Source organism: Variovorax paradoxus (genome assembly GCF_040544635.1).
GTDB classification, from domain to species: Bacteria; Pseudomonadota; Gammaproteobacteria; order Burkholderiales; family Burkholderiaceae_C; genus Variovorax; species Variovorax paradoxus_R.
On record NZ_JBEPKJ010000005.1, the window covers coordinates 272,636 to 326,661 of the forward strand.

The 54,026-nt window shown below is 66.2% G+C and carries 57 protein-coding genes and 2 pseudogenes (2 of these 59 running past the window's edge); 30 read left to right on the forward strand and 29 right to left on the reverse strand.

What is annotated here, in order from left to right; translation table 11 throughout:
• Window positions 1–555, forward strand: partial view of a Bug family tripartite tricarboxylate transporter substrate binding protein gene (locus ABIC94_RS10970; protein ID WP_354373041.1) — the 3' portion only. Its footprint begins 462 nt before the window's first position; only the last 555 of its 1,017 coding nucleotides appear in the window; the start codon falls outside the window, past its left edge; the stop codon is at window positions 553–555.
• A gap of 181 nt (window positions 556–736) precedes the next feature.
• On the opposite strand, the pseudogene ABIC94_RS10975 reads toward ABIC94_RS10970, so the two are convergent.
• From ABIC94_RS10975 to ABIC94_RS10995, 5 genes and pseudogenes are all read right to left on the reverse strand, one after another.
• A pseudogene (locus ABIC94_RS10975) lies at window positions 737–1,228 on the reverse strand (IS66 family transposase); the annotation flags it as partial.
• Window positions 1,229–1,252: 24 nt separating this feature from the next.
• Window positions 1,253–1,558: pseudogene (locus tag ABIC94_RS10980) on the reverse strand (IS110 family transposase); the annotation flags it as partial.
• Between the two features lie 207 nt (window positions 1,559–1,765).
• Complete coding sequence (locus ABIC94_RS10985) at window positions 1,766–1,915, reverse strand: hypothetical protein (RefSeq protein WP_354373042.1); 150 nt, start codon at window positions 1,913–1,915, stop codon at window positions 1,766–1,768.
• Between the two features lie 372 nt (window positions 1,916–2,287).
• A complete protein-coding gene (locus tag ABIC94_RS10990) occupies window positions 2,288–4,708 on the reverse strand; it encodes a catalase (protein ID WP_354373043.1) in 2,421 nt (806 codons plus the stop codon).
• Window positions 4,709–4,935: 227 nt separating this feature from the next.
• Window positions 4,936–5,412, reverse strand: a complete 477-nt coding sequence (locus tag ABIC94_RS10995) for a Fur family transcriptional regulator (RefSeq protein WP_354373044.1) — start codon at window positions 5,410–5,412, stop codon at window positions 4,936–4,938.
• Between the two features lie 11 nt (window positions 5,413–5,423).
• Here ABIC94_RS10995 and ABIC94_RS11000 point away from each other — a divergent pair, with 11 nt between their 5' ends.
• From ABIC94_RS11000 to ABIC94_RS11025, 6 genes are all read left to right on the forward strand, one after another.
• Window positions 5,424–5,786, forward strand: coding sequence for a DUF2946 family protein (locus tag ABIC94_RS11000; RefSeq protein WP_354373045.1), 363 nt, complete (start codon window positions 5,424–5,426; stop codon window positions 5,784–5,786).
• Window positions 5,787–5,914: 128 nt separating this feature from the next.
• Window positions 5,915–7,969, forward strand: coding sequence for a TonB-dependent receptor (locus ABIC94_RS11005; RefSeq protein ID WP_354373046.1), 2,055 nt, complete (start codon window positions 5,915–5,917; stop codon window positions 7,967–7,969).
• A gap of 8 nt (window positions 7,970–7,977) precedes the next feature.
• Window positions 7,978–8,712, forward strand: coding sequence for an ABC transporter ATP-binding protein (locus ABIC94_RS11010; protein WP_354373047.1), 735 nt, complete (start codon window positions 7,978–7,980; stop codon window positions 8,710–8,712).
• Entirely contained in the window at window positions 8,709–10,130 is a 1,422-nt protein-coding gene (locus tag ABIC94_RS11015; RefSeq protein WP_354373048.1) for an ABC transporter permease subunit, read from the forward strand. The genes ABIC94_RS11010 and ABIC94_RS11015 overlap by 4 nt, the downstream gene beginning before the upstream one ends.
• The gene (locus ABIC94_RS11020; protein WP_354373049.1) at window positions 10,127–11,527 is read left to right on the forward strand and encodes a DUF3526 domain-containing protein; all 1,401 of its coding nucleotides are present in this window, start codon (window positions 10,127–10,129) and stop codon (window positions 11,525–11,527) included. The genes ABIC94_RS11015 and ABIC94_RS11020 overlap by 4 nt, the downstream gene beginning before the upstream one ends.
• A 50-nt stretch (window positions 11,528–11,577) precedes the next feature.
• Window positions 11,578–12,030 (forward strand): hypothetical protein, encoded by a 453-nt coding sequence (locus ABIC94_RS11025; protein ID WP_354373050.1) that lies wholly within the window; start codon window positions 11,578–11,580, stop codon window positions 12,028–12,030.
• A 66-nt stretch (window positions 12,031–12,096) separates the two neighbouring features.
• Here the strand turns inward: ABIC94_RS11025 and ABIC94_RS11030 are convergent, their stop codons facing one another.
• The gene (locus tag ABIC94_RS11030; protein ID WP_354373051.1) at window positions 12,097–12,543 is read right to left on the reverse strand and encodes a VOC family protein; all 447 of its coding nucleotides are present in this window, start codon (window positions 12,541–12,543) and stop codon (window positions 12,097–12,099) included.
• Window positions 12,544–12,609: 66 nt separating this feature from the next.
• Window positions 12,610–13,251, reverse strand: coding sequence for a dihydrofolate reductase family protein (locus tag ABIC94_RS11035; protein WP_354373052.1), 642 nt, complete (start codon window positions 13,249–13,251; stop codon window positions 12,610–12,612).
• Window positions 13,252–13,375: 124 nt separating this feature from the next.
• Between ABIC94_RS11035 and ABIC94_RS11040 the strand changes: the two genes are divergently transcribed.
• Together ABIC94_RS11040 and ABIC94_RS11045 are read left to right on the forward strand one after the other, a co-directional pair.
• Complete coding sequence (locus ABIC94_RS11040) at window positions 13,376–14,239, forward strand: AraC family transcriptional regulator (RefSeq protein WP_354373053.1); 864 nt, start codon at window positions 13,376–13,378, stop codon at window positions 14,237–14,239.
• Window positions 14,240–14,278: 39 nt separating this feature from the next.
• On the forward strand, window positions 14,279–14,980 hold the full coding sequence (locus ABIC94_RS11045) for a B3/B4 domain-containing protein (protein WP_354373054.1): 702 nt from the start codon (window positions 14,279–14,281) through the stop codon (window positions 14,978–14,980).
• Between the two features lie 35 nt (window positions 14,981–15,015).
• Here the strand turns inward: ABIC94_RS11045 and ABIC94_RS11050 are convergent, their stop codons facing one another.
• Window positions 15,016–16,260, reverse strand: a complete 1,245-nt coding sequence (locus ABIC94_RS11050; RefSeq protein ID WP_354373055.1) for an MFS transporter — start codon at window positions 16,258–16,260, stop codon at window positions 15,016–15,018.
• A gap of 178 nt (window positions 16,261–16,438) precedes the next feature.
• Here ABIC94_RS11050 and ABIC94_RS11055 point away from each other — a divergent pair, with 178 nt between their 5' ends.
• Window positions 16,439–17,299, forward strand: coding sequence for an NmrA family NAD(P)-binding protein (locus ABIC94_RS11055; protein ID WP_354373056.1), 861 nt, complete (start codon window positions 16,439–16,441; stop codon window positions 17,297–17,299).
• On the opposite strand, the gene ABIC94_RS11060 is transcribed toward ABIC94_RS11055, so the two are convergent.
• A complete protein-coding gene (locus ABIC94_RS11060) occupies window positions 17,269–17,730 on the reverse strand; it encodes a VOC family protein (protein ID WP_354373057.1) in 462 nt (153 codons plus the stop codon). The two genes, ABIC94_RS11055 and ABIC94_RS11060, sit on opposite strands and share 31 nt — an antisense overlap.
• Before the next feature lie 31 nt (window positions 17,731–17,761).
• Complete coding sequence (gene norR, locus ABIC94_RS11065; RefSeq protein WP_436317983.1) at window positions 17,762–19,366, reverse strand: nitric oxide reductase transcriptional regulator NorR; 1,605 nt, start codon at window positions 19,364–19,366, stop codon at window positions 17,762–17,764.
• Window positions 19,367–19,503: 137 nt separating this feature from the next.
• Here norR and hmpA point away from each other — a divergent pair, with 137 nt between their 5' ends.
• Window positions 19,504–20,688 carry an NO-inducible flavohemoprotein gene (gene hmpA, locus ABIC94_RS11070; protein ID WP_354373059.1) on the forward strand — a complete coding sequence of 395 codons (1,185 nt, stop codon included), beginning with the start codon at window positions 19,504–19,506 and terminating at the stop codon, window positions 20,686–20,688.
• Window positions 20,689–20,695: 7 nt separating this feature from the next.
• Here the strand turns inward: hmpA and ABIC94_RS11075 are convergent, their stop codons facing one another.
• The 8 genes from ABIC94_RS11075 to ABIC94_RS11110 all read right to left on the reverse strand — a co-directional run bounded on the left by ABIC94_RS11075 (window position 20,696) and on the right by ABIC94_RS11110 (window position 28,118).
• Window positions 20,696–21,139, reverse strand: coding sequence for a low affinity iron permease family protein (locus tag ABIC94_RS11075; RefSeq protein WP_354373060.1), 444 nt, complete (start codon window positions 21,137–21,139; stop codon window positions 20,696–20,698).
• A gap of 144 nt (window positions 21,140–21,283) precedes the next feature.
• Complete coding sequence (locus ABIC94_RS11080; RefSeq protein WP_354373061.1) at window positions 21,284–21,493, reverse strand: hypothetical protein; 210 nt, start codon at window positions 21,491–21,493, stop codon at window positions 21,284–21,286.
• Between the two features lie 125 nt (window positions 21,494–21,618).
• The gene (locus ABIC94_RS11085; protein WP_354373062.1) at window positions 21,619–21,987 is read right to left on the reverse strand and encodes a hypothetical protein; all 369 of its coding nucleotides are present in this window, start codon (window positions 21,985–21,987) and stop codon (window positions 21,619–21,621) included.
• A gap of 151 nt (window positions 21,988–22,138) precedes the next feature.
• Window positions 22,139–22,363: a formate dehydrogenase subunit delta gene (locus ABIC94_RS11090; RefSeq protein WP_354373063.1), complete on the reverse strand. Its 225-nt coding sequence runs from the start codon at window positions 22,361–22,363 to the stop codon at window positions 22,139–22,141.
• Window positions 22,364–22,374: 11 nt separating this feature from the next.
• Window positions 22,375–23,211, reverse strand: coding sequence for a formate dehydrogenase accessory sulfurtransferase FdhD (fdhD, locus tag ABIC94_RS11095; RefSeq protein WP_354373064.1), 837 nt, complete (start codon window positions 23,209–23,211; stop codon window positions 22,375–22,377).
• The gene (gene fdhF, locus ABIC94_RS11100) at window positions 23,208–26,081 is read right to left on the reverse strand and encodes a formate dehydrogenase subunit alpha (protein WP_354373065.1); all 2,874 of its coding nucleotides are present in this window, start codon (window positions 26,079–26,081) and stop codon (window positions 23,208–23,210) included. Before fdhF ends, fdhD begins: the two co-directional genes overlap by 4 nt.
• A gap of 19 nt (window positions 26,082–26,100) precedes the next feature.
• A complete protein-coding gene (locus ABIC94_RS11105; protein ID WP_354373066.1) occupies window positions 26,101–27,657 on the reverse strand; it encodes a formate dehydrogenase beta subunit in 1,557 nt (518 codons plus the stop codon).
• Window positions 27,654–28,118, reverse strand: a complete 465-nt coding sequence (locus ABIC94_RS11110; RefSeq protein WP_354373067.1) for a formate dehydrogenase subunit gamma — start codon at window positions 28,116–28,118, stop codon at window positions 27,654–27,656. The genes ABIC94_RS11105 and ABIC94_RS11110 overlap by 4 nt, the downstream gene beginning before the upstream one ends.
• 122 nt (window positions 28,119–28,240) lie before the next feature.
• Between ABIC94_RS11110 and ABIC94_RS11115 the strand changes: the two genes are divergently transcribed.
• Window positions 28,241–29,356 carry a substrate-binding domain-containing protein gene (locus ABIC94_RS11115; protein WP_354373068.1) on the forward strand — a complete coding sequence of 372 codons (1,116 nt, stop codon included), beginning with the start codon at window positions 28,241–28,243 and terminating at the stop codon, window positions 29,354–29,356.
• 66 nt (window positions 29,357–29,422) lie between these two features.
• Here the strand turns inward: ABIC94_RS11115 and ABIC94_RS11120 are convergent, their stop codons facing one another.
• Complete coding sequence (locus ABIC94_RS11120) at window positions 29,423–30,220, reverse strand: DUF899 domain-containing protein (protein WP_354373069.1); 798 nt, start codon at window positions 30,218–30,220, stop codon at window positions 29,423–29,425.
• A 317-nt stretch (window positions 30,221–30,537) separates the two neighbouring features.
• Here ABIC94_RS11120 and ABIC94_RS11125 point away from each other — a divergent pair, with 317 nt between their 5' ends.
• Window positions 30,538–31,614: an RNA methyltransferase gene (locus tag ABIC94_RS11125; protein ID WP_354373070.1), complete on the forward strand. Its 1,077-nt coding sequence runs from the start codon at window positions 30,538–30,540 to the stop codon at window positions 31,612–31,614.
• A gap of 193 nt (window positions 31,615–31,807) precedes the next feature.
• Window positions 31,808–32,296, forward strand: coding sequence for a DUF2231 domain-containing protein (locus tag ABIC94_RS11130; RefSeq protein ID WP_354373071.1), 489 nt, complete (start codon window positions 31,808–31,810; stop codon window positions 32,294–32,296).
• 77 nt (window positions 32,297–32,373) lie between these two features.
• On the opposite strand, the gene ABIC94_RS11135 is transcribed toward ABIC94_RS11130, so the two are convergent.
• Complete coding sequence (locus ABIC94_RS11135; RefSeq protein ID WP_354373072.1) at window positions 32,374–33,354, reverse strand: tripartite tricarboxylate transporter substrate-binding protein; 981 nt, start codon at window positions 33,352–33,354, stop codon at window positions 32,374–32,376.
• A gap of 219 nt (window positions 33,355–33,573) precedes the next feature.
• Here ABIC94_RS11135 and ABIC94_RS11140 point away from each other — a divergent pair, with 219 nt between their 5' ends.
• On the forward strand, window positions 33,574–34,122 hold the full coding sequence (locus tag ABIC94_RS11140) for a MarR family winged helix-turn-helix transcriptional regulator (RefSeq protein ID WP_354373073.1): 549 nt from the start codon (window positions 33,574–33,576) through the stop codon (window positions 34,120–34,122).
• 18 nt (window positions 34,123–34,140) lie between these two features.
• On the opposite strand, the gene ABIC94_RS11145 is transcribed toward ABIC94_RS11140, so the two are convergent.
• A complete protein-coding gene (locus ABIC94_RS11145) occupies window positions 34,141–34,839 on the reverse strand; it encodes a GntR family transcriptional regulator (RefSeq protein WP_354373074.1) in 699 nt (232 codons plus the stop codon).
• An 85-nt stretch (window positions 34,840–34,924) separates the two neighbouring features.
• Here ABIC94_RS11145 and araD point away from each other — a divergent pair, with 85 nt between their 5' ends.
• The 5 genes from araD to ABIC94_RS11170 all read left to right on the forward strand — a co-directional run bounded on the left by araD (window position 34,925) and on the right by ABIC94_RS11170 (window position 39,347).
• Window positions 34,925–36,652: an L-arabinonate dehydratase gene (araD, locus tag ABIC94_RS11150; RefSeq protein WP_354373075.1), complete on the forward strand. Its 1,728-nt coding sequence runs from the start codon at window positions 34,925–34,927 to the stop codon at window positions 36,650–36,652.
• A 49-nt stretch (window positions 36,653–36,701) separates the two neighbouring features.
• Window positions 36,702–37,412 carry a ribonuclease activity regulator RraA gene (locus tag ABIC94_RS11155; RefSeq protein WP_354373076.1) on the forward strand — a complete coding sequence of 237 codons (711 nt, stop codon included), beginning with the start codon at window positions 36,702–36,704 and terminating at the stop codon, window positions 37,410–37,412.
• Between the two features lie 44 nt (window positions 37,413–37,456).
• Window positions 37,457–38,446 (forward strand): Bug family tripartite tricarboxylate transporter substrate binding protein, encoded by a 990-nt coding sequence (locus ABIC94_RS11160; RefSeq protein WP_354373077.1) that lies wholly within the window; start codon window positions 37,457–37,459, stop codon window positions 38,444–38,446.
• A 128-nt stretch (window positions 38,447–38,574) separates the two neighbouring features.
• Window positions 38,575–38,790 (forward strand): YgaP family membrane protein, encoded by a 216-nt coding sequence (locus ABIC94_RS11165; RefSeq protein ID WP_354373078.1) that lies wholly within the window; start codon window positions 38,575–38,577, stop codon window positions 38,788–38,790.
• A complete protein-coding gene (locus ABIC94_RS11170; protein ID WP_354373079.1) occupies window positions 38,787–39,347 on the forward strand; it encodes an RNA polymerase sigma factor in 561 nt (186 codons plus the stop codon). Before ABIC94_RS11165 ends, ABIC94_RS11170 begins: the two co-directional genes overlap by 4 nt.
• Before the next feature lie 15 nt (window positions 39,348–39,362).
• Here the strand turns inward: ABIC94_RS11170 and hpaI are convergent, their stop codons facing one another.
• The 3 genes from hpaI to ABIC94_RS11185 are packed head-to-tail and all read right to left on the reverse strand — an operon-like array spanning window position 39,363 to window position 42,765.
• Window positions 39,363–40,166, reverse strand: a complete 804-nt coding sequence (hpaI, locus tag ABIC94_RS11175) for a 4-hydroxy-2-oxoheptanedioate aldolase (protein ID WP_354373080.1) — start codon at window positions 40,164–40,166, stop codon at window positions 39,363–39,365.
• A gap of 30 nt (window positions 40,167–40,196) precedes the next feature.
• Window positions 40,197–41,720 carry a UxaA family hydrolase gene (locus tag ABIC94_RS11180; protein WP_354373081.1) on the reverse strand — a complete coding sequence of 508 codons (1,524 nt, stop codon included), beginning with the start codon at window positions 41,718–41,720 and terminating at the stop codon, window positions 40,197–40,199.
• Window positions 41,721–41,769: 49 nt separating this feature from the next.
• A complete protein-coding gene (locus ABIC94_RS11185) occupies window positions 41,770–42,765 on the reverse strand; it encodes a tripartite tricarboxylate transporter substrate binding protein (RefSeq protein WP_354373082.1) in 996 nt (331 codons plus the stop codon).
• Window positions 42,766–42,901: 136 nt separating this feature from the next.
• Between ABIC94_RS11185 and ABIC94_RS11190 the strand changes: the two genes are divergently transcribed.
• Both ABIC94_RS11190 and ABIC94_RS11195 read left to right on the forward strand, forming a co-directional pair.
• Window positions 42,902–43,843, forward strand: a complete 942-nt coding sequence (locus ABIC94_RS11190; protein WP_354373083.1) for a LysR substrate-binding domain-containing protein — start codon at window positions 42,902–42,904, stop codon at window positions 43,841–43,843.
• Window positions 43,804–44,328, forward strand: a complete 525-nt coding sequence (locus ABIC94_RS11195) for a Crp/Fnr family transcriptional regulator (RefSeq protein ID WP_354373084.1) — start codon at window positions 43,804–43,806, stop codon at window positions 44,326–44,328. The genes ABIC94_RS11190 and ABIC94_RS11195 overlap by 40 nt, the downstream gene beginning before the upstream one ends.
• An 11-nt stretch (window positions 44,329–44,339) precedes the next feature.
• On the opposite strand, the gene ABIC94_RS11200 is transcribed toward ABIC94_RS11195, so the two are convergent.
• The 4 genes from ABIC94_RS11200 to arsC form a co-directional block, all read right to left on the reverse strand.
• The gene (locus tag ABIC94_RS11200; RefSeq protein ID WP_354373085.1) at window positions 44,340–44,600 is read right to left on the reverse strand and encodes a hypothetical protein; all 261 of its coding nucleotides are present in this window, start codon (window positions 44,598–44,600) and stop codon (window positions 44,340–44,342) included.
• A gap of 251 nt (window positions 44,601–44,851) precedes the next feature.
• Window positions 44,852–46,171 carry an NUDIX domain-containing protein gene (locus ABIC94_RS11205; protein WP_354373086.1) on the reverse strand — a complete coding sequence of 440 codons (1,320 nt, stop codon included), beginning with the start codon at window positions 46,169–46,171 and terminating at the stop codon, window positions 44,852–44,854.
• An 82-nt stretch (window positions 46,172–46,253) separates the two neighbouring features.
• Window positions 46,254–46,991, reverse strand: a complete 738-nt coding sequence (gene arsH / locus ABIC94_RS11210) for an arsenical resistance protein ArsH (protein ID WP_354373087.1) — start codon at window positions 46,989–46,991, stop codon at window positions 46,254–46,256.
• Entirely contained in the window at window positions 46,957–47,403 is a 447-nt protein-coding gene (gene arsC, locus ABIC94_RS11215) for an arsenate reductase (glutaredoxin) (RefSeq protein ID WP_354373088.1), read from the reverse strand. The genes arsH and arsC overlap by 35 nt, the downstream gene beginning before the upstream one ends.
• Window positions 47,404–47,432: 29 nt before the next feature.
• Between arsC and ABIC94_RS11220 the strand changes: the two genes are divergently transcribed.
• From ABIC94_RS11220 to ABIC94_RS11255, 8 genes are all read left to right on the forward strand, one after another.
• Window positions 47,433–47,756, forward strand: a complete 324-nt coding sequence (locus tag ABIC94_RS11220) for an ArsR/SmtB family transcription factor (RefSeq protein ID WP_354373089.1) — start codon at window positions 47,433–47,435, stop codon at window positions 47,754–47,756.
• 14 nt (window positions 47,757–47,770) lie between these two features.
• Window positions 47,771–48,262 (forward strand): ArsI/CadI family heavy metal resistance metalloenzyme, encoded by a 492-nt coding sequence (locus ABIC94_RS11225; protein ID WP_354373090.1) that lies wholly within the window; start codon window positions 47,771–47,773, stop codon window positions 48,260–48,262.
• An 11-nt stretch (window positions 48,263–48,273) separates the two neighbouring features.
• Entirely contained in the window at window positions 48,274–48,783 is a 510-nt protein-coding gene (locus ABIC94_RS11230; protein WP_354373091.1) for an arsenate reductase ArsC, read from the forward strand.
• Entirely contained in the window at window positions 48,780–49,274 is a 495-nt protein-coding gene (locus ABIC94_RS11235; protein ID WP_354373092.1) for an arsenate reductase ArsC, read from the forward strand. The genes ABIC94_RS11230 and ABIC94_RS11235 overlap by 4 nt, the downstream gene beginning before the upstream one ends.
• A gap of 7 nt (window positions 49,275–49,281) precedes the next feature.
• Complete coding sequence (gene arsB / locus ABIC94_RS11240; RefSeq protein ID WP_354373093.1) at window positions 49,282–50,361, forward strand: ACR3 family arsenite efflux transporter; 1,080 nt, start codon at window positions 49,282–49,284, stop codon at window positions 50,359–50,361.
• A 111-nt stretch (window positions 50,362–50,472) separates the two neighbouring features.
• Entirely contained in the window at window positions 50,473–51,258 is a 786-nt protein-coding gene (locus ABIC94_RS11245) for an exodeoxyribonuclease III (protein WP_354373094.1), read from the forward strand.
• Between the two features lie 3 nt (window positions 51,259–51,261).
• Complete coding sequence (locus ABIC94_RS11250; protein WP_354373095.1) at window positions 51,262–52,191, forward strand: AP2 domain-containing protein; 930 nt, start codon at window positions 51,262–51,264, stop codon at window positions 52,189–52,191.
• A gap of 142 nt (window positions 52,192–52,333) precedes the next feature.
• Window positions 52,334–53,020, forward strand: a complete 687-nt coding sequence (locus ABIC94_RS11255) for an EAL domain-containing protein (RefSeq protein WP_354373096.1) — start codon at window positions 52,334–52,336, stop codon at window positions 53,018–53,020.
• A gap of 69 nt (window positions 53,021–53,089) precedes the next feature.
• On the opposite strand, the gene ABIC94_RS11260 is transcribed toward ABIC94_RS11255, so the two are convergent.
• Window positions 53,090–54,026, reverse strand: the 3' portion of a protein-coding gene (locus ABIC94_RS11260; RefSeq protein WP_354373097.1) for a GspE/PulE family protein. Its footprint extends 956 nt past the window's final position; 937 of the gene's 1,893 nt are visible here — the last part of the coding sequence; the start codon falls outside the window, past its right edge; it ends in the stop codon at window positions 53,090–53,092.

Genomic DNA, 54,026 nt, shown 5'->3' on the forward strand with positions numbered 1-54,026 from the left:
GTCGCAGATTTAACCCGGCTGGCCAAGAGCCGGCCCGGCGCAATCAGCTATGCTAGCTGGGGCGTGGGCAGCATCGTCCATCTCGCCATGGAACGGCTGGCAACGGCCTTGGGTCTTGAACTGCTCCACGTGCCTTTTTCGGGCCAAGCACCCGCCGTGCAAGCCGTGCTCAGCAAACAGGTGGACATGATGTTCGTCCCTGCGGGCGCCGCCGACGCCGCATCCAAGGATGGCCGGGCCAGGATCCTGGCGAGTGCAACGGCCACGCGCCTGGAGCTGTTGCCGCAAAGTCCCACGCTTAAGGAACTGGGCGTCGACCTGTCGATGGGGCTCTGGCAGGCACTGTATGCGCCGGCTGGCACATCCGCTGCGAAGATGGACGAACTGACCAGTGCTGTGCACAAGGCCATGCAGGATAAGGCGTTCGTCGACGTGCTGCGTGTGCAAGGCGCCAAGCCTGATCCCACCTCCGCCGACGGATTGCGCAAGCTGCAGAGCGAAGAGCGCCAAGTGTACGGCGCACTGGTCAAGCGACTCGACATCCGGATCGACTAGTGCAGTGTTTCGTTCTGTCTGGAACTTAAGCTTATTGGCGCGAATGACCTTTGACCTTGCCCCTGTGATCCCCCGAATTCCGGACTTTTCAAAAGTAGAGGGTGCGGTTGCTCTCCGGAACCCGCGGAGGGGCGCAAGGAGAAGCGATGAAGAGGTCGAGATTCAGCGAGGACGCATCCGCGCTGCGGCTGACCGCAGCGCGCTGGCCTGCCCGTAGCGAGCCTGCGAACAGCCAGTTTGATCTTCCGATGGCGATCGACTGGATCTGGTTCTCCACCCAGTTGTTGTCCGCCGGCAGATCGCCGTCATCGATGTAGCGCGTGAGCGCCTGCCAGCGCTTGAGGCTGTAGTCGATCGCCCTGGCCGTGGCCGAGCCCTCCGGCACCCTCTGCCGTTGCCCGGCGAGCCATTGCTGCAGGGCATCGGCCACCTTGCGGGACTTCTCTTGTCGTATTCGACGTCGCTCGTCCGGCATTAGCTCGGCGACCTCGCGTTCAACAGCGCAGAGCTCGCCGAAGAACTTCAGCTCCTGCTCGCCGATCGGGCTGCCGTGATTGACCCAGAGTTCGTGCAACTTGCGCCTCGCGTGTGCCAAGCAGCCCGCCTTAGTGACGCCGAGCTCGAAGCACGCCTTGCAGCCACTGAAGTCATCGCATACCAGCGTGCCGCGCCAGCCATGCTCGCCCGGCAGCCTGAGGCGCACTACTGCCTCGCAGATGGCCTCGGCGTCAGCCGCGTCGTTCTTGTTTGTCTTGACGTAACGCTTGACGTGCTGCGGCGCCATCAAGCGAACGGTGTGGGCCATTCCTTCGAGCTTGCGGGCCCAGTGATGGGCACTCCCGCAGGTTTCCATGCCGATGAGACACGGCGGCAGATTGACGAAGAACTCGGCTACCTGATTGCGTCGAAGCCGCTTCCTCAGCACAGCCTTGCCGTGCTCATCTATGCCGTGGACCTGGAACACGTTCTTTGCCAAGTCGATGCCAACAGTCGAAATCTTCATGGTGGACGCCCCTTTCGGATCAAGTGGTGGTGACAACGTCACACTCAGCTTCGTCGAACCGATCAAGGCAACTGTTGTCGGTGGGCGCGTCTTCGATGTGGAAGCCAATGCCGTCAAGGTAATACAAGGGCTTGATGTGTTGGCGAGCACAGGTGGCTACGCGCGGAGCGGTCAATACGCTCTTCAACGCGAGTCGGCAGCTCACGCTCAGTTGCTGAATCGCACTGCAAGCAACAAAAGCAAATAGACGAACAGCAAGAGCGCCCCGACGAAAGCGAACTCCATGGACGACATGCCCGCGTCTTCACGCAGCAGGTTCATGAAGAAATTTCCCGGCAGCAGGTTGAGCGGTTTCATGTGCGTTCTCCCAGTAAAGTGACCAATTGGCGCTGCGTGCTGCCCGTCCTGGGACCAAGCGTTTCGCCATGGAGTCACTGTAGAAATTGCGCCGCCCGCGCGCATGAGTGGTGCGCCCCTTGTCCAGGGAGACAATCGCCCCGCCAGTCCTGCCACTGCCTATGACAAAGCGCCTCTCAGGGGAAGGAATGCGATCGGGAGCCTCCGGTGGGGCACCTTCGGATCGGCTGCCCGGCCCTTCGGCTTCCTCTGCCTCGGTCGGGAGGGGGCTTCGATGAGGCCTGCAGCGACAAGCACCGCTGCGTTGCGTATATCTGCCGGATCGGTCACCGTCAGCGCGGGGCGCTACTGCTGCCCCGTGCCGCCACATCTTCACAGCCGCGGCGGATCGCTCTCGCGTGCCGGATGGCGGTGTTGCGCAACGCTCGCGATGAAATCGCTGGCGGCGGCGTCCACGGCGGCCGCGTCCGTGAGGATCAGCCCCGGGTCGGGCGTGCCGTCGGGCAGCGCGAGCGGAATGCCCGCTTCGGTGAGCAAGGCCTGCGATGCGCCAAGCGCAAGGATGGTCTTGCCGTGCCGGTACTGGTCCTTGATGAAATCCATCGTGTGGCCGTCGGCGACCAGCGCCTCGACGGCCGCGAGCCCGTCGGGCAGCACGAGCGCGTCGAACAGGAACCCGGGGCTGTTCTCCATGCTCGCATCGGCCTCCATCGGCGCGGTGCCCGCCACGGCGCAGGTGCCCAGGCGCGAGGCCACCAGCCGCGGCACGGCCCCCGCGCCCACCAGCGCGACCAGCAGCTTGCCCAGGGCGACGCCGTCTGCGCCATCGGCCACCAGCATCGCGATCTTGCGCGTGCGGATGCCACCGTCACCGGGCCGCGCGGTAAGTGACAGCGCGGGCGAGCGGTCGACTTCGGGGGCCGGCGGTGTTTCCATGGCGCGGGGCAGCGGTGCGGGCAGCGCCATGCCCAGCCCCTGCGCCACGCGCGCGGCGAGGTCGGGCGATGCGTTGTGCAGGCTGGCGACCACGCGCTCGCGCACGGCGGGCACCGTCACCTTCGACAGCTCGAAGCGGAAGGCGGCGGCGATGTGCGCCTGCTCCCACGGCGTCTGGCTCTCGAAGAACAGCCGCGCCTGCGTGTAGTGGTCGGCAAACTTCTCGGGCTTGACGCGCACCTTGTCGCTGCTCTCCTTGGCGTCCAACCGCTTCGCAATGCTCTCGAAGCCTTGTCCGGCGCCGGCCTGGAAGGGGCAGCCGCCGCCGAGCGAATTGGGCTCGTAGGCCGAGCGTCCGCGGTGGATGGCCTGGCGGTGCATGCCGTCGCGCTGGTTGTTGTGCACGGGCGCCACCGGTGCATTGATCGGCAACTCATGGAAGTTGGGGCCGCCCAGGCGCGAGATCTGCGTGTCGACGTACGAATGGATGCGCCCCGCCAGCAGCGGGTCGTTGGTGAAGTCGATGCCGGGCACCACGTGCGCCGCGCAGAACGCCACCTGCTCGGTCTCGGCAAAGAAGTTGTCGGGGTTGCGGTTGAGCACCATGCGGCCCACGATCCGCACCGGCACCAGCTCCTCGGGCACGATCTTCGTCGCGTCGAGAACGTCAAAGCTGAATTGCTCGGCCTGTTCCTCCGTGAAGATCTGCAGGCCCAGTTCCCATTCGGGGTACTCGCCTGCGTCGATCGCTTCCCAGAGGTCGCGGCGGTGGTAGTCGGGGTCGGCACCGGAGATCTTCACCGCCTCGTCCCAGACCAGCGAATGCGTGCCGAGCTTCGGTTGCCAGTGGAACTTGACGAGCACCGATTCGCCCGCGTCGTTGACGAGCCGGAAAGTGTGCACGCCGAAGCCCTGCATCGTGCGGTAGCTGCGCGGAATGGCACGGTCGCTCATCTGCCACATCAGCATGTGCGTGCTCTCGGGCATGAGCGACACGAAGTCCCAGAAGGTGTCGTGCGCCGAGGCCGCCTGCGGCATCGCATGATGCGGCTCGGGCTTCACAGCGTGGACCAGGTCGGGAAACTTCATCGCATCCTGGATGAAGAACACCGGCATGTTGTTGCCGACCAGGTCCCAGTTGCCCTCGTCGGTGTAGAACTTGACGGCGAAGCCACGCACGTCGCGCGCCGTGTCCTTGGAGCCGCGCTCGCCAGCCACAGTCGAGAAGCGCACGAACACGGGCGTCACCTTGCCGGCCTCTTGAAAGGGCGCCGCCTTGGTGTAGTTCGTCAGCGGTTCGTAGCATTCGAAGAAGCCGTGCGCTCCCGAGCCGCGCGCATGGACGATGCGCTCGGGAATTCGCTCGTGGTCGAAGTGCGTGATCTTCTCGCGCAGGATGAAGTCTTCAAGCAGCACCGGCCCGCGCGCACCGGCCTTGAGCGAGTTCTGGTTGTCGGCGATCCGCACGCCCTGGTTGGTCGTGAGCTGCTGCCCGCCCGAATCAACGCGCACGCGGTCCAGCGTGTCGATGGTGGCGTTGATGCCTTCGGGCGCGACCGTGCCCGTCTTGCCGGAAGCGTTCGACTCCGACGGCGTGCTGCCGGTGGGCAGGCGCGACGGCGGCTGCGTGTGCAGCCCCACGGGTGGGACCGGCCCGTGCTCGAGCGGCTTGTTGGTGTTGGCGGGCATCGACGCGGCGAGCACCTGCGTGTCGATCGCCTTCTGCGCGGGGATGTCGCCTTTGCCTGCCGCGGGCGGTGCGGCGTGCGCGGGGCCGCTGTCGGTGTTGCGCGCCGCGGCACGGGCGGCATCGAGCGCGGCCGGGGAGGGCGCGCTGGCTTTGGGTGGTTTGGCCATGGGAGGAGTTCCGGGGTTGATTCGGGGAGGTTCAACGTAGAACGGAGAATCAGGCGGGCCTGTAGGACGCCGCAGGCAATTCGATGCCGTCCGTTTCATCGATGCCGCGCCGCGCCGCGCGGCCACGGACGACGGCAGCCGCAGTTCATCGAAGAGGCCTACAACGCCAAGCGGCTGTACTTGGCTCGGCTACCGCCCACCCAACGGATTCGAATTCGTGGCCGCTTTCATCGGCTGCTGCTCCGGCGGACGCCCGTGCAGTCCGCGCATCGCCCATGCAACGTCAGATCGTGGCGTTGGACCAGAAAACCCGCAGGGGCCAGGTCTTCCATGCGCCCGGGGCAACCGTGGATCGGAAACACACGACCGCAGTCACCGCAGTGGAAGTGATGGTGATGGTGGTCCGCTTCACCGTGATCGGACTCGCACAGCGCCTCGTAGCGCGTGGCCTGGCCCGGCAAATCGACGCCCACGATTTCGTCGTCCTCCAGCAGGCTCTTCAGCTGCCGATAAACCGTTGAGAGGCTCAGGCGGGGGACCGATCGCTGCGCAAGCTCGCAGATCTCCTGCGGGGTAAGAGACCGCCGGCTGTCGGACAGCGCGGCGAGCACCGCGTCGCGTTGGCGTGTATGACGTTCCACACACCCATGGTAATCGCAAATGAGAATGGATTTGCAATTGGCGGGTTCGTCGCTATGATCCACGCTTTTCCGCCATGCGCATTTCTCGTTTTCTCCTCTGGCTGGTTCTTGCGGTCGCGTTCATCAACGCGGGCGCGGCCACGCCGCACGGTGTCGAAACGGGGGCCGGACATCAGGCTTCGGAGTCCGGGCATTTCCAGCATCTCCACAGCGCGGATGGCGGAAGCGAAGACGACGGCGACGAGGGTGCCGAGGCTCCCTGCCATTGCAGCGGGTGCATGGCGCACGCCCACCAGGTGCTGCTGGCTTCCAGGCCTGAGCTGCCGGCCAGCCCACCGCCTGTACGTCTTCAGCGCCAGCGCCAGGCGCCGGCGCACGTCATTGCAGCCCCCGCGTATCGGGGCGCCTCGCCTCGAGGCCCGCCACAGAACGTCTGAGGCCGCAGCGCAAGCAGCGCGGCCTACCTGAGTTCGTTGCAGACGCTGGCCGCGCGCCAGTGTGGCTGCTGCCTGACGTCTTCTTCCTTCCTTTCATGAACTCACCATCTCTGGGGTGCCGGGCACCCATGGCTTTCGCATTCGCCCTTGCGACGCCCCTGCTTGCTTCAGCACAGGCGCAAGCGCCGGCCGGCACGCTGAACGAAGTGCGCGTAACCGCCGAAGGCGACCGTGTCGACCTTCAAGGCAAGCGCACGCAAGTCACCACCGACAGCACCGGCCTGCCCGCGGGCGTCACGGTCATCACGCCCGAAGAGCTCGGCACGCTCAACGTCGGGCGGGACATCTCGAACATCTTTCGCCGTGTACCCGGCGTGGTCGCCAACAACATCGACCAAGGCGACACGGGCAACGGCTTTCGCATGCGCGGCTTCGCCACGCAGGGAACGCATGGCGCGGACACCGCGGTGTACGTGGACGGCGTGCCCCAGAACATGCCGTCGAGCCAAGCCGGCGCCGGCCATGGCCCTGCCTTCCTGGAATGGCTGACGTCAGACATGATCGGTCGCATCGACGTGATCAAGGGACCGGTCTCGGCGTTGTACGGGGACCAGAACCGCGCCGGCGCCGTGGGCATCACGACGCAAACGGTTCCCGCATCGTCGAGCGTCGGGGTCTCGCTCGAAAGCTACGGTGGGCGGCGCGGATCGCTGGTGCTCTCCAACCGTTTCAACGACGTGCAGTCGCTCTTCATCGCCGATGCCTACCGCACCGACAGCTATCGGCGCGATGGCCGCATCGAGCGAGACAACCTGTTTTGGAAGCTTTCGACCCAAGTGGGCGATGGCCTGTACAGCCTGCGCGTGAACCACTACCGCTCCGAGTCGAGAGCGCCCGGCTACCTGCTGCTGCCCGATTTGCAGCGCGGCATTGTGGACCCCCGATCGACCCAATTCAACCTGCCGGGCTTCGGCAGCGGCGAACGCACGGCACTGGTCTTCAATCGCACACCGGCCAGCGGCGAGGCTGGCTGGTACGCCACGGCCTATGGCGAGACTTTCGAACGGGTGCGCGGCACCTCGACGAGCAGCGTGCTGCAAACGGTAGGCGAGGACGACCGCCACTTCTACGGCGGGCGGCTGGCGCAGAACTTCGTCTTCGGCGATGCGGCCTCGCTTTTCGTGGGCGGCGAACTGCGGCGCGACAAGGGCGACGCGCTGCGCCGCGTCTGGCGCAATGGCGTGCCGACGGCCAGCTACATCAACAACCAGGAGCTGGATCTGTTGACCTATGGCCTGTTTGCCCAAGGGCAATACAAGCTCGCGCAGAACTTCAAGCTGCTCGGCGGCGTGCGGCGCGACTGGTTCGACTACGACATCGGGAACCGCAAACTACCCGCTGCGTCCACGGGCTACAGCAGTGCCGTGACGACACCGAAGATCGGCGCGGTGTGGAGCGTGACGCCGACGCTCGACATCTTCGCCAACATTGCCGAGGGCTTTCGATCGCCGGCCGCGGAGCAGATCAGCGGCAGCGGGGCAACCGGGCCGCTGGGCGCGCGAGGCGGCACGGTGTTCGATGTGGCGCCCTCGAAGGTCAAGTCCCACGACCTGGGTTTCACGGTGTCGCCCACCGCATCGTGGAGCGCTTCGGGCGTGGTCTATCACACGCTCAATCAGGATGAAATCGTCGCGCAGGCGGACGGCTCGTTCAAGTCCGTGGGCGAGACCACGCGCAAGGGCTTCGAGCTCGAGTCAAGGCTGCGGATCGACAGTGCTTGGTCGGTCTACGGCAGCTACGGCCGCGTGCTCGAGGCGCGCGTCAACAACCCGCTGCCCAACACCGGCGAGCGGCTGTCGGTGCCGCGGCACCAGGTCAAGCTGGGAGCGGAGTACCGCCAACGCCTGGGCGAAGGCCGGCTCACCGTGAATGCCGACGCCTACCTGACGTCCGGCAATCCGTACTACGAAGGCACGCCGCAGACCCAGCTGCGAACCATGCCGACCTATACGCGCTACGACCTCAAGGCAACCTACGACTGGCAGCAGTTCCAGTTCTCGGTGTTCGCGATCTTTCAGCCGCGGCGGTTTGCGAGCGACATCGCCTACGGCACCGCGGCCGGCTTGCTGGTGTCGCCGCAGCCGCGCACACAGGTCGGCGCGTCCATGCGCTACTTCTTCTGAGGCGCCGCATGGACCAGGAAGTGCTCTCGGCGCGAGGGCTGGTCGTCACCTTGGGCGGGCGCCGTGCGATCGACGGACTCGACCTGAGCGTGCCGGCCGGCAGCGTCTACGCGCTGCTCGGCGGCAACGGCGCGGGCAAGACAACCACCCTGAACGCGCTGCTGGGCTTCGTGGCGCCGACGGCCGGAAGTGTTCAGGTCGCCGGGATCGATCCGCGCCGCAACGGCGATGCGGCGCGGCGCCATCTGGCCTACCTGCCCGAGAACGTGGCGCTGTATCCGTATCTGAGCGGCATCGAGAACCTTCAGTACTTCTGTGCGCTGGGTGGCGTGCCACTGGCCGATGCGGCAGGCCACGCCTTGCTAGATCAGGCCGGCCTGCAAGCGGTGTCGCACACAGCGCGTGTCGCCACTTACTCGAAGGGCATGCGGCAGAAAGTCGGCCTTGCCATTGCGCATGCCAAACATGCGAAGGCGATGTTGCTCGACGAGCCCACCTCAGGCCTCGATCCCGGCGCCGCCAACGACTTTGCACAGCGCGTGCGCGCCGCCGCCGGTACCGGCATGGCCGTGCTAATGGCCACGCACGACCTGTTCAACGCCAAGCAGGTCGCGGATCGCATCGGAATCATGAAGGAAGGGCGCCTCGTCGCGCAGTTCGATACCCACACCGTCAGCCACGACGAGCTGGAGCGCGCCTATCTGGCCCACACGCGCGCGGCGCCCTTGGAGTCGGTCGCGTGACGGCCGCCGCTGTGCTGCGAAAGGAACTGCGCGCGCTCGTTCGCGACGGGCGTTTCGTTGTACTTGCCGTCTCGATGTCGCTGCTGCTGGCCGGCCTGCTGTTTGCTTCGGCGCAGCAGCAGCGGCGCCTCGCGCAGGAGAAGGCGCAAGTCAGCGAACTGGTGCGTCAGCAGTGGGACTCGCAGGGTGACAAGCACCCGCATCGCGGCGCGCATTTCGGCCTCTACGCATTCCGCCCCGACTCGCCGCTGGCCGTGGTCGATCCCGGGCTCGGTCCCTACCTGGGCCAGGCGCTCTGGCTCGAGCCGCATCGGCGCAACATGACGCGCTTTCGTCCCGCGGCCGACGAGCCGCCGTCGGTGCGCTTCGGGTCCTTGACGCCGGCTTTCGTGCTGCAGGCGCTGCTGCCGCTGCTGATCGTCGCCCTGGCTTTCAACGCCGTCAGCTTGGAACGGGAAAGCGGAACCTTGCGCATGCTGCACAGCGCCGGCTTGCGCGGCCGTGCGCTGCTGGCGGGAAAGTTCCTGGCGCTGCTCGCGGTGGTCTCGCTGGTTCCGCTGGCAGCAGTGGGAGCGGGTCTTGCCCTGGTGACGGCAGGCGCGTGGCCTGGCGCGGACACCGTATGGCGCGCGGCCGTTCTGGCGGGCACCTTCTTGATCTACTGCGGTGTCTTTGCAGCCTTGGCACTGGCGGTGTCAGCCCTGGCGGCGAGCAGCCGGCGCGCGCTGTTCGTCTTGCTGGGCCTGTGGATCGCGTTCGTCTTCGTCGTGCCGCGCCTGGGCGCCGCGAGCGCGCAGGCCGTGGCACCGCTGCCGACAGCCGAGCGCTTCTGGGGTGACATCCAGCGCGACTACGCCGAAGGCCTGCCGGGCGATGGCGCGCTGGCCGCGCGCAACGAACGTTTCGATGCGGAGCTTCTGCGCCGGCACAGCGTGCGTCGCCTGGAAGACCTGCCGTTCGGCGCCTATGCGCTGCGCCGGATGGAACGGGACGCCTACGCCGACCGCGTGCATGCGATTCACTTCGGCCGCCTCTGGGATCGGTACGCAATGCAGGAGAGCGTTGCGCGCATCGCCTCGGCATTCAGCCCGACGGCGGCCATGCGTGCGATTTCCATGAAGCTCTCCGGCACCGACCTCGCGCATCAGCGCCACTTCGAGGAGGCGGCCGAGCAGTACCGCCGTCGCGCGAACATCAAGATCGACCAGTGGGACATGGACAACACCCGCGGGCTGACCTCGTTCGATGACAAGTACGCCGGTGACGCGCTCTGGCGGTCGGTCGATGTATTTCACTACACGCCGCCCACCGTCGCTTTCGCGTTGCGCGCAGCGTTGCCCGACCTCGGCGTGCTGCTCGCCTGGGCGATGGCGGCCTGCGGCTTGCTGGTGCTTGCAGCGCGGAGGCTGGGGCCATGACGAACCTCATCTTGCGCGCGGAATGGCGGCGCTTCGTTCGCCAGCATACGCATCTCTGGGTATTGGCCGCCTTGGCAGTGCTGCTTTGCATGAGTGCGCTCTGGTCAGGATTTGCCGCCAGGGAATTGCGGCTCCTGAATGCTCAGGAGATGGCCACGTGGGAGCAGGCGCGCACACAGGCGCGCGAGGCAGCAGCCGGAACGAACGCCGCGACGCCAAGCGGCGACACAAAGGCAATGATGGCCGCATTCCAGTTCGCCCGGCTCGGCGCGCCTCCCGCGCATCTGCCTGCGCTCGGCGGCCTTGCCCTTGGAACCGGAACATTCGAGCTGCTGAGCCCGACGATGCGCGTCACGGTCGAGAGCCGGCATACCGACGCACGCAAGAGCGACCGGATCTCGAACCCGCTGCTTGAAGACCTGGGGCCGCCTGATTTCGCGACGCTGGTCGCGCTGCTGCTACCCCTCGCCATCTTGGGGCTGTGCTACGGACTGGTGCAGGAGGACCGGGAGCAAGGCCGGTGGCGGCTCGTCGTTGCGCAATGCGCGCAACCCTGGAGGGTGTTCGCGATCGCGCTCTGCATCCGCGCGGCGGCGGCCTGGTCATTGGCCGCCGGTGCGTCGCTGCTGGCGTTCGCGCTGGACCCGGGCTCGACCTGGCACGCCGGTGCGGTCTGGCTGGCGACGCTGGGTGCGTTCACCGTCTGCTGGACTGCGTTGGCCGGGCTGTTCTGCTTGCTGCCGGTGTCGTCCGGCGCTGCGGCGCTCGGCATGCTCGGTGCCTGGCTGCTGGCCACGTTCGTCATGCCCGCGGCCTTGGCAGGCCTTGCCGACAGTGAGGCACCGATGCCATCGCGGCTGACGGCGGTTGCCGAACTGCGCGCCGCCCAGCAAGACGCCGAAGTGCATATGGAGGAGCACCTGGCCGCTTGGTATGCCGCTCACCCGGCTGACAGACCGGCCGGGCGCAGCACCCACACCTGGCCAGTCAGCTTCCTGCCGAGGTACCTGGCCCAGGACCGCGAGATCCGCCCGCTGATGGCGGAGTTCGACGAAGCGCGTGCGCGCCGTTTCGCTCTGCTCGAGCGATGGTCCTGGCTTTCGCCGGGCATGGCGCTCGCGATGACGGCCGACCGGCTTGCCGGCATCGATGCCCCGCGCTATGCGCGGCATGTGAACGCCGTCAATTCATACGAGGACGCCTGGCGTACCTATTTCGTGCCCCGAGTCATGAGCTACCGCGGGTTGACCGCGGAGCACTACGACAAGCTGCCCGTGTTCGAGCCTTTGGCAGCAAGCCGGGAGAGTGCGGCCTGGCGAGGTGCGATGGCGTTGGGCATCTTCGCGATCGCGCTGATTGCCGCCGTGGGCCTTGCGCGCGCGGGCCTCCGTCCTTGAAGGCACAGCCGCCACCACCTCCGCATCAGTTCATCTTTTCGAAGCACCCCATGATTTTCAGAGACGACAGTGGCGGCTTTGCGTTCTCCTGCGAAGACGCGAAGATCTCCGTTTGCACAAGCACGTGGAACAAGCGCCTGTCGCAAATTTCGCGCGTGGTCGGCCCCGTCTTGATCATGACCGGCTCCCTCCCGGACCCGGAGTACATCTCTCGGACCTTGGGCAAGCGCCCGCGAGACATCTTCATCATTGCGAATGCCGATGCACAAAAGGAGGCAAGGTTGCTCAAGCAACGCTTCCCCGAAGTACGCGTGGCGCTGCACCGAAACAACAATGCCAAAGTCGTGCTCGTGGCGCCGGACACGGTCTGGGTTTCCAGCGCCGACTTCGGCAAGACCACGCGGATAGAGTCCACAGTGGGCCTGCACTCAAGCGCCGTGTTCAACAAAACCCGCGAGTCTCTTTTCAGCAAGGTATGGGCAGAGGCAACCGAAATCGCTTGAATCGCCCGGGCGCTTGCGCGGCCGGGTGACGGTGGAGCAAAAAAAGGGCGCGATCCCGCGGAGCGGTTAACGCGCTGTTTCGGTCGCCTGCTCGGCAAGCCCGACGATGATGCCTTCGGGCCCACGGATATAGGCGAGCCGGTACGATTTTTCATACTGCATCCGGCCAATGAGTTCTGCGCCGTGGGCCTGCATCCGCGCAACGACAGCATCGATGTCATCGACGGCAAACATGACGCGACGAAGACCCAAGGCGTTCACCGGCGCGTCCACGGGCCCGAACCTGACTGCATCTGGCGTGTGGAATTTGTCCAGTTCGATTCCCTGCCCATCGGGAGTCCGCAGCATTGCGAGGGTGGCTCGGATGTCTCCAAGCCCTATGAGGCTTCCGATAGAAGGCCCTTCAACCGTGGTTTGGCCCTCAAGCTTGAGGCCCAGCTCGATAAAGAACGCCTTCACCGCTTCGAGATCGTCGACAACTATCAGGACGTTGTCCATTCGCTTGACTGTCATTTCCTTCGGTCCCTTCTTCAACGGTGTCGCGTATTTTCCGTCCCGATGCAGCGTCGCGGCACGCTTTCAAGTTTTCACGAATTTCAGGTGAATCACGTTCGGTGCCGCGACCGTTTTCACCATGGTGAGGGCATGCAGAGCGTCGACGTTGTCGAACAAGCGCTCGCCGCCACCGAGCAGCGTCGGCACCAGGTGAAGCTGCATTTCATCGACCAGGCCAGCTTTCAAGTACTGTTGCGCAGCGCGCGCGCCGCCCGCCAGCGCTACGTCCTTTCCGCCCGCCGCGCGTCGGGCCCGATCCAGCGCACTCTCGATCCCGTCGGTTACGAACGTAAAGCTCGTGCCGCCCTCCATGATCAGCGGTTCGCGCGCGTGATGCGTCAGCACGAACACCGGGTGATGAAACGGCGGGTTGCGGCCCCACCAGCCGCTCCACGGATCCGTCTTGCTCCACGGGCCCGGACCCCCGCCGAACATATTGCGGCCCATGATGGTCGCGCCAATGTTGGCGAGCTCTTCCTCCATCACCGGCGTGCTCTCGTTCACCACGCCCCCATCCATGCCATGTGGACGCCGCCAGGCCTCCAGCGGAAATACCCACTCGTGCAATTGCTCGCCGCCGGTGCCGAGCGGCTCGTGCAAACTTTGGTTCGGCCCGGCGACGAACCCGTCCAGCGACATCGAGATCCTGAGTCGAAGCTTTGACATGCTGTTCACCTGTTAATGAAAAGATGGTCGGAGCGGCGAGTCTAGAAGTTGCGGGTTTGCGCAGCAATGACAGTGAAGCCGCGGTTTCTGCCTGTCGACTCGCCGCGCATGCATACTCCGCGCGATGAGGAACCCGCACCACGCCTGCCGCGTCTTCGGCTCCCCCTGGGAGGGCGTGCACGGCACGAGCATCTCGAGCAATCGCCACTACGGCAGGCACTGGCATGCCACGTTCGGGGTGGGCGTCATCGACGAGGGCGCGCAAAGTTCGGCCAGCGGATGCGGCAACGTCGATGCGTATGCCGGCAACGTCATCGCGACGAATCCGGGTGAAGTGCATGACGGGCGGCCGCTCGGTGGGCCCTTTCGCCGCTGGCGCATGCTGTATCTCGAGCCTGATGCGCTTCGATGGGCGGTGGATGCGGCCTCAACCGGCGCGGCGCGCGACATGGCCCTGATTCGCCCCGTCATCAAGGACGACCGGTTGCGGCGCATGCTCGGCGAGCTTTTGCGGATGCTGGAGGCACGGGATGCCGCGCACTCGCACTCGCAAGCGCTGCCGGACGCACTGCGTTGCGAGGAGCTGTTCGTGCAGACCTGCACCGTGCTTGCAACGCGCCACGGCGCACATGGGCTACCTGCTCGTGCGGCATCGGTCGACGTTTCACGGGCCCGCGAAATGCTCGCGGACAGCCTTGCGCAGCCGCCGAGCTTGACCGAGTTGGCTGCCTCTTCAGGGCTGAGCAAATACCAGCTGCTGCGGCGCTTCAAGGAGGTCCATGGCGTGACGCCGTTTGCATGGCTGCTTCAGCAGCGCGCGGAAGTCGCGCGCGGGCTCATCCGCCGAGGGGCTGCATTGACAGACGCGGCCATGGCGGCCGGCTTTGCGGACCAGAGCCACATGACGCGCGCGTTCGCCCTGCATTTCGGCTTCACACCCGGCGCATGGCAGCGTGCCTGCACAACACGACCCGGGCCGCTGCAATAGCGTTCAAGACGCATCGCCGCGCAAAAGACACACTGCGCCATGCATTTTTTCTTCTCTCATTCACCGGAAATCTGGGAGCAGCATCCCGAACTGGTACCGGGTGTTCTGGCGGCGCAGGGCATTCACAAGAACGTCGCCGTGCAGGCGCAGGTGGCGCACTACCACGGCATTGCGCGCGCAAGGCTCGAAGCCGTCGGCACGGAAGCCGATTTTCCTGAGATCCAGGCATGGCGCCGTACTTTCGGGCGCATGGGCCTCAAGCCCACGCAGTACCGATGCGCGTCCGAATCCCTGCTGCGCCGGTTCAGGAAAGAAGGGTCGCTGCCGCCGATTCACCCGCTCGTCGATCTTTGCAACGCGTTGTCGTTGGCCTTCGCGATTCCCATCGCGATATTCGACCTGTCGAAGGTCGCCGAGTGGCTGGAAGTACGGTGCGCGAACGGCACGGAAAGCTACCTCGCGTTTTCGGGCGAAACGGAAACGCCCGAACGCGGCGAAGTCATCTTCGCGGATGCCGGCGGCCGCGCACACGCCCGGCGCTGGACCCATCGCCAAAGCGCGCATTCCGCCGTGCGCAACGAAACCTCCCAGGTTCTCATCGTGGCCGAGGCATTGCATGCGAGCGCCGGCCACGATGTCCGGCAACTGTTGGACGCGCTGTCCGGCGCGCTGGCCGAAATCTGGGAACCGCCGGCGGCATGCGCGATCTTGCGCAAGGAATCGCCTCGCCTTGCGCTCTGAATTGAAGGGGCGGTCGTCTCCGCGCGCCTGAAGAATCAGCCCGCCGGCTGCAAGCGAGGCTGCTTGTCGGCATGGTCCGTTCGCGGAAACGTGAGCGCGATGGCCACCGCGCCGAGCCCCACGGCCATCGAGCCGATGTACATCCAGGCATAGCTGCCGTAGCGGTCGAAGAGCCAGCCACCCAGCACCGGCCCGAGCGCCATGCCCAGGCTGGACAGCATCGACGCCGCGCCCAGCACCGTGCCCAGGATGCGGGCGCCGAAATAGTCTCGCGCCAGCACCGCATAGAGCGGCATCACGCCGCCGTAGGCGAGGCCGAAGACAATGGCCACTGCGTAGAAGCCACCCAGCTGATTGACCAGCAGGTAGCTCGCGGCGGCAAAGGCCTGAATCAGCAGGCCGGCGACGAGCACCCGCTTTGCGCCCAGCCGGTCTGCCAGCACGCCGAAGAGCAGGCGCCCGCCCAGCCCGGCAGCGCCTTCCATGCTGTAGATGGTCACGGCCGCGAAGGTGGGCAGGCCGCAGCCGATGGCATAGCTGACTGTGTGGAAGATCGGCCCGGAGTGGGCCGCGCAGCAGGCGAAGAACGTGATTCCGAGCACCAGGAAGGCACGCGAGCGCAGCGCCTGCCCGACCTTCATCTCCGGCGCCTGGGCTGCGGTGCCCTGGGCGGCCGCATTGCCGGCCCCCGGGGCTGCGCGAATGAGCCAGACCGCGGGCAGCAGGACGATCCACGCGCCGATGCCGATGATCAGCTGCGCCGCGCGCCAGTCGTAGTGCGTCACGAGCCACGCGGCCAGCGGAGAGATGGTCATCGGCGCCACGCCCATGCCTGCCGACACCAGCGAGACGGCCAGGCTGCGATGCCTGTCGAACCAGGATGCGGTGGTTGCAATCACCGGCGCGAAGAAGCTGCCGGCGGCGATGCCCATCATCACACCGTAGAAAAGCTGGAACTCGATCAAGGTCGACGCACGGCTGGCCAGCACCGTCGAGAGGCCCAGAAGCACCGTGCCCGCCAGCACCACCACGCGCGGGCCATACCGGTCGCTCAATGCGCCCCAGCCGAACCCGGCCACCCCCATGCTCAGGAAGGCCAGTGTCATGGCACTGGAAATACCCGCGCGCGACCAGCCGGTGGCCGCGCTCATGGGCTCCAGGAAAACGGCCAGCGAAAACAGCACGCCGATGGCGACGCAAGTCATCAGGGCGCCGGCGGCAACAATGGACCAGTTCGAATCGAGCGCGTCGGCGGAACGGGCGGAGGCATGGGTGTTCATCGTCTTGTTCCGTGGACGGTTGAAAATGGTGAACCAATTGGTTGACTATAACGGGATTCAGCTCTTTGCCAAGCCCCCAGGGTTGCGTCGAAGACCCGTTCGGTGCAAAAACCAAGGCTCATGCGCCGCATGGTGCGCACTGGACTTTTCTTCAACCACGACGAACAGGAGAGATGCGATGTACGTCATCATGGGTGGAACAGGACATGTCGGCTCGGCCGTGGCGCAGGTGCTGCTCGGCCGAGGCGAACAGGTGACGATCGTCACGCGCGACGCGAACCGCGCCGGTGCCTGGCGCACCAAAGGCGCCGAGATCGCCGAGGCGAATGTCGACGACGTGGCGTCGCTGCGCGCGGCGTTGCGGCGTGGGCGCCGCGCCTTCCTGCTCAACCCGCCCGCCGACACGACGACCGATACCGATGTGGTCGAGAGACGAACGGTCGCCAACATTCTTGCTGCGCTGGAGGGCTCGGGGTTGGAGAAGGTCGTTGCGGAATCGACCGGCGGCGCGCAGCCCGGCGACCGCATCGGCGACCTCAGCGTTTTGTGGGAACTCGAAGAAGGGCTGCGCCGGCAATCGATTCCGGCGGCCATCAACCGCGCGGCCTACTACATGAGCAACTGGGACAGCCTGCTCGATGTTGTCCGCAGCAGGGGCAAGCTGCCGACGATGTATGCCGCTGACCTTGCCATTCCGATGGCCGCGCCGCACGACCTGGGCCTGGTAGCAGCCCAGCGGCTGATGTCCTCCCTAAACGACACCGGCGTCCGCTACGTGGAGGGCCCGGAACGCTATTCGTCGGCAGACGTGGCAAAGGCGTTCTCGAAAGCGCTCGGTCGGCCGGTGGAGGTCGACGTCACGCCGCGCGACAAGTGGAAGGAGGCATACCGCGGCCTCGGCTTCTCCGAAGCTGCTGCCGATTCGTATGCGCGGATGGCCGCGGTCAGCGTCGACAGCGCCTTCGACATGCCTCGCGATGCGTTGCGCGGGCCCACGACGCTCGAGGCCTACATCCGCGACTTGGTTGCGGCATCCTGACCGCGGCCTTCAGCCTTCGGCAGCAACTGCGGGTTGTAGATGGCCTCCCACAGATGTCCGTCCGGGTCCTTGAAGTAGCCGGCGTAGCCGCCATAGAACGTGTCTGCCGCGGTTTTCACCACGGTGGCGCCGGCCTTCGTGGCTTGCTGCATGACCGCGTCCACTTCGGCTTTCGACAACACGTTGTGCCCGAGTGTGAATTCAAGAGAGCCGCCCGCTTGCAGCGGAAGGCCGGCATCGGCGGCAATGCTCGAGCGTGGCCACACGGCGAGCTTGAGTCCGTCCTGCAGGTCGAAGAAGGCGACGGCGCCGTTTTCGAACTCTTTGCCCACAATGCCTTGGGTGGGCAAGCCCAGGCCGTCCCGATAGAACGCGACAGCTCTCTCCAGGTTCTCGACGCCGAGGGTGATGACGGTGATTCTTGGTTGCATGAAGTCCTCCGGATAGAGACGGCACAGAGGGTCAATCGCGGCCTTCGACTGCATCCATGCCCGAGGGCCGCACTCCCAGTTTACGCAGCGTCCGGTGAAAGTTGCTGCGGTCGATGCCGGCTTCGCGCGCGGCATTGGCCACGTGCCCGTGGTGCCGTGCCAGGGCGTCGGTGAGCCACGCTCGTTGAAACGCCGCAGTCGCTTCGCGCAGCGTGCCGCCGGCGGCGGCAAGGCTCGCATGGTTGCCCGCTGACGCTGCGGGAGGTGTGGCAAATGGCGCCGATGGCGGCGTTGCAGCAACGCCGACCGCCGCGGCATCCAGCGCCAGGTGATGCGGCTCGATCGCCGTCCAGCGCGCGCCGCGGCGCTGCTCCCTGAAGGCCCTGAGCGAGGCGCGGCTGATCACATGCTCGAGCTCGCGCACATTGCCCGGCCAGCTGTGCGCAAGAAGGGCGGCTTTCGAGGCCGGCGAAAGCCGCAGGTTGCGCGCACCCAGGCGATGTTGGTTCTCTTCGAGAAAGCCGCCCGCGAGCGCCACCACGTCGCGCCCGCGCTCGCGCAGCGGTGGCACGACCAGCGGATACACCGAGAGCCGGTGGTAGAGGTCGGCACGGAAGCGGCCCTGCGCAATGGCTGCGGGCAGGTCGCGGTTGGTGGCCGCGATCACGCGGACGTCGACCTTCAGCGTGCGGTCGCTGCCGGGCCGCTGCACTTCGCCGCTCTGCAGCACGCGCAGCAGCTTGGCCTGCACCGTGAGCGGCAGTTCCCCGACCTCGTCGAGAAAGAGCGTGCCGCCGTCGGCAATTTCGAACTTGCCGTTCCGGTCCTGCACCGCGCCGGTGAACGCGCCGCGCTTGTGGCCGAAGAGCTCGCTGTCGGCCAGCGATTCGGGCAGCGCCGCGCAGTTCACCTGCACCAGCGGCTGATCGCGCCGCCGCGAGCGCGCATGCAACCGCTGCGCCACCAGGTCCTTGCCCACGCCTGTTTCGCCGAGCAGCAGCACCGTGAGGTCGGACACCGCAACCGTGTCGATCTCGCTGCACAGTTGCTTCATCGCGCCGCTGCCCCCGAGCAGTTCGCGCGTGGCGCCGCGTCCCGACCGCAGGGCCTGTGCCATGGCCTGCTCGCGCATGGCGCGCGCTTCCATTTCCTGGATCGTGTGCGCGGCCTCGATACCGGTTTCGACCAGCGCGACCAGTGCGTCGAGCTGTGCCGGAGTCACGGTCTCGAACGCGCCGGGCTCGAGTGCGTCCAGCGTCAGCAAGCCCCAGACGGCACCGCGCAGGCGAAGCGGCGCGCCCATGCAGTCGTGTACGGGCAGGATGCCCGGCTGGCCCGCGACGAGGCCGTCGTACGGATCCGGCAGGCCGCAGTCGTGCGCAAAGCGCAGGCCCCGCTCGCTCTCGAGCAGGCGCGCAAAGCGCGGGTGCGACGCCACGGGGAACTGCCGCCCCAGGGTTTCGTCGCTCAGGCCGTCCACGGCGAGCGGCCTGAGTGCGTCGCCGTCCAGCCGCAGCAACGCGGCGGCATCGCATCGCACGAGGCCGCGCGCCGCGGAAAGAAGCGAGCGGTAGCGCTGTCCTTCGGTGGCGGCATTGAGTTCGTTTGTGGTCAAGCTGACACTGGATGTGGTCATAAATACAACGTTGATCTTGTTGCGAATTTGACCACGTATCGAAAATCCCCAGCAGTGGCAGGCACTTGCGCGATGCCTGCGATTGGCACGGATCGTGAGAGAGAAAAGCATCTCAACTGCCGACTCGAAAGCCACAGATGAACCCGCAAACCATCGCCATCGTCAAAGCCACCGTGCCCGCACTGCAAGCGCACGGAGAGGCCATTACCAGCCACTTCTACCGGATCATGTTCGAGAGCCACCCGGAAGTGAAGGCGTTCTTCAACGAGGCGCACCAGGCGGCAGGCAGCCAGGCGCGTGCGCTCGCGGGCGCGGTGCTGGCCTATGCCACGCACATCGATCGCCTGGACGAAATTGCCGGCGCGCTGCCGCGCATCATCCAGAAGCACGCCGCGCTGGGTGTGCTGCCGGAGCACTATCCGGTCGTCGGCGGCTGCCTGCTGCAGGCCATCAAGGACGTGCTCGGCGACGCCGCGACCGACGAGATCATCGCGGCATGGGGCGAGGCTTACCAATCGCTGGCGGCGCTTCTCATCGCCGCGGAGGAAGAGGTCTACCGCGCCAACGCCGCGCAAACCGGCGGATGGCGCGGCGAACGCGAGTTTCGCGTGGCCCGGCGCGAGGACGAGAGCGAAGTCATCACCTCGTTCTACCTGGAGCCGACCGACGGCGGCCCGCTGCTGGCGTTCTCGCCGGGGCAGTACCTCACGCTGGTGCTGAACATCGACGGTGAGCCGTTGCGGCGCAACTACTCGCTCTCCGATGCGCCGGGCAAGAAGTGGTACCGCATCAGCGTCAAGAAGGAAGAGGGCGGCAAGGCATCGAACTGGCTGCATGAAGCGGCGAGCGTCGGCACGCTTTTGAAGGCGCAGGCGCCTTGCGGCGACTTCGTGCTGCAGCCCGCGGGCGAGCCTGTGCGTCCGCTCGTGCTGGTGACGGGCGGCGTGGGCATCACGCCGGCCATGAGCATGCTCGAGTCCATGGCGCACACCGGCCGCCCGGTGCACTTCATTCATGCGGCGCGGCATGGCGGTGCGCATGCGTTCCGCGAGCGCGTCGATGTGCTGGCTGCGCGGCATGCCAATGTGAAGCCGCTCTATGTCTACGATGCGCCGCGCGAATCCGACCGGCCGCATGCGACCGGTTTCCTCACGCGCGAGTTGTTGGCGCAGCAGCTGCCGGCCGATCGCGACGTCGACCTCTATTTCCTCGGCCCGAAGCCTTTCATGAAGGCGGTGTATGCCAGCGGCCTTGCGCTGGGCGTGCCGAAGCAGCAGCTGCGCTATGAGTTCTTCGGGCCGCTGGAAGCGCTGGAGGCCTAGGGTTGCTTCACGGGCTGCCTTCTGCCGTGGTTGCTTCCTGACCCGTGCCCTCGCGGGCGCGCCGCGCACGTTCGCCGCGTGCTCTGTCCAGCGCCGCATGGCTCTTTTTGGCTGCCGCTTCGCATTGCGCGTGAAGGACCGCCAGTTCCTTGTCCGTCAGCCTCTCGATGCCGATGAACTCGTCACCCGCGCTGGATGACCGGATCAATTCGTCGAGCTTGGTCTGAAGTGCCAGCCCGTCGCGGTTTTGCGTGTTCTGGATCAAGAACACCATCAGGAACGTGATGATGGTGGTTCCCGTGTTGATGGTCAGCTGCCAGTTTTCCGAGAATTGGAAGAAGGGGCCCGAAACTGCCCAGGCAATCACCAGCGCGATGCAAAGCAGGAATGCGAGCGGGCTGCCCGCAGCGCGCGCCGTGGCATTGGCAAAGGAGGCGAAGAACTTGTCCATGCCGCAGAGCGTGCCGCACCTGGCGCCGCGAGGCGTCATCCGTCGCCGATAGAACGCGGTTGAAATTTTCCCGTGCGCATGTGGGTGGCGAACCATCTGCGGCTGCGGCTCGGCCCGCCTTCGCGAACGTTGCACGCTCCGGTTCTAGTGGCTCGGAACATGCGTGCTGGCATCCAGAAAGGTCTGCAAATTCTCCGAGGCGATTCGGCGTAACCGATGCGCTTCCTCGATGTCTTCTTGCTTCGGCTGCTGGGACGGAGGGCGGAATGCACCCAGTTGAATCTGGAACTCGGCTTCCGAAGCCTTGCAATGCGCGTCCTTCCACGCGAGGAACGCACGGTCCACGTCGTTCATGGTGCCTTTTCGTTGAAAGTAAAAGCACCCCAGAGTGCACGCGCGACGGGCCGCTCCTGTCGGACGGCGCCGACGCGTTCGGTAAGGTTGCGCCAACTAGAGAGCAGGCCGACGGGGCAGGGCTGTCAGTCCCTGTCTTCGTGATAACGACGGTAGTACTCGCGCCGCTCCCATTCGCGGCGGCGCCATTCACGGCGCTCGGCGCGGCGTTCTTCCCAGCTCGGCCCCGGCTCGTAGTAAACGGGCGCCGGTGCGGCGTACGAAGGCGCTTGGTAGCGAACCGGTGGCGCTGGCTGGACGTAGACAGGGGCCGGCCGCGAGTACACCGGAGCGGGTTCGTAATAGACCGGCGCCGGTTCGCTCACCACCACGCCTGGCACGGACACGCCGATGGACCAGCTTGTGCCCGCGGTCGCCGAGGTCACGCCAAAAAGGGCGCCTGCAGCCATCGTGCACGAGAGAGCCAGCTTGAGGGCGGTTCGAGGAAAAGTCATCTCGTCTCCTGAGATATGGGAATGGTCCCGATGCGCATTCAACGTTCGGCCAGGGCAGGCCGCTCACATCTCGATGGTGAAGAACGTTCCAGAATGTCACGGGACAAATGCCGCACGGCGCAGCAGACGGGGCCCGACAAGGGCCCAAACGCTATTCGAGCAGCGCCCGGTGAACGCGGATCGCTTCGGCCGACATGGGGTTCAACGCGCCGGATCCGTCGGCATCCAGGTGCGCGAGCAGTTCCCTGCGCATGCGCGGTTCCCAGAAGCGCTTGAGGTGCAGCGCAAGGTCATGCAGGGCCTCGCTGCGGTCGGGCATGGCTTCGAAGAAGCTGCCCATCTGGTTCACCATGCGAATCAGCTGGTCGACGTGCATTGCGGAAAGCCTCAGGCGTTGGCGGGCAGGCCATTCAGCCGCCACGGGTGGGTGTAGATGACCAGGTCGTCGTCGCGCACGAAGCCCGCAAGTGTCAGGCCCGCGTCTTCTGCAACCGATGTGGCCAGCGAGGTCGAGGCCGACACCGCCGCCAGCAGCGGCACGCCCGCCGCGACGGTCTTGTGCACCATCTCGAAACTCGCGCGGCTGGTCACGGCGATGAAGCCGGTGGAGGCGGCCACGGTGCTTTTGGCGAGCGCACCCACGAGCTTGTCGAGCGCGTTGTGCCGGCCGATGTCCTCGCGCACCAGCAGGGCCTCGCCTTTTGCCGTGCACCAGGCCGCCGCGTGCACGGCGCCGGTGACCTTCTGCAGCACCTGCAGCGATGCAAGTTCCCGCATGCCGCGAGCGACGGCACTGCTCGAAAGCGCTGCGCTCCGCGGCAGCGGCGGCAGCGTGCGCGCAACATGCGCCAGGCTCTCGGTGCCGCACAGCCCGCAGCCCGTGCGCCCGGCCATCGAACGGCGGCGTTCTTTCAGCCGCGCGAGAGCCGCGCTTGCGACGTCGAGCTTGAGTGTGATGCCTTCGGGCGCGTACTCTTCCTCGACGCCGTAGAGTTCGCTCCTCCCGAGCAGGATGCCCTCGCTGAGCGCGAACCCCAGCGCAAAGTCGGCCAGGTCGGTCGGCGTTGCAAGCATCACGGCGTGCGCAATGCCGTTGAACTCCAGCGCGACCGGCACCTCCACAGCCACCCAGTCGCGGTTGTCGAAAGCCTGGCGGGCGCGCACGCCGCGCACGGGCAGCAGCTCCGCGCTTCCGGGCCGCAGCGGTACGTCGGCCAGGTTCATTTGGCCGCCGCCGTTTCTTCGAGCCGCTTGCTCAGCAGTTCTTCCTGCAGGGCATTGAACCGGCTGTACTCCTGCTGCCATTCGGAAGGCTGCATCACCGGCATCACCTGCACCGCGGTCACCTTGAACTCGGGGCAGTTGGTGGCCCAGTCGGAGTTGTCGGTGGTGATCACGTTGGCGCCCGATTCGGGGAAGTGGAAGGTGGTGTACACCACGCCCGGCTGCACGCGCTCGGTGATGGTGGCCCGCAGCACGGTTTCGCCGGCCCGGCTCCGGATGCCGACCCAGTCGCCTTCAACGATGCCGCGATCCTCGGCGTCGTTCGGATGGATTTCCAGCCGGTCTTCGCTGTGCCATTGGTTGTTCTCGGTGCGGCGGGTCTGCGCGCCCACGTTGTACTGCGAGAGGATGCGCCCGGTGGTCAGGATCAGCGGGTACATGCGCGTGACCTTCTCGTCGGTGGGCACGTACTGCGTGATGATGAACTTGCCCTTGCCGCGCACGAACTCGCCGATGTGCATGGTCGGCGTGCCTTCGGGTGCGGCCTCGTTGCAGGGCCATTGCACGCTGCCGAGCTTTGCCAGCTTGGCGTAGCTCACGCCCGTGAAAGTGGGTGTGAGCGCGGCGATCTCGTTCATGATCTCTTCGGCGCTTGCGTAGTTCATGGGGTAGCCCAGCGCGTTGGAGAGCAGCTGCGTCACCTCCCAGTCGGCGTAGCCGGCCTTGGGCGGCATGACCTTGGTGACGCGCGAGATGCGGCGCTCGGCGTTGGTGAAGGTGCCATCTTTCTCCAGGAACGACGCGCCCGGCAGGAACACATGCGCGTACTTGGCGGTTTCGTTCAGGAACAGGTCCTGCACCACGATGCATTCCATCGCCATCATGGCCTCGGCCACATGCTGGGTGTTCGGGTCCGACTGCACCACGTCTTCGCCTTCGCAATACAGGCCTTTGAAGCTGCCGGTGATGGCGGCATCGAACATGTTGGGAATGCGCAGGCCCGGTTCCGGCCGCAGTTCCACGCCCCAGGCGGATTCGAAGCTGCCGCGCGCGGTGCTGTCGGAAACATGGCGGTAGCCCGGCAGCTCGTGCGGGAACGATCCCATGTCGCAGGAACCCTGCACGTTGTTCTGGCCGCGCAGCGGATTCACGCCCACGCCTTCGCGGCCTACGTTGCCGGTGGCCATGGCCAGGTTGGCAATGCCCATCACCATGGTCGAGCCCTGGCTGTGCTCCGTCACGCCCAGGCCGTAGTAGATGGCGGCGTTTTTCTTGCCGTCGTGGCCCTTGGCGAACAGCCGTGCGGCGGCGCGCAGGTCGGCGGCCGGCACGCCGGTCACTTCTTCCATGGCCTCGGGCGAGTTGGCCGGGCGCGCGACAAATTCGCGCCATTCGTTGAACGACTTGGGCTCGCAGCGCTCGGCCACGAAGGCTTCGTCGACCAGCCCTTCGGTCACGATCACATGCGCCATTGCGCTGATGACCGCCACGTTGGTGCCGGGCTTGAGCTTGAGGTGATAGTCGGCCTTGACGTGGGGCGACTTCACCAGGTCGATGGTGCGCGGGTCGACCACGATCAGTCGGGCGCCGGCCCGCAGGCGCCGCTTCATGCGCGAGGCAAACACCGGGTGGCCGTCGGAAGGGTTGGCGCCGATCACCATGATCACGTCAGACTTCTCCACCGACTTGAAGGTCTGCGTGCCGGCCGATTCGCCCATGGTCTGCTTCAGGCCGTAGCCGGTGGGCGAGTGGCACACGCGCGCGCAGGTGTCGACGTTGTTGTTGCCGAAGGCCGCGCGCACCAGCTTCTGCACCAGGTAGCCTTCTTCGTTGGTGCAGCGCGAAGACACGAGCCCGCCGATGGAGTCGGTGCCGTACTTGGCCTGGATGCGGCGGAACTCGCTGGCGGCGTAGTTGACGGCTTCGTCCCAGCTCACTTCCTGCCACGGGTCGGTGATCTTGCTTCGGATCATGGGCTTGAGCACGCGGTCCTTGTGGGTGGCGTAGCCCCAGGCAAAGCGGCCCTTCACGCACGAGTGGCCTTCGTTGGCCTTGCCGTCTTTCCAGGGCACCATGCGCACCACTTCATTGCCCTTCATCTCGGCCTTGAAGCCGCAACCCACGCCGCAGTAGGCGCAGGTGGTGATGGCGCTGTGCTCGGCCTGGCCCAACCAGATGACCGATTTTTCCTGCAGCGTGGCGGTGGGGCAGGCCTGTACGCAGGCGCCGCAGCTCACGCATTCGGATTCCATGAAGGGCTGGTCCTGGCCCGGCGATACGCGCGACTCGAAGCCGCGGCCGCTGATGGTGAGCGCGAAGGTGCCCTGCGTTTCCTCGCAGGCCCGAACGCAGCGGTTGCAGACGATGCACTTGGACGGGTCGTAGGTGAAGTAGGGGTTGGACTCGTCCTTGGCGCTCTTCAGGTGATTGGCGCCGTCATAGCCGTAGCGCACGTTGCGCAGGCCCGTGACGCCGGCCATGTCCTGCAGCTCGCAATCGCCGTTGGCGGCGCAGGTGAGGCAGTCCAGCGGATGGTCGGAGATGTAGAGCTCCATCACGCCCTTGCGCAGCTCCTGCAGCCTCGGGCTTTGCGTGCGCACCTTCATGCCGGCCTCGGCCGGCGTGGTGCACGACGCCGGATAGCCCTTGCGCCCGTCGATCTCCACCAGGCAGAGCCGGCACGAGCCGAAAGGCTCCAGGCTGTCGGTCGCGCACAGCTTGGGCACCTGCACGCCCGCATCGACCGCGGCGCGCATCAGCGAGGTGCCCTTGGCCACCGTCACCGGCGTGCCGTCGATTTCGAGCGTGACTTCCTCGGTGGACTCGCGCCTGGGCGTGCCGTAGTCGATGTCTTGCGATGGGTTCAGCATGGAGTGGCTCCTGGTCAACTTAGGCTGCAGCGCGGTCGGGGGCTTCGATGCCGAAGTCCTCGGGGTAGTGATTGATGGCGGACAACACGGGGTAGGGCGTCATGCCGCCCATGGCGCAGAGCGAACCGTGCAGCATGGTGTCGCACAGGTCGCGCAAGAGAATGACCTGCTGCGGCCGGTTCTGGTTGCTGGTGATCTTGTCGATCACTTCCACGCCGCGCGTGGAGCCGATGCGGCAGGGCGTGCACTTGCCGCAGGACTCGATGGCGCAGAACTCCATCGCGTAGCGGGCCAGCTGCGACATGTCGGCCGTGTCGTCGTGCACCACGATGCCGCCGTGCCCGACCACCGCGCCCACGGCCGCATAGGCCTCGTAGTCCAGCGGCAAATCCCACTGCGATTCCGGCACATAGGCGCCCAGCGGGCCGCCCACCTGCACCGCCTTGATCGGCCGGCCGCTCGCGCTGCCGCCGCCGAAGTCATAGAGCAGTTCGCGCAAGGTCAGGCCGAATGCCTTCTCGACGAGGCCGCCATGCCTGATGTTGCCCGCCAGCTGGAACGGCAGCGTGCCGCGCGAGCGGCCCATGCCGTAGTTCTTGTAGAAGTCCGCGCCGCGCGACAGGACGATGGGCACCGAGGCCAGCGTGATCACGTTGTTGATCACGGTCGGCTGGCCGAAGAGCCCCTGCAGCGCCGGCAGCGGCGGCTTGGCGCGCACGATGCCGCGGCGGCCCTCCAGGCTTTCGAGCAGCGCGGTTTCCTCGCCGCACACGTAGGCGCCCGCGGCCTTGCGCACGATCAGGCGGAAGCTGCGGCCCGAGCCCAGGATGTCGTCGCCCAGGAAGCCGGCCTGCTCCGCATTGCGGATGGCCTCGTTCAGCGTGGCGATGGAATGCGGGTATTCCGAGCGAACGTAGATGTAGCCTTCGGTCGCGCCCGTCGCAATGCCGGCGATCGTCATGCCTTCCACCAGCACGAGCGGATCGCCTTCCATCGTCATGCGGTCCGAGAAGGTGCCCGAGTCGCCTTCGTCCGCATTGCAGACGATGTACTTTTGCGGCGACTGCGCGGCCAGCACGGTCTTCCATTTGATGCCGGCCGGAAATGCGGCGCCGCCACGGCCGCGCAGTCCGGAGTCCAGCACCTGCTGCACGATCTCCGCGGGTGCGAGTGTCAGCGCGCGGCGCAGCCCCGCGAAGCCTTCATGCGCCTCGTAGTCGGCCACCGACACCGGGTCGGTAATGCCCATGCGCATGAAAGTCAGGCGCTCCTGCTTCTTCAGGTACGGAATCTCTTCGGTCAGGCCCAGGTTCAGCGCATGGGCGCCGCCGGCCAGAAAGCCGGCGTCGAACAGGCCGGCGACATCGGCGTGCGTGACCGGGCCGTAGGCCACGCGGCCCGCCGGCGTTGCCACTTCGACCAGTGTTTCCAGCCAGAACAGGCCGCGCGAGCCGTTGCGAACGATGCGTACATCTGCGTTGCGCGCGCGTGCTTCCGCTGCGATTTGCCTGGCGACCCGCTCTGCGCCGACAGCCAGGGCCGCGGAGTCGCGGGGAACATAGAGCGTGACGGTCATGAGGCGCTCCGCGCTTCCTCGACGATGTCGTCGAACAGCGCGGGCGTGATGCGCGCATGTACCTCATCGTTCACCGCGATGGACGGCGACGAGGCGCACAGGCCGAGGCAGAACACCGGCTCCAGCGAGTACTGGCCATCCGCCGACGTACCGTGCACCTCGCAACCCAGGCGCTTGCTGGCGTGCTCGAGCAGCGCATCCGCACCCATGGCCTTGCAGGCTTCGGCGCGGCACACCTGCACCAGGAGCCGGCCGGGCGGGGCGGAGCGGAAGTGGTGGTAGTAGGTGACCACGCCATGCACCTCGGCACGCGACAGGTTGAACTGGTCGGCAATGACGGGCACCGCGTCGGGCGGGATGTGCCCCAGCGCGTCCTGAATGCCGTGCAGCGCAGGAAGCAGCCCGCCGGGCACGTCCTTGTGCGCGGCGGCGATGGATGTCGCGATGCCCAGGTTTGTCATATGCTTTCAATCTCCTAAATATGGAGTTGCGTACTCGTGGTTGCGCGAGTGTATGGAGCAGCATCGAGTGCCACAATATGAGGCGTTCAGCCCAATAAATATGCTTTGGAAAGCCGAAAGTCATGCATGAAGTGCACATCAAGCCGCAATGGACCATTCGCCAACCCGACGGCGCGACCCTGGCGCCGCGGGTGATCGAATTGCTGGTGAAGGTGCTGGAGCACGGCAGCCTGTCGAGTGCCTGCACGGAGGCCGGCGTGTCTTACCGCCACGCATGGGAGCTCATCCGCCAGGGGGAGGCCATGTTCGGCCAGCCGCTGGTGGCGATGCAGCGCGGCAAGGGCTCCAGCCTTACCCCGCTGGGCGAAAAGCTGGTGTGGGCCGACCGCCGCATCACCGCGCGCTTGTCGCCGCTGCTGGATTCGCTCGCGTCCGAACTGGGCGCGGAAATCGAGAAGCTCATTCCCACCGCGCCTACCTTGCTGCGCATTCACGCCAGCCACGGCTTCGCCATCGAGGCGCTGCACGGCTTCCTGGCCGCGGCGCAAGTGCCGGGCGATCTGCGCTACTGCGGCAGCGAGGAAGCCGTGGCCTCGCTGCACCACGGCGGTTGCGACGTTGCGGGTTTTCACGTGCCGCTCGGCGCGTTCGAGGCCGAAGCCGTTACCCACTATGGTTCGTGGCTCAACGCCGATACGCAGAAAGTCATCGGCATGGCCACGCGGCACCAGGGCCTGATGGTGGCGCCCGGCAATCCGAAGAAGATCTACACACTGGCCGACCTGGCGCGGCCCGATGTGCGCTTCATCAACCGGCAGGCGGGTTCGGGCACGCGCTACCTGTTCGACCTGCAACTGCGCGAGCAGGGCATCGCGCCCGAATCGATCAAGGGCTACGAGCAATGCGAGTTCACGCATGCGGCCGTGGCGGCGTTCGTGGCGAGCGGCATGGCCGATGCGGGCTACGGCGTGGAAACGCCTGCGCGCCAGTTCAAGCTGGACTTCATCTCCAACCAGGTGGAGCGCTACTTCCTGCTGTGCGACGAGCGCTCGCTTGCCGCGCCCATCGTGCAGCGGATGCTGGCCATTCTGCGCAGCGACGCCTACCAGGAGGCGGTGAACAGGCTACCGGGCTACCAGGCGGTGAACTGCGGCCGCGTGCTGTCGTTGCCGGAGGCGTTCAGCTCGCTTCACCCGTCGTCGCGGGCCATCAGGCGCGATGCCGCGGTGCGGCCGTGAAACGGCCTCGGGCGCAAGGAGACGGTTCCGCGGCGATGCTCTCCGTTTCGCCGGAACAGGCCCTGCTCACGGCTGCTTCGTGCTCGCGCTTTGTTCCCGGAACGCCGCCTCTCCGGCGTCCGACACCTCGACCCACTTCTTGTCGGGCACCGACTCCTCGGCGTAGTTGTCGTGCCAGTTCCACCACTTGTAGGTCGGCGTCTGCGGATAGCCCTCGGGCGAGTCTTCCCAGACCTCCTGGCGGCCCAGCGGCGTGATGTCGAGGTAGTTCCAGGTGTTCCCCATCTGCTCGTCGCCGCGGTTGTTGATGAAGTAGGTGCGGAACACGCGGTCGCCGTCGCGATAGAACACGTTGGTGCCGTGCCACTCGTCCACGCCGAAGTCGGCGTCGAAGCTGTCGGTCAGGGTGAACCACGGAATCTCCCAGCCCATGCGCGCCTTCAGCCGCGCAATGCCCGCCTGAGGCGCACGCGAAACAAAAACGAGGGTGGTGTCGCGGGCGTTCAGGTGGGCAACATGGGCGACCTGATCGGCCACCATGGAGCAGCCCCGGCAGGCATGCTCGGGCCAGCCGAACACGCCTGGCTCGAAGAAGGCGCGGTAGACGATCAACTGCCGCCGGCCGTCGAACAGGTCGGGCAGTCTGACCTTGCCCGCGGGCCCCTCGAATGCATAGGCCCTCTCCACCGCCATCCACGGCATTCGGCGGCGCTCGGCAGCCAGGGCGTCGCGGGCGCGGGTCTGGGCCTTTTCCTTCACGAGCAACTGCCCGAGAGCCGCCTCCCACGCCTGCGGCGACACGACGGGTGGCGTGTGCATGGCGGGCTGTCCGCCTTTGCGTTCGTTTTCGGGTGACTTGGCCATGGCTGAAATCTCCTGGTTGGGCGAATTCCCGCGCCTCGTGGCTGGAGCGCGATTCCATCCGCTGGTTGCTTGCTTGCTGATCGCTCGTCGTTGAGCCGGAGAGCCAGTCTGGCGCCGTAGAGCGAACGTTGGGAGTAACAAGTTTGGCGGGATTGGCGGGGCTCGGCGTTGCTTGAAGGGGTGAGCGCGCGAACCGCGTCGTCGCCGACAGGCCCTCAATCCTGCCGCAACAGCCCGCACCGAACGACGGCACCTGGCCAACTGCCGTGCACAATCTGTCGCCTACCCATCATCACTCTGAAGCCTGCGCGCCGGCCATGCGAATCCACGACCTGAAACGACGCCTCCGCGAAGCCGGCGCGGGCCCCAGCCACGAGCAGCGGATCTTGCGGCTGTGGTCCCATGCGCTGCCCCGCAACAGCGGCAGGCGTCTGCCCGCGAGCTTCTTTCCGTCGTCGCTGCTGGAGGCCCTGCCATCCATCGAAGCCGAGCTTGCGGGGCTGGCGCGCATCCACACGGTACATGCCGGCGCGGATGGTTCGGAGCGGCTGCTCGTTGCCCTCGCGGACGGCCAGACCGTGGAGAGCGTGCTGCTGCCCCGGGACGGCCTGTGCGTCTCTTCTCAGGTGGGCTGCGCTGTCGGCTGCCAGTTCTGCATGACGGGCCGCGACGGCTTGCTCCGCCAGGTCGGAAGCGCCGAGATCATTGCCCAGGTCGCCCTCGCGCGCATGCGCCGGCCGGTGCGCAAGGTGGTGTTCATGGGCATGGGCGAACCGGCCCACAACCTGGACAACGTGATCGAGGCCATCGAGCTGCTCGGCACGGTAGGCAACATCGGCCACAAGAACCTGGTGTTCTCCACCGTGGGCGATCCGCGCGTGTTCGAGCGGCTGCTGCAGGCACGCGTGAGGCCCGCGCTGGCACTCTCGTTGCACACGACGAAGGCGGAGCTGCGCAGGAAGCTCCTTCCGCGCGCGCCGAACATGACGCCCGAAGAACTGGTCGCTGAGGGCGAGCGTTATGCGCGGGCCACCGGCTACCCCATTCAGTACCAGTGGACGCTGCTGGAAGGCGTCAACGACGGGCCGGAAGAAATCGAAGGCATCGTCAGGCTGCTCTCCGGCAAGTACGGCGTGCTGAACATGATTCCCTTCAATGCGGTGGATGGCGTGGCGTTCAGCCGCCCGTCGTGGGAGCGCTGCGAGCAGATGGCCCGCACGCTGCACGAGCGGGGCATTTTGACGAAGCTGCGCAATTCGGCCGGCCAGGATGTCGACGGCGGATGCGGCCAGCTGCGGGCGCGCGTCGCCGAAGCACCGGTGCGGTTTGATCGGGCGAACCGCAATCCCGCCAATCTTGTTGCTCCCGGCCTTCGGCCTCCGGCGCCAAACTGACTCCCGGCCGCCGACGAGCGGTGGGCAAACAGCGGACGAATCGCGCTCCGGTCTTGGCGCAGAGGTCGCGCTGCGCGTGCGGGCCGTGAGCCCCGGAGTAGGAAAGTACCGACCCGCGCTGGCGATGGTTGCTTGCGCGGGCAGGCTTCGCTTGTGGCTCATATGACGGCTTCACTCCAATGGAGGTGACCCCATGCATGCAAGAGTTCGTCTACTCGGCCATCCGGTACACCAGATGCTGGTGGTGTTTCCGCTCGGGCTGCTCGCCACGGCGGTGGTGTTCGACATCATCTACCTGATCGGAAACAGCCCGGTCATGGGGGCGGTGTCCTATTGGATGATTGCGGCGGGCCTTCTCGGCGGGCTTGTTGCCGCGCCTTTCGGAACCATCGACTGGCTGGGTATTCCGGCAGGTACGCGCGCCAAGCGCATCGGTGCCATGCACGGCGGGGGCAACGTGCTCGTACTGCTGCTGTTCGCCCTGAGCTTTTTCCTGCGCGACGGGGACTACGCCCCGGGTCTGGCGCAAATGGTGTGGTCCTTCGCGGGGGCGGCCATTGCAATGGTCACTGCCTGGCTCGGCGGCGAGCTGGTGGACCGGTTGGGCATAGGCGTCGATGAGGACGCCAGCATGAATGCGCCCAGCTCGCTGCACAAGCGGCATGTTGCGGCGGGCAAGTAAAAAGAGACACAGGCTCGCAGGGCGCGCCAGCCCGTCCATCGTTGGCGCATGCCGGACGCCGTGAAGACTCCGCAAGCTCAGGGCTGGAAGCCGGACCGGCGCACGACCGGCTCCCACTGCTGGCGGAAGGCCTTCAGCATTTGCACGGTCTCGGCCTGCGTGCTGACGATGGGCGTGATGTAGGCCGCATTGGCGGCCTTCTGCAGCGCCGGGTCCTGCATGACGTCGCGGATGGCGGCGGCCAGCAACTGCACCTTCGCCGGCGCCATCGTAGCGGGCGCGAAGAAGGTGTTCCAGCCGTCTGCGTCGATCTTCATGCCGGCCTCGCGGAAGGTAGGAATGGTCGGCGCGAAGCCCACGCGCTTCTTGCCCGACACGGCCAGGATGCGGATCTTGCCGGCCACGTGCTGGGCATAGAGCGAGTCCAGCGTGTCGATGGCAATCGGCAGGTTGCCGCCGCTCAGGTCGGCCGACAGCGGCGCCGATCCGCCGTAGCCCTTGATCTGCGGCTGCACGCTGAGCGCGTCGCCCACCATCAGGCCGAAGAAGTGGGGCAGGCTGCCGGTCGCCGGCACGCCGAACACCGCCTCTTCCGGATGCGCCCACAGCCGGCCCACGAGGAACATCGCGCGGTCGAGCTGCAGCTTGTTGCCTACGGCCAGCGCGAAGTCGTAGCTGCTGACCTGCGATACCGGCACAAAGTCCTTGTCGGGGTCGTAGCCGGCGTCCTTGAACACGAGCGGCGCCACCACCATCACGGCGGGGTTGCCGAGCATCAGCACGTTCTGCCCCGCGGGCGCGCGCTTGACCTCCTTGGCCGCAAGACGGCCGCCTTCGCCCGGGCGGTTCTCGACGGTGGCTGTCACGCCGAGCTTCGGGCCCAGCCGCTCGGCCACCAGGCGGGCGACGCGGTCGGTGCTGCCGCCGGCGGTGTAGCCGACCACGAGCGTGAGCGGGCCGTCGAGAGCGGGTGCCTGGGCGTGGGCGAGGGGGGCGGCGCAAGCGCCGAGCGCCAGGCACCATGCCGTGAGCTTTCGGCGGGAAAGGAATGCAGACATCGGGTCCTCCTGCTGCGGTTGTGGCGAACGGGTGCGCGCAGCTTTCACGGCGACAATCGCCGGCTGCATTCGTTTCATCCCGTGTAATTTGTTACCGGGTTATACGTAAGCAACAATCAGTTGATCTAATCCATTAATTGCCAACTGAGGCATGCGCGTCACACTGCGCCGTCGCCTCATCACACCCGTTAGAACCTTTCCATGCACGGCACGCAAGGTATGCAAGCTTTTCCCGACGCAGGCGACTTGCGGGCGCCGCAATCCCTGGACGACCTGCTGCTGTATCGGCTCTCTCGCGCGGTGCGCACCAGCAGCGGCATGGCCACGCGCCTGGTGGAGGGCGGCTTCGGCATCACGCGCCGCGAATGGGGAATGATCGCCACGCTCGCGCAGCAGGGCGAGATGCGGTCGTCGGCGCTGGCCGCGAACCTGCACCTGGACCGCGTGCGCACCTCGCGCGGCCTGCGCGGCCTCGTCGAGAAGAAACTGGTGGCGCGCCGGCAGGACGCCGAAGACCGGCGCGAAGTGCATGTGCGGCTGAGCGCCTCGGGCCATCAGCTTTTCGACAGGGTGTTTCCGCGCATCGCGGGGCTCAACACCGATCTGCTCGAGGGCATCGAGCCCGCGCACCTGGACATCTTCCTGCAGTGCCTGCGGCACCTCGAACAACGCGGGAACGCGCTGAGCGCACAGGGCGTGGTGGCGGAGAAGGCCGACCGGCGCTCGGGCGGCACGCGGCACCGGTGGCCGGAGTCCGGCGCGGCTTAGCAGGCCTTGCCGATGCCTTCAGTTCCCCGGCGCGATGAAGCCGGGATGCCGCGCGCAAATTTCCGGTAGCGAACTCAGCGTGCCGGAGAGATGCTCGCGCAATGCCTTCTGCGCGCCCGCGCTGTCGCCTTGCGCAATGGCACGCACGATGGCGCGGTGGTCGCGAAGAATCGCCTCGGTCTTGCCCGCCGTGGGCAGGTGCAGGCGCCGCAGCCGGTCCACGTGGCCCGAGACGCGGCTCACCATGTCCCACAGGCTTGGAACGCCCGCGGCTTCGTACATCAGGTGATGAAACTTGCGGTCGGCGCCGACGAAGTCGCTGTACTGCTTCTCCGCCGCCAAGGTCGCCTGCAGCGCGATTTGTGTTTTCAGCTGCGCCACGAGATCGGGCGTTGCCTGCTCGGCCAGCTGGTGCACGATTTCGAGCTCGATCGAGCGGCGCAGAAAGTGCGCCTGCCTTGCCGCGTCGATGTCGATGCGGCTGACCAGCGTCGCGTGCTGGGGGAACACATCCACCAGCCCTTCTTCGGCGAGGCGCAGCAAAGCCTCGCGCACAGGCGTCTGGCTGACGCCGAACCTGTCGGCCAGCTCTTGCCGGACCAGCACCGTGCCGGGCACGAGTTCAAGCGAAAGAATGGCGTCGCGCAGCTTTTCGAGTACCTGGGGTGCTGCGAGGCGGGTGCGGTCGAGTCGGATCCGGGGGAGGAGGGCGGTCATTCGCTGGAATTCTCGCTTTGCTGAATTGATATATTAGTGTTTTAATGTAGTTGATTTCACAGAAGACCCCCGTTTCAGCCCCCCGATGCAACGCTCCTACGACACCCTGCGCAGCGCACGCTGGTTCGCTCCCGACGACTTCCGCTCCTTCGGCCATCGCTCGCGGGTGATGCAGATGGGCTACGCGCCCGCCGACTGGGTGGGCAAGCCGATCATCGCCATCGTGAACACGTGGAGCGATGCCAACCAGTGCCATTCGCACTTCAAGCAGCGCGTCGACGACGTCAAGCGCGGCATCTTCCAGGCGGGTGGTTTTCCGCTGGAGCTGCCGGCCATCTCGCTGTCCGAGAGCATGGTCAAGCCGACGACCATGCTCTACCGCAACTTCCTGGCCATGGAAACCGAGGAACTGCTGCGCAGCCATCCGGTCGACGGGGCCGTGCTGATGGGTGGCTGCGACAAGACCACGCCAGGCCTCACGATGGGCGCGCTCAGCATGGGCCTGCCCTTCATCTACCTGCCGGCCGGCCCCATGCTGCGCGGCAACTGGCGGGGGCAGGTGCTGGGCTCGGGTTCGGACGCCTTCAAGTACTGGGACCAGCGCCGCGCCGGCCAGCTGAGCGACCAGGCCTGGCAGGAGATGGAAGCCGGCATTGCGCGCAGCCATGGCACCTGCATGACCATGGGCACCGCGGCCACGATGATGGGCATTGCCGAAGCCGTGGGCTTTTCGCTGCCGGGCGCCTCGAGCATTCCGGCGGCCGATGCCAACCACGTGCGCATGAGCGCCGAATGCGGCCGGCGCATCGTCGAAATGGTGTGGGACGACCTGACGCCCGCCAAGATGCTCACGCGCGCCAACTTCGAGAACGGCATCGCCTGTGCCATGGCGATGGGGTGCAGCACCAACGCCATCGTGCACCTGATCGCCATGTCGCGCCGCGCCGGCCACCCGGTCACGCTGGACGACTTCGACGCGGCGAGCCGCCGTGTGCCGGTGCTCGCCAACATCCGGCCGAGCGGCGACACCTACCTGATGGAAGACTTCTTCTACGCCGGCGGCCTGCCCGCGATGCTGGAGCGCATTCGCGGCCACCTGAACACTGAAGCGCGCACGGTCAACGGCCGCACCATCGGCCAGAACATCGATGGTGCCGAGGTGTTCAACGATGACGTGATCCGGCCGCTGACCAACCCCATTTATGCCGAAGGCGCACTCGCCGTGCTGCGCGGCAACATCGCCCCCGATGGCGTCGTCATCAAGCCGAGCGCGTGCGCGCCGCACCTGCTGCAGCACACCGGCCGCGCGCTGGTGTTCGACGACTACCCCGCGCTCAAGAAGGCGGTGGACGATCCAGAACTGGACGTGACCGGCGACGACATCCTGGTGCTGCGCAATGCGGGTCCGCGCGGTGCGGGCATGCCCGAGTGGGGCATGTTGCCGATACCGACCAAGCTGCTGAAGCAGGGCGTGAAAGACATGCTGCGCCTTTCCGACGCGCGCATGAGCGGCACCAGCTACGGCGGCTGCCTGCTGCACTGCTCGCCGGAAGCGGCCGTCGGCGGACCGCTGGCATTGGTCCGCACAGGAGACCGTATCTCCGTCGACGTGCCTGCACGGCGCATCCACCTGGAAGTGAGCGACGAGGAGCTGGCCCGCCGCAAAGCCGCATGGACACCACCGCCGCCGCGATACGAGCGCGGCTACGGATGGATGTTCGGCCGCCACATCCTGCAGGCCAACGAAGGCTGCGACTTCGACTTTCTCGAAACCACGTTCGGCAAGCCGGTGCCCGAGCCCGACATTTTCTGAAGACCGCTTCTTCCATGACGAACCAACGACCAAGCAAACGGAGACCGACGTGAATCCCCAAACCCGCGAGAAGCTGATGAAGGTCAGCACCGCCACCCTGTGCACCGCCCTGTTCAAGCGAGGGCTGCGCAACCAGTTCATCCAGAACGTGCACCCGCTCAACCCGGCGCTGCCCAACATGGTGGGCGAGGCCTTCACGCTGCGCTACATGCCGGCACGCGAAGACCTGAACCCCATCACCGTGTTCAACGACCGCAACCATCCGCAGCGCCAGGCCGTGGAGCAATGCCCGGTGGGCGCGGTGCTGCTGATGGACAGCCGCAAGGACGCGCGCGCCGCATCGGCCGGCGGCATCCTGGTGAGCCGGCTCATGAAGCGCGGCGTGGCTGGGGTGGTCACCGACGGCGGCTTTCGCGACAGCCCCGACATCGCGAAGCTGGGCTTCCCCGCGTACCACCAGCGCCCGAGCGCGCCGACCAATCTCACGCTGCACCAGGCCATCGACATCAACGTGCCCATCGGCTGCGGCGACGTGGCCGTGTGGCCCGGCGACGTGGTGGTGGGCGATGCCGAAGGCGTCATCGTGATTCCTGCAGACATTGCCGACGAGGTCGCGGTCGAGGCCACGGAAATGACTGTCTTCGAGGATTTCGTGCAAGAGAAGGTGCTCGAAGGCCGCTCCATCCTCGGCCTGTACCCGCCGACCGAGGAGCAAAGCCGCACCGAGTTCGCCGCCTGGCGTCAGGCCCACGGCCGCTGACGGCCTGCTTTTTTCATCCGACAACGACAAAGAGAGACAACACCATGCCCTTCATCCACCGTGCCGCGCGGCTGCTGATCGCCGCATCTGCATTCGCACTTGTCCCCGCGCTGGTGCTTGCGCAGGCCGAATGGCCCGCCGCCAAGACCATCACCTATGTCGTGCCGTTCACGGCCGGCGGCTCGACCGACATCGTGGGCCGCATCCTGGCCAACAAGCTGCAGGAGAGTCTTCACCAGTCGGTGGTGGTGGACAACAAGCCGGGTCAGGCCGGTGGCATCGGCGCCGCCTATGTCGCCAAGGCTGCGCCCGACGGCTACACGCTGTTCGGCGGCACCATCAGCACGCACGCCATCAACGCCAGCCTCTACAAGAAGCTGCCCTACGACCCGATGAAGGACTTCGAGCCGGTGTCGCTGGTCGGCCGGCTGCCCAACGTGCTGATCGTCAACAGCCAGCTCGGCGTGAATTCGGTGGCCGAGTTGATTGCGCTGCTCAAGAAAGACGAATCGAAGCGCACCTTCGCTTCTTCCGGCGCGGGAACATCGACGCACCTGGCAGGCGAGATGTTCGCCGACATGATCGGCGTGAAGCTCACGCATGTGCCATACAAGGGCACGCCGCCCGCCATGACCGATGTTGCATCGGGCCTGGTGCCCTTCATGTTCGACCAGGTGACCGCTGCGCTGCCGCTCGTGAAGAGCGGCAAACTCAAGCTGCTGGCCGTGACCACCGGCAAGCGCATTGCGCTGGTACCCGAGTTGCCGACGATGATCGAATCGGGTGTGGCAGGCTTCGAGATGTCGTCATGGCAGGCCGTGTACGCGCCCAAGGGCACGCCCAAGCCCATCATCCAGCGCCTGAATGCCGAGATCGTGAAAGCGCTCAAGCAGCCCGACGTGCAGGCCAAGCTCTCCGGCCAACTGGCCATGGACATCGCCGCCAGCACGCCTGAGGAACTGCGCGACCACATGGCCCGCGAGATTCCGCGCTGGGCCGAACTGGTGAAGAAGTCGGGCGCCACCGCCGACTGAAACCGCGGCGTCGCGGAACCGGCCCGGGGCTTTGCGGCCCGGGCCGGATTTTTCTTTTAAAGTTCCTGAATCCTTCTGGCCATGATGCGCCCTCTATGCAAGGGTCAACATCAACCGGAGTGTTCAACGTGTTCCATCTCAAACGCAATCTCCCCGCCTGGGAGCGAGTCATTCGCCTGTGCCTGGGAACCTTCGCCGCCGCGGGCGCGTTCTACTTTCTGCCAGCCGGGACGCTTCGCCTCCTGGGGTTTGCCATGGTCGGGGTGCTTGCGTCCACGGCCATCGTGGGCTTCTGCCCGGCCTGCGCGCTGCTCGGCCGAAAAGCGCCGGGCGCGGCGAAATGATCCGTGCGTCCGCGCCGCTGATCGAGGCCGCCTGCGCGGGAGACGAGCGGGCGCTGTCTCAATTGCTCTCCGTATGCCAGCCCGATCTCAAGCGATTCGCGCGCCGGACATGCGCGAACAGCGAAGATGCCGAAGACGCGGTGCAGGTGGCGCTGTGGCAGTTGCACAGAAAGATCGGCACGCTCGGCACGGTAGCCGCCTTTGCCACCTGGCTGTTCCGCATCGTCGAGCGGGAGTGCTACCGGATATTCAGGCGCAGCTCTTCAGGAGACTCTCTTTCGGAGCCCATGTCCGCGGAACTGGCGGCGCCGCAAATTCCCACGGACCTGCGCCTCGACCTGACGAAGGCCATTGCCGCGCTTCCGGAGGCCTACCGCGTTGCGCTGGTCTTGCGCGATGTCGAGGAACTGACTGCCCCCGAAGTCGCGGCAAGCCTGGGCGTGAGCGTCGAGGCCGTGAAGAGCCGGCTGCATCGCGCCCGCGCCATGGTGCGGGAAAGCCTGATGAACGGCGGCTACTGGAACCAGGACGGCGAATCCGATGCGCCGCCGCGCTAAAGGACCTGTGGGCCCTCAGTAGGCCGCGCGAGATGCGGGCTCGGCGGCTGGTGGCACGCCCGTGAAGTCGGCTGCCAGCTTTCTTGCGGCGCCGGCATACAGCAGCAAGTCGACCCCCACCGCGACGAAGGTGCAGCCGAGTTCAAGGTAGCGGCGCGCCAGCTTCGGGTCCGACGTCAGCGTGCCCGCGGCCTTGCCGGATGCCACGATGATTCGCATGGCGGTTTCGATCGCCGCCTGCACCTCCGGGTGCCCGGGCCTGCCCCGATGGCCCATCGACGCGGCCAGGTCGGCCGGGCCGATGAAGACGCCGTCGATGCCGTCCACGCCGCATATCTCGGCCAGGTTGGAGAGCGCCGTCACGGTTTCCGCCTGCACCAGCAGGCAGACTTCCTCGTCGGCGATGTCCAGGTAATCGGTGCGCCCACTCCACTGCGATGCGCGCCCCACGGCGCTGCCGACGCCGCGAATGCCCAGCGGCGGATAGCGCGTGGCCGACACCAGTGCCCGGGCCTGTTCCGCCGTGTCGACCATCGGCACCAGAAGGTTCTTCGCGCCAATGTCGAGCAGTTGCTTGATGAGCGCAGTTTCGCCCTGGACCGCCCGCACCACCGGCTGGGCGGCGTGCGGCGCCACGGCCTGCAGCGCGGCCAGGGTCGAGCGCAGGTCGTTGGGCGCGTGTTCGCCGTCGATCAGCAACCAGTCGAAGCCTGCGGTCGCGCTCACCTCCGCCATGTACGGATCGGCCATCGAAAGCCAGAGGCCGACTTGCGGCCGGTGCGCGGCCAGTGCCGTCTTGAAGGAATTGTGGGCAGGCATGAGGCGCTTTCTGTCAGGTGGATGGGGTGATCAGCTCACGATGCCGAGATGCCAGGGCACGAACTCGTGGTCGCCCAGGCCCAGCGATTCGCTGCGCGTGCGTTCGCCGGAGGCATGGCGCAATATCTGCTCGAAGATTTGCTGCCCCAGCTCCGGCACCGAGAGTTCGCCGTCGATCACCACGCCGCAGTTGATGTCCATGTCTTCCTCCAGGCGCTTGAACATCGGCGTGTTGCTCGCCAGCTTGATGGTCGGTGCCGGCTTGCTGCCGAACATCGAACCGCGCCCGGTGGTGAAGCAGATCATTTGCGCGCCGCTGGCGATCTGCCCGGTGACCGCCACCGGGTCGTAGCCCGGCGAATCCATGAAGACGAAGCCGGCCTTGTCGATCGGCTCCCCATACTCGTACACGGCCTGCAGCGGCGTGGTTCCGCCTTTCATGGCCGAGCCGAGCGACTTTTCGAAGATGTTGGCCAGCCCGCCCGCCTGGTTGCCGTGCCCGACCACGCCGTTGAACTGCGCGTTCTGGCCCGCCGTGTAGCGTTCCCACCAGGCCAGCCGGTCGAGCAGCTTCTGTCCGACCTCGGGGGTGACGGCGCGGCGGGTCAGCATGAACTCGACGCCGTGGATCTCGGGCGTTTCCGAAAGAATGGCCGTGCCGCCATGGCGCACCAGCACGTCCATCGCCGCACCCAGTGCGGGGTTGGCCGTAATGCCCGAAAAGCCGTCGGACCCGCCGCACTCCAGCCCGATCTTCAGGTGGTTGGCGCCCACGCGGGTGCGCCGCGCGGCATCGGCCTCGGGCAGCATTTCTTCGATGGCGCGAATGCCCGCCTCGATGGTCTGGCGCGTGCCGCCCACTTCCTGCATCACCATCGTGCGCATCAGGCGGCCCTGTTGGAGCCCTTGCGAGTCGACCAGCGCGTCGACCTGGTTGCGTTCGCAGCCCAGGCCCACGATGAGCACACCGGCCAGGTTGGGGTGGCGCGCATAGCCCGCCAGCGTGCGCCGCAGCACGTCGAAATGCTCGCTCGGCGAAGACATGCCGCAGCCGCTGGTCTGTGCAAAGGCGGCCACGCCGTCCACGTTCGGAAAATCCGCCAGGCGTTCGGGCGTGAAGTGCGCCGCAATGCGCTTGATGACCGTGGCCGAGCAATTGACCGACGACAGAATGCCGATGAAGTTGCGCGTACCGACGCGGCCGTCGGCGCGCACAAAGCCCATGAACGTGGCGCGCTCCGCTTCGGGCACGTAGTCCACCGGCCGCACGTCCTGGCAGAAGGCCGGGTCGCGGTAGGAGTCCACCAGCGTGAGGTTGTGGCTGTGCACGTAGTCGCCCGCCTCGAGGTCGCGCGAGGCCACGCCGATGACGGTGTCGTACTTCTTCACCTGCTCGCCGGCCGCGATGGCGCGCGACGCGATCTTGTGCCCGGCGGGAATCTGCGCGCGTGCGCGCACGCCGAATTCGGCAATCGTTTCGCCCAGGGCAATGGGGGCCTTGGCAACCAGCACGTTGTCGTTCGGATGCAGGCGGAGCAGGGGGCTGTCGGTCATGAAGGCTTGCGTGAAAGGCTGTGGAGGAGTGCTGCGGAATGCAAGCCGCTCAGCCCTTCGCCATCAGTTCCTTGAGGTTGAGCTTGCGGATCAGGTCCGTCTCCTGGCGGTAAACGGCCTCGACGTACTTCTGGTAATCGGGGCCGTCCTGGTACATGACCGGCGCATCGATGCTGTCCGCGACCTTCCTGAATTCTTCGCTGTTCACCGCGACACGGAACGCGTCGCGCAGCTTCTTTTCCACCGCCGCCGGCAGTCCGCGCGGAGCGCCGATGCCGTTGGGCGCCTCCACCACCACGTCGAAGCCCAGTTCCTTGAGCGTCGGCGTGTCCTTGAAGCGCGGCGTGCGTGCCTCGCCCCAGGTCGCGAGCAGGCGCAGCTTGCCGCTTTCCACGTGCGGTGCCCAGGAGCTGCTGTCGGCCAGCATGTCGACCTGTTCGCCCAGCACGTCTTGCAGTGCGGCGGAACCGCCCTTGTAGGCAATGGCGTTGAACTTCACGCCGGCCGCTTGCGCGAACTGCTCCATGCCCACGTGGGTGGCGCCGCCCACTCCGGCGTGGGCATAGGTGATCACGCCCGGCTTGGCCTTGGCCTGCGCCACCAGGTCCCGCAGCGACTTGAACGGCGAGCTCGCGGGCACCGCAATGCCGAAGGTCTGGCCCGAAGTGCGGGCGAGGTAGCTCAGGTCCTTGAGCGGATCGATCTGCACGGTGCCGATCTGTGCGAAGCGCGTGACCGAGATGGGAATCTGCCCGATGGTGTAGCCATCGGCCTTGGCGGAAGCCAGGGCCTTGGTGCCGATCATTCCCGAAGCGCCGGCGCGGTTTTCCAGCGCAATGGGCTGGCCGAGCTCTCGCGCGGCAATCTGGCAGATGGCGCGCATCGAGCGGTCCGCCGTACCGCCGGCCGGCCAGGGGCAGATGAAGGTGATGGGGCGGTCCGGATAGTCGGCTGCGAAAGCGCGGGCGGGCACCGCGGCCAGTGCGGCGGCACCCAGGCCGCCCAGCATCAATTGACGTCGCCGTGGGGAGCGATTGAAGGTCATGTCTGTCTCCGACGATTTATTGTTCGATGAAAGCAGAGCGCATTCTTCAGTAGACAATCATTGCAATCCAATGAAATAGCGGACTCTCTTCATAGCCTGGAGGTTATGAAGGAAAGAAAGCCCGCCAGCACCCACGATGAGCCAGATCGATCGCGTCCTGCGTTCCAACCTCAAGCTGCGCCACTTGCAGATGCTGGTGGCGCTCGATCAGTTCCGGCATCTCGGCCGTGCGGCCGAATTCCTCTCGGTCACGCAGCCGGCCGTTTCCAAGTCGCTGGTCGAAATCGAGCGGATGTTCGGCCTGGCCCTGTTCGAGCGCTCCACGCGTGGTACCGAGCCCACGCCGTATGGCGAGAGCGTGGTGCGTTTTGCGCGCTCGGTGCTTGCCGACTACGACCGCACGCGCGACGAGATAGCCGCCGTGGCCAGCGGTGCGGCGGGTCGCACCAGCGTGGGCGCCATGGTGGTGGCCATGCCGGTATTGGTGGCCCGTGCGGTCGAAATGCTCAAGACGCATTCGTCGCAAACCACCGTGCTGGTGGAGGAGGGCGACCTCACGCGGCTGCTGCCCAAGCTGCGCCTTGGCGAACTCGACCTGTTCGTGGGGCGCCTGGAGCCAGGCTACGCGGCACCCGACCTCGAAACGGAGGCGCTTCTTGCCGAGCCCATGACCGCGGTGGTGCGGCCCGGGCATCCGCTGGCCGCGAAGCGCCGGCTGAACTGGGCCGACCTTGCGAAGGAGCGCTGCGTGATGCCTCCGCCCTGGGCGTCGCTGCGCGTCAAGCTGGACCAGATGTTCTTTCGCGATGGCGTGCATCCGCCGGCCGACATCATCGAGTCGGCTTCTTTCCTGGCGCAGATCAGCTTCCTGCAGAAACGCGATGCCGTGGCATTCATGGCGCGCTCCGTGGCGCGGCACTTCCAGCAACAGGGCATGCTGCAGGTGCTGTCGCTCAAGGTGCCCATCGAGCTGCCGCCGGTCGGCCTCATCACCATGCGCGCCCGCAGGCGCACACCCAGCACGCAGCAGCTCATCGAATGCCTGCGGCGTGCGGCCAAGCTGAAGCCCGAGCGATAGGCGGCATCCCCAATTCATGGGTTCCGCGCCGCGGCGCTGTCGGCCACCATTCGCGCATGTATCTGCATACTCTGATCGCTTGTCTGCCGCAGGCAGAGCGTGCGGCATTGGTCCAGGCCACCGAGCTCCGCTCGTACCGTCGCAATGAAAGCGTGCTCGCCGCCGGCGAGTGGACGGACTGCATCTACTGCGTGTCAAGCGGGCTGTTGCACGTGGTGGCGCACGGCTGCACCAGCAGCGGCGACGTCATCACCGACTTCATTCCCCAGGACGATTTCTTTCTCGGCGCTTCTTTCAGCGAAGACCGCTATCAGGTCGCCCAGACGCTCGTCGCGGCGCTTCCCTCGTCGGTGTATCTCGTTCCGGTTTCCGAAGTGCGCCGGCTGTGCGCGTCGCATCCGGGTATTGGCCAGAAGTTGCTCGCCGTTGCCGTCAATCGCCTGAGCGCGATGCGCGGGCAGCTTCGCCAGGTTTCATCGCTTTAGCCGCCGACCGATCAGGCCGTGGCTTTGGCGCGCTCGATGATTCCGCGCACCATGAGCGAAAGAGTGCAGAGATAGCGCGCGTCCGCCGAAAGCGAACGGCTCATCGCGATGATGAGTTCTTCGAAATCCGGGTCGGCCGGGCCGCTGCCTGCATCCCTGTGCTGCCGGGAGAACGACTCGTTGACGCTGTTTTGCGCCTGCAGGTAATCGGCACGCAGCAGCACGCTGCGCGCGAGCAGCACATCCAGGTTCAAAAGGTCCAATGCGGTCATGCGATGCGCCCTTTCTTTTCCAAAAAGAGCGTCCACAGTGGCCGCCGTCAAACCCGCATCCGGAGAAAGTGGGTTCGACGGGTCGGTGTGGTCACCCGATTGAAGATTCGGGGTGCGCCGGGGCGCTTCGCGTAGGAGCGTTTCTCGTGTGGCCCGGCTGCGGAGACTACATGCGGTGCCGTCGGGCCCTTGCCTTGAAAACTTCGGTTCCCAAGCTGCTGCGAGGTGTCAGGCTTGCGTGCCGCAAGGTGTCAGGCCGCGTGCCGCAAGATGAAGCCGCTGCCCGGCGCAATCCATTCGACCTCGCCGCCGGCATGCAGTGCCGTTGCGCCAGCCGCGCCCGTGAACAGGGTGCGCTCCTCGGCCAGCAGAAACTGAAGTGCGCGAAATGCGGATGCGCCATCGGCGGCGAGCCGCACCTGAAGCGTGGCACCGCCCAGATCGAGCGTTTCGCCGGGCTCGGGCCACAGCACCGAAGCATCGGGCCATGACGAGCGCAGGCTTTCGAGCGAATCGACGGCCGCCTGCGTACGCGGCGCGGTCGAGAGCAGCCATCGCACCCGTCCCGGCGCCGCGGTGCGCAGCACATCGCTTTGGGCCGAGCCGTGCGGCAGCGGGTCGATCAATGCCCAATGGCCGCTTTCGCCGCCCACGAAATAGCTGTGCGAACCCGGTGCGCTTGCTGCTTCGTCTGCGCTGCCGGTCACCCGCCGCACGCGTGCGGAGAGCTGCGTGACGAGGCCGGCCTCGAGCGCATAGCGTGCATGGCCCGTGCCGTCGGGATCGATGCGGCTGATTTCCTCGTAGGCGGCTTCTTCCATGTTCACGGCGCGGCGCCCCGAAGGCCCATCGGCCAGGCGCGGCATGTTCAGCGGAATCCCGGCCAGGCCCCGCGCGTGGGACATGCAATCGGCGACGCTGCCGAACGTGGCCAACTGCTCGAGCGTGCGGCGTGTCACGTTCATCAGCTTGAGCCCACGGGCGGGATGCGCCGCTTCGGCCGGCTTCAGCCACATGTGCTCGACGGTTTCGCGCCCGTCCGGTTTCACGCTTTGTCCCGCCGGCATCTGCGCGATGAAGAAGCGGGTGTCGAACCGGCGCGGCATGCCGGGCGGCGTGAGCCAGTGGCTGAAGTAGGCCAGCCGATCGACCGCGAGACGCCAGCCCTGCGCGTCGCACATCGCCAGCAGCGCGTCGGTGCCTTGCTCGGCGGCATGCCGCATGGCTTCGAGTTGGGGCGGAGGCAGCCCGTCCAGCTCGACCACCTGGTCTTCGGCGTCGCTTGCGAACAGAACGCCAGCTTCTTCGAAACACTCGCGCACCGCGGCGGCGTAGTAGTCGAGCCCGCCATCGGCCACGCCGAGGCGCGCACTGGCCGCGGCATCGTCGAGTCCATTGCACATCGGGTGCAGGCTGCGGTCGTGCGTGTCGACCACGCCACCGGGGAACACGCTGGCACCGCTGTTCTGGTCGTCGGCCTTGTCCGCGCGGCGCAGCAACAGCACTTCCATCCCTTGGGCGCCGTCGCGCAAGAGAATCAATGTGGCCGCAACGCGGATGGGGCGGAGCACGGGCTGTGACGAACCGGGTGCGGTCGCCGGAGGCTTTGCATTCATGGGCGCCGATTGTCGGGCCAACGGAAAACAAAGGCCGCTAGATGGCGCGCTGGTTCACCCGCTTGGAGAGCTGCTCGGCGCTTTCCCTGCGCTCGCTGTAACGGTCCACCAGGTAAGCGGCCGCATCGCGCGTGAGCAAGGTGAACTTCATGAGTTCTTCCATCACGTCGACGACCCGCTCGTAGTACGAGGAGGGCTTCATCCGCCCGGCTTCGTCGAACTCGAGAAAGGCCTTGGCAACGGACGACTGGTTGGGAATGGTGAGCATGCGCATCCAGCGCCCGAGCACGCGCAACTGGTTCACCGCATTGAACGACTGCGATCCGCCCGACACCTGCATCACCGCCAGCGTCTTGCCTTGCGTGGGCCGCACGGCGCCGATGGCGAGCGGAATCCAGTCGATCTGCGCCTTCATGATGCCGGTCATCGAGCCGTGGCGTTCGGGCGAGCACCACACCATGCCTTCGGCCCATTGCGCGAGGTCGCGCAGCTCCTGCACCTTGGGATGATCGTCGGGCGTGCTGTCGGGCAGGGGCAGCCCGGCGGGATCGAAGATGCGCGTTTCGCCGCCCATGGCTTGCAGCAGCCGTGCGGCCTCTTCGGTGAGCAGGCGGCTGTAGGAGCGGTCGCGCAGGGAACCGTACAGCAGCAGAAAGCGCGGCGCGTGGCGCGCCGGTGCGTTGCCGGACAGGCGCTCGAGCGAGGGCCGGTCGAACAGCCCGGCGTCGATGTTCGGAAGCTCAGACAGCGCGTTGGACACGGCGACCCTCGGCATCGATGACGACTTCGCCGTCTTCCTTGGTGAACGGGCCCTTTTGCGGCGAGGGCAGGATGTCGAGCACTTCTTCGGAAGGGCGGCACAGCCGCGTGCCGATGGGCGTGACCACGATGGGGCGGTTGATCAGGATGGGGTGCGCCAGCATGAAGTCGATCAGTTGTTCGTCCGACCACTTGGGGTCGTCGAGCCCGAGCTCCTCATAAGGCGTGCCCTTTTTGCGCAGCAGTGCGCGCGGCGTGATGTTCATGGCGGCGAGCAGTTCGCGCAGCGTTTCCTTGCCGGGCGGCATCTTCAGGTACTCGATGACCTGGGGCTCTTCGCCGCTGTTGCGGATCAACGCCAGCGCGTTGCGCGAAGTGCCGCACGCCGGGTTGTGAAAGATGGTGATGGAGGCGTGTGGTGATTGCATTCTTACAATTATGCAACTATTATTGAAATATGGAAGAACAAGACATCGTCAGATCTCTCGCCGCGCTGGCCCAGCCCGTGCGCCTTCAGGTGTTTCGCGCCCTGGTGGTGGCGGGCCCCGCGGGCCTCACGCCCGGCGCGCTGGTCGATGCGCTCAACGTGCAGGCCACCAGCCTGTCGTTCCACCTCAAGGAACTGACCCATTCCGGGCTCGTGACGCAAGAGCGCAGCGGCCGCAACCTGATCTACCGCGCGGCGTTCGAACGGATGAACGCGCTCATCGGCTACCTCACCGAAAACTGCTGCCAGGGCGAGGCCTGCCTCACCGAGGCGGCCCAGGCTTGTCCATGCTGAATGAAGGAGCAACCATGAAGCGATTCCATGTGCATCTGAACGTCCAGGATCTGCCGGCGAGCATCGCCTTCTATTCGAAGCTTTTTGCTTCGGAGCCCACGCGCGTCGAGAGCGACTACGCCAAGTGGATGCTCGCCGATCCGCCGGTGAACTTTGCGGTGTCGACGCGCGCCAACTCGCTGGGCATCGACCATCTCGGCCTTCAGGCCGAGAACGAGGAAGAACTTGCGGAGCTGAAGGCACGCGTTGCGGAGGCAGACATCCAGATGTTCGACGAGGGTTCGGCCACCTGCTGCTACGCCCGCAGCGAAAAGCACTGGATCACCGATCCGCAGGGCATTGCCTGGGAGCACTTTCACACCTTGGGCAATGTGCCGGTGTATGGCGAGAAGAGGGCGGATGCCAGCGACGAAGCCGCCTGCTGCGCGCCGAAAACGCCTCGCGGCCGGGCCGTCGGAATACCACTCGTCGCAACGCCGGCCGCGCCGGTTCGAACCTCCGTCTAGGCGAACTCTCCATGGCTGAAAAAACTTACAACGTGCTCTTCGTGTGCACGGGCAATTCCGCGCGGTCGATCATGGGCGAAGGCCTGCTCAACGACATGGGCGCCGGCCGGTTCAAGGCGTACTCGGCGGGCAGTCATCCGTCCGGAAAGGTCAGTCCGCATGCGCTGCGCACGCTCGAGAGATTGCGGCTTTCCGCGGAGGGCTACCGCAGCAAGAACTGGGACGAGTTCGCCCGGCCCGGTGCTCCCGCCATGGACTTTGTGCTGACGGTGTGCGACAAGGCCGCCGGCGAGGTGTGTCCGGTATGGCCTGGCCAACCCATGACAGCCCATTGGGGCGTGGCCGATCCTGCGGCTTTCGAGGGCTCGGAAGAAGCCGTCGAGCGGCAGTTCATGGATACGGCGCTGACCTTGAAGCGCCGCATCGAACTCATGCTGGCGCTGCCGATGGAGCGGCTCGACGCCATGGCCATCCAGCACGAGATGCGCGACATCGGCAAGGCCCGGAAGGCCGCGCAATGACCGTCAACGTGTTGATCCTGTGCACCCACAACTCGGCCCGCAGCGTGCTGGCGGAAGGCATGCTCAACCATCTGGCGCAAAAGAGCGGCAAGGACGTGCGGGCCTACAGCGCCGGCAGTGCGCCAAGCGGGCGGCTGAACCCTTTTGCGCTCGAGGCGCTTGTCGAGGCCGGCGTGGATGTGTCGCCTTATCGCAGCAAGAGCTGGGACGAATTCGTCGGCAGCGACAAACCCGTGATGCGCATCGTCATCACCGTGTGCGACAGTGCCGCGCAGGAAACCTGCCCCTATTGGCCCGGCAGCCCGGTGAAGGTGCACTGGGGCTACCCCGACCCTTCGCATGCGCCTGGCGGCGACGAGGGCAAGCGGGTGGCCTTCGAGCTGACGCGCCAGGCCATTGCGTACCGTCTCGTGCAGTTGCTGGCGTTGCCGCTCGAATCGATGCCGGACACCGAACTTCAGGCGGCACTGACCGCGATTTCCGAAAGCTGACCCTTCCATGAGCGCCCGTACCGCCACTGTCGAATCGACTTCACCTCCACCCGCCATCGGCTTCTTCGAGCGCTACCTCACGATCTGGGTCGCGCTGTGCATCGTGGTGGGCATTGCGCTGGGCCAGTGGCTGCCGGGCGTGTTCCGCGGCATCGCCTCGCTGGAGGTGGCCAAGGTCAACGTGCCGGTGGGCGTACTGATCTGGGTGATGATCATCCCGATGCTGCTGAAGATCGACTTCGCGGCACTCGGGCAGGTCAAGGCGCATTGGCGCGGCATCGGCGTCACGCTCTTCATCAACTGGGCGGTGAAGCCCTTCTCGATGGCGCTGCTGGGCTGGATCTTCATTCGCCACGTGTTCGCGCCGCTGCTGCCACCGTCGCAGCTCGACAGCTACATCGCGGGCCTCATTCTGCTGGCCGCCGCGCCGTGCACGGCGATGGTGTTCGTGTGGAGCCAGCTGTGCAAGGGCGACCCGTACTTCACGCTGTCGCAGGTGGCGCTCAACGACGCGATCATGGTGGTGGCCTTCGCGCCCGTGGTTGCGCTGCTGCTCGGGCTCTCTTCGATCACCGTGCCCTGGGACACGCTGCTGACTTCGGTCGGCCTGTACATCGTGGTGCCGGTGATCATTGCGCAAGTGCTGCGCAAGCAGCTGCTCAAGAAGGGCACGGCGCACTTCCAGGCCGTGGCGGCACGGCTCGCGCCGTGGTCGATCTCGGCGTTGCTGCTCACGCTGGTGCTGCTGTTCGCCTTCCAGGGCGAGGCCATCATCCGGCAGCCGCTGGTGATTGCGCTGCTCGCGGTGCCCATCCTCATCCAGGTGTTCCTGAACTCGGGGCTGGCTTACCTGCTCAACCGCAAGCTGGGCGTGGCGCATTGCGTGGCGGGCCCGTCGGCGCTGATCGGCGCCAGCAACTTCTTCGAACTTGCAGTGGCCACGGCCATCAGCCTGTTCGGTTTCCAGTCGGGCGCCGCGCTGGCCACCGTGGTGGGTGTGCTGATCGAAGTGCCGGTGATGCTGCTGGTGGTTGCCGTGGTCAACCGGTCGCAGGGCTGGTACGAAAAAGGTGCCAAGACGCGCTGATGTGCAAGGGCAGGGAGCTCACGCCCGCACCGCAGGGCGTGTTCTCCGACAAGACGAGGGCGGCTTTCGGGCCATGATCCGCCCACTTCGTTCTTGTTTCATGCAGCGCCTGTGAAGATTGCGACCTTCAACGTGAACGGCATCAAGAGCCGGCTCCCACGCTTGCTCGAATGGCTTGAGGAGTCCCGCCCTGACGTCGCCTGCCTGCAGGAGCTCAAGTCTCCCGATGCGAATTTTCCCGCCGCGGCCATCCGCGAGGCAGGCTATGGCGTGCTGTTCCATGGCCAGCGGTCATGGAACGGCGTTGCAATCCTTGCACGCGGAAGAGAGCCGATCGAAACCGGCCGCGGCCTGGACGGGAACTCCGAAGACAGCCAGAGCCGCTATCTCGAAGCCGTGGTGAATGGCGTGGTGGTCGGTTGCCTGTACCTGCCCAACGGCAACCCCCAGCCCGGCCCCAAGTTCGACTACAAGCTCGAATGGTTCGAGCGGCTCAACGCCCATGCGCGGCGCCTCTACGGCTGTGGCATGCCGGTGGTGCTGGCCGGCGACTTCAACGTGGTGCCGACCGACGCGGACATCTACAACCCCGCGTCATGGCAGGACGACGCGCTGCTGCAGCCGGAAAGCCGCGCCGCTTTCGCGCGCCTGCTGAAGCAGGGGTGGACGGATGCCATTCGCGTCCGCCATCCCGGCGAGGCGATCTACACCTACTGGGACTACTGGCGCAACCGCTGGCCGCGCAACGCGGGGCTGCGCATCGACCACCTGCTGTTGAATGAAGAGCTCGCGCCTTTGCTGGTCGATGCCAACGTCGACCGCGAGGTGCGCGGCCGCCCGGGCGCGAGCGATCACGCGCCGGCCTGGGTCGAACTCGACCTGCCCATGACGGCCTGAACCATGCGTACCGACGCTTGCAAACACCGCCGTATCGACCACGCATGGCCTGCAGTGCGGCGCCTAGAATCCTTTTTAGAAGAAGACTTGGCGCCTCTCGTTCGCGGCCCATGCATCGGCATGCCAGGTGCGCGGGTTCGGCGAAATGGCAATGCCAATCAGGGAGCCGGTCAGCAAGCAGAACTGCCGAGCGGCAGGTATCCGTCAATGCCAAAAGGTGTTCCCAATCCAGCCCCCATGTACGGGATCTATGCCCGCCCCTGGGGCTTCGAGGTCTCTATTGTCAGAAGCGGGATCCGGTATTTCCAGCAGTTCGGCAAGGCCAGCTACGGCGGCGCCGAGCATGCGCTGCGGCGCGCCCAGGAATGGCGCGACGCCGTCGTGAAAAGCGTGCCGCCGGTCACGCGGCGCGAGCGGGCGGAAAAACTCCGGGCCAGCAACACCACGGGCGTGCCGGGCGTCTTCTGCCTGGTGTCGCCCGACGGAAGAGGGCTGTCGTGGCTCGCCAAGACCTACATCGCGGCGGAAGAAATATTGCGCGCCAACTTTCCGATTCAAAGCTGGGGCGATGCGGCACGCAACCTGGCCATTCAGGAGCGCGCAAGGCAGCTGGAGCGCATGACCGGCCTTGCCGCGCTGCACCCGGCCGAAGAGGCCATCAGGAAGGCCGGGGCCGCATCGCCTGCCGTTGCGGGTCCGCCCAAGCGTTCCCGATCCGAGATCATTCGCAAGTCGAACTCCAGCGGCGTCAGCGGCGTGCACTTCAAGCAGCCGCAGCCGGACCATCCCGGTTATTGGCTGGCAATTACCTACACCGCAGGCAAGGGCAGCGTGAGCAAGGCGTTCTCCATCAAGGCGCATGGCTACGATGAAGCCAAGAGGCTGGCCACTGCCGAACGCACTCGCCAGTTGGCTCAAAAGGGCATCGGATAATGGACGGGTTACATTTACGCACTATTATGTGACCTTGTAGGTCGAAGTAATTAATAAAAAGCCCCTCCCAGCGAGATCCACGCCAGTGACCATCGACCTAATGGCAAATGCCAGCTTTCCAGGCCTCGACGCCGGGTTCGTCATGGCTTTTCAGCCAATTGTGGATTTCGAGCGGCGGGAAATCTTTGCGCACGAAGCCCTGGTGCGCGGCACTTCCGGGGAAGGGGCGCTCGAAGTGCTCTCGCGCGTGAACCCGCGGAACCGGTACGCGTTTCATGAGGCTTGCCGCGTGAAGGCCATCGAAACGGCTTCCGCGCTGGGCATGGAGTCGAAGCTCAGCCTCAACGTCTTGCCCAACGACATCTCCGGGCAGACCGAGTGCTTCCATACCGCTATGGTCGCGGCCCGGCGCTGCAACTTTCCGGTGCACCGCCTGATGTTCGAAATTACCGAAGTCGAACGCGTGGCCGACCTGCCGGGGCTTGCCGCCGCCTTCGACGCCCACAAGGTCCACGGCTTCACCTCCGCCATCGACGACTTCGGTGCCGCGTTTGCGGGCTTCGAACTATTGGCGGGCTTCCAGCCTGACGTGGTGAAGGTCGACATGGGCCTGGTGCGCAACATCCACAACGACCCGGTCCGGCTCAGCATCGTGAAGGGCTTTGTCGGCACCTGCTGCGAACTTGGCATCCGGGTGGTGGCGGAAGGCGTCGAAAGCTCGGAAGAAGTGCACGCGCTCCGGGCGATGGGCGTGGGCCTGTTCCAGGGTTACCTGTTTGCCAGGCCTGCCATTGCGATGCTGCCGGCGGTGGCATGGGATGCTGCCTGACCGCATCCATGATGCGCGGTCAGGCCGTGATGCACCGGTGATGCACCACCGCCGCGTGTGGCGCTGAACTCAGACGTTGCTGGTCGCGCGGACCTCCTCGATGGTGGTCTTCCCCGCAAGAACCTTCTCGATGCCGTCCTGGCGCAGGGTGCGCATGCCTTCCCGCAAGGCGGTTTCCTGAAGTTCTTCAGCACGGGCTCCGCCCTGGACCAGGCGGCGCAGCGTTCTTGAAATCACCATCAGCTCGTGAATGCCGACGCGGCCGCTGAAACCGGTGTTGTCGCAGTGCTTGCATCCGGTGCTCGCAAAATTCAGCAACTGGCCGTCCCGTCCATGGTTGCGGTGCCAGCCATGGCGCACCGCCTCGCGTTCGGCCGGTGTGTCGTGCGCGGCGAACGAGTGCATGTAGTCGGCCAGCAGCTCCTCGACTTCTTCGGGGCGCATCGGCCGGCTGGTGATGCAGTGGGTGCAAAGACGGCGCACCAGCCGCTGCGCCAGCACCGCCAGCAGAGAGTCGGCGAAGTTGAACGGATCCATTCCCATATCGAGGAGCCGGGTCACCGTTTCGGGGGCGCTGTTGGTGTGCAGCGTCGAGAGCACGAGGTGGCCCGTCAGCGAGGCTTCGATGGCCGTCTTGGCGGTTTCCTCGTCGCGGATTTCGCCGACCATGATCACGTCGGGGTCCGCGCGCACGAACGCCCGCAGCGCCTTGGCAAAGGTCCAATCGATGCGCGGGTTGACCTGGACCTGGCGCAGCCCCGGCTGGGTAATTTCGATGGGGTCTTCGGCCGTCCAGATCTTTCGCTCCGGCGTGTTGATGTGCATGAGCGCCGAGTGCAACGTGGTGGTCTTGCCCGAGCCCGTGGGGCCGACGCACAGCACCATGCCGTAGGGCCGCTCCACCGCCTTCGTGAACTCAGAGAGGTTGCGCTCCGAGAGGCCGAGCTTGTCGAGTGCAATCGGCTTGGCCGAAGCCAGAATGCGCATGACCACGTCCTCCAGCCCG

Bases quoted from the DNA above. Each gene is read 5' to 3' on its own strand.
- ABIC94_RS11055 (WP_354373056.1), top strand. From the start codon at position 16,439: ATGTACGTCATCATGGGTGGAACAGGACATGTCGGCTCGGCCGTGGCG.
- ABIC94_RS11225 (WP_354373090.1), top strand. From the start codon at position 47,771: ATGAAGCGATTCCATGTGCATCTGAACGTCCAGGATCTGCCGGCGAGC.
- ABIC94_RS11105 (WP_354373066.1), bottom strand. From the start codon at position 27,657: ATGACCGTCACGCTCTATGTTCCCCGCGACTCCGCGGCCCTGGCTGTC.
- ABIC94_RS11135 (WP_354373072.1), bottom strand. From the start codon at position 33,354: ATGTCTGCATTCCTTTCCCGCCGAAAGCTCACGGCATGGTGCCTGGCG.
- ABIC94_RS11020 (WP_354373049.1), top strand. From the start codon at position 10,127: ATGACGAACCTCATCTTGCGCGCGGAATGGCGGCGCTTCGTTCGCCAG.
- ABIC94_RS11045 (WP_354373054.1), top strand. From the start codon at position 14,279: ATGCATTTTTTCTTCTCTCATTCACCGGAAATCTGGGAGCAGCATCCC.
- ABIC94_RS11085 (WP_354373062.1), bottom strand. From the start codon at position 21,987: ATGACTTTTCCTCGAACCGCCCTCAAGCTGGCTCTCTCGTGCACGATG.
- ABIC94_RS11180 (WP_354373081.1), bottom strand. From the start codon at position 41,720: ATGACCGACAGCCCCCTGCTCCGCCTGCATCCGAACGACAACGTGCTG.
- ABIC94_RS10990 (WP_354373043.1), bottom strand. From the start codon at position 4,708: ATGGCCAAACCACCCAAAGCCAGCGCGCCCTCCCCGGCCGCGCTCGAT.
- ABIC94_RS11050 (WP_354373055.1), bottom strand. From the start codon at position 16,260: ATGAACACCCATGCCTCCGCCCGTTCCGCCGACGCGCTCGATTCGAAC.
- arsB (WP_354373093.1), top strand. From the start codon at position 49,282: ATGAGCGCCCGTACCGCCACTGTCGAATCGACTTCACCTCCACCCGCC.
- ABIC94_RS11250 (WP_354373095.1), top strand. From the start codon at position 51,262: ATGCGTACCGACGCTTGCAAACACCGCCGTATCGACCACGCATGGCCT.
- norR (WP_436317983.1), bottom strand. From the start codon at position 19,366: ATGACCACATCCAGTGTCAGCTTGACCACAAACGAACTCAATGCCGCC.
- hmpA (WP_354373059.1), top strand. From the start codon at position 19,504: ATGAACCCGCAAACCATCGCCATCGTCAAAGCCACCGTGCCCGCACTG.
- ABIC94_RS11255 (WP_354373096.1), top strand. From the start codon at position 52,334: ATGGCTTTTCAGCCAATTGTGGATTTCGAGCGGCGGGAAATCTTTGCG.
- ABIC94_RS11160 (WP_354373077.1), top strand. From the start codon at position 37,457: ATGCCCTTCATCCACCGTGCCGCGCGGCTGCTGATCGCCGCATCTGCA.
- ABIC94_RS11090 (WP_354373063.1), bottom strand. From the start codon at position 22,363: ATGCACGTCGACCAGCTGATTCGCATGGTGAACCAGATGGGCAGCTTC.
- arsC (WP_354373088.1), bottom strand. From the start codon at position 47,403: ATGCAATCACCACACGCCTCCATCACCATCTTTCACAACCCGGCGTGC.
- ABIC94_RS11120 (WP_354373069.1), bottom strand. From the start codon at position 30,220: ATGGCCAAGTCACCCGAAAACGAACGCAAAGGCGGACAGCCCGCCATG.
- ABIC94_RS11190 (WP_354373083.1), top strand. From the start codon at position 42,902: ATGAGCCAGATCGATCGCGTCCTGCGTTCCAACCTCAAGCTGCGCCAC.
- ABIC94_RS11010 (WP_354373047.1), top strand. From the start codon at position 7,978: ATGGACCAGGAAGTGCTCTCGGCGCGAGGGCTGGTCGTCACCTTGGGC.
- ABIC94_RS11025 (WP_354373050.1), top strand. From the start codon at position 11,578: ATGATTTTCAGAGACGACAGTGGCGGCTTTGCGTTCTCCTGCGAAGAC.
- hpaI (WP_354373080.1), bottom strand. From the start codon at position 40,166: ATGCCTGCCCACAATTCCTTCAAGACGGCACTGGCCGCGCACCGGCCG.
- ABIC94_RS11145 (WP_354373074.1), bottom strand. From the start codon at position 34,839: ATGACCGCCCTCCTCCCCCGGATCCGACTCGACCGCACCCGCCTCGCA.
- ABIC94_RS11185 (WP_354373082.1), bottom strand. From the start codon at position 42,765: ATGACCTTCAATCGCTCCCCACGGCGACGTCAATTGATGCTGGGCGGC.
- ABIC94_RS11080 (WP_354373061.1), bottom strand. From the start codon at position 21,493: ATGAACGACGTGGACCGTGCGTTCCTCGCGTGGAAGGACGCGCATTGC.
- arsH (WP_354373087.1), bottom strand. From the start codon at position 46,991: ATGCCGAGGGTCGCCGTGTCCAACGCGCTGTCTGAGCTTCCGAACATC.
- araD (WP_354373075.1), top strand. From the start codon at position 34,925: ATGCAACGCTCCTACGACACCCTGCGCAGCGCACGCTGGTTCGCTCCC.
- ABIC94_RS11035 (WP_354373052.1), bottom strand. From the start codon at position 13,251: ATGTCAAAGCTTCGACTCAGGATCTCGATGTCGCTGGACGGGTTCGTC.
- ABIC94_RS11030 (WP_354373051.1), bottom strand. From the start codon at position 12,543: ATGACAGTCAAGCGAATGGACAACGTCCTGATAGTTGTCGACGATCTC.
- ABIC94_RS11075 (WP_354373060.1), bottom strand. From the start codon at position 21,139: ATGGACAAGTTCTTCGCCTCCTTTGCCAATGCCACGGCGCGCGCTGCG.
- ABIC94_RS11040 (WP_354373053.1), top strand. From the start codon at position 13,376: ATGAGGAACCCGCACCACGCCTGCCGCGTCTTCGGCTCCCCCTGGGAG.
- ABIC94_RS11195 (WP_354373084.1), top strand. From the start codon at position 43,804: ATGCCTGCGGCGTGCGGCCAAGCTGAAGCCCGAGCGATAGGCGGCATC.
- ABIC94_RS11235 (WP_354373092.1), top strand. From the start codon at position 48,780: ATGACCGTCAACGTGTTGATCCTGTGCACCCACAACTCGGCCCGCAGC.
- ABIC94_RS11110 (WP_354373067.1), bottom strand. From the start codon at position 28,118: ATGACAAACCTGGGCATCGCGACATCCATCGCCGCCGCGCACAAGGAC.
- ABIC94_RS11000 (WP_354373045.1), top strand. From the start codon at position 5,424: ATGCGCATTTCTCGTTTTCTCCTCTGGCTGGTTCTTGCGGTCGCGTTC.
- ABIC94_RS11230 (WP_354373091.1), top strand. From the start codon at position 48,274: ATGGCTGAAAAAACTTACAACGTGCTCTTCGTGTGCACGGGCAATTCC.
- ABIC94_RS10985 (WP_354373042.1), bottom strand. From the start codon at position 1,915: ATGAAACCGCTCAACCTGCTGCCGGGAAATTTCTTCATGAACCTGCTG.
- fdhD (WP_354373064.1), bottom strand. From the start codon at position 23,211: ATGAACCTGGCCGACGTACCGCTGCGGCCCGGAAGCGCGGAGCTGCTG.
- ABIC94_RS11125 (WP_354373070.1), top strand. From the start codon at position 30,538: ATGCGAATCCACGACCTGAAACGACGCCTCCGCGAAGCCGGCGCGGGC.
- ABIC94_RS11130 (WP_354373071.1), top strand. From the start codon at position 31,808: ATGCATGCAAGAGTTCGTCTACTCGGCCATCCGGTACACCAGATGCTG.
- ABIC94_RS11005 (WP_354373046.1), top strand. From the start codon at position 5,915: ATGGCTTTCGCATTCGCCCTTGCGACGCCCCTGCTTGCTTCAGCACAG.
- ABIC94_RS11200 (WP_354373085.1), bottom strand. From the start codon at position 44,600: ATGACCGCATTGGACCTTTTGAACCTGGATGTGCTGCTCGCGCGCAGC.
- fdhF (WP_354373065.1), bottom strand. From the start codon at position 26,081: ATGCTGAACCCATCGCAAGACATCGACTACGGCACGCCCAGGCGCGAG.
- ABIC94_RS11060 (WP_354373057.1), bottom strand. From the start codon at position 17,730: ATGCAACCAAGAATCACCGTCATCACCCTCGGCGTCGAGAACCTGGAG.
- ABIC94_RS11115 (WP_354373068.1), top strand. From the start codon at position 28,241: ATGCATGAAGTGCACATCAAGCCGCAATGGACCATTCGCCAACCCGAC.
- ABIC94_RS11220 (WP_354373089.1), top strand. From the start codon at position 47,433: ATGGAAGAACAAGACATCGTCAGATCTCTCGCCGCGCTGGCCCAGCCC.
- ABIC94_RS11170 (WP_354373079.1), top strand. From the start codon at position 38,787: ATGATCCGTGCGTCCGCGCCGCTGATCGAGGCCGCCTGCGCGGGAGAC.
- ABIC94_RS11140 (WP_354373073.1), top strand. From the start codon at position 33,574: ATGCAAGCTTTTCCCGACGCAGGCGACTTGCGGGCGCCGCAATCCCTG.